Source organism: Corallococcus sicarius (assembly GCF_003611735.1).
GTDB classification, from domain to species: domain Bacteria; phylum Myxococcota; class Myxococcia; order Myxococcales; family Myxococcaceae; genus Corallococcus; species Corallococcus sicarius.
Window position 1 is genome coordinate 1 of record NZ_RAWG01000051.1, and the last position, 42,284, is coordinate 42,284.

At 69.8% G+C, this 42,284-nt stretch carries 22 protein-coding genes and 1 tRNA gene; 6 read left to right on the forward strand and 17 right to left on the reverse strand.

Annotated elements, in window-relative coordinates; translation table 11 throughout:
• Positions 1-47: 47 nt before the first annotated feature.
• Positions 48-6,041: an alpha/beta fold hydrolase gene (locus D7X12_RS10775; RefSeq protein WP_439329358.1), complete on the forward strand. Its 5,994-nt coding sequence runs from the start codon at positions 48-50 to the stop codon at positions 6,039-6,041.
• A gap of 26 nt (positions 6,042-6,067) precedes the next feature.
• Here D7X12_RS10775 and D7X12_RS10780 read toward each other — a convergent pair whose 3' ends face one another.
• The 3 genes from D7X12_RS10780 to nhaA form a co-directional block, all read right to left on the reverse strand.
• Entirely contained in the window at positions 6,068-6,451 is a 384-nt protein-coding gene (locus D7X12_RS10780; protein ID WP_120625184.1) for a YkvA family protein, read from the reverse strand.
• 322 nt (positions 6,452-6,773) lie between these two features.
• Positions 6,774-7,544 (reverse strand): hypothetical protein, encoded by a 771-nt coding sequence (locus D7X12_RS10785; RefSeq protein ID WP_147443602.1) that lies wholly within the window; start codon positions 7,542-7,544, stop codon positions 6,774-6,776.
• A gap of 234 nt (positions 7,545-7,778) precedes the next feature.
• Positions 7,779-9,113 carry a Na+/H+ antiporter NhaA gene (gene nhaA / locus D7X12_RS10790; RefSeq protein WP_120625186.1) on the reverse strand — a complete coding sequence of 445 codons (1,335 nt, stop codon included), beginning with the start codon at positions 9,111-9,113 and terminating at the stop codon, positions 7,779-7,781.
• A gap of 577 nt (positions 9,114-9,690) precedes the next feature.
• Here nhaA and D7X12_RS10795 point away from each other — a divergent pair.
• Together D7X12_RS10795 and arsA are read left to right on the forward strand one after the other, a co-directional pair.
• Positions 9,691-10,920: a hypothetical protein gene (locus D7X12_RS10795; RefSeq protein ID WP_120625187.1), complete on the forward strand. Its 1,230-nt coding sequence runs from the start codon at positions 9,691-9,693 to the stop codon at positions 10,918-10,920.
• A gap of 96 nt (positions 10,921-11,016) precedes the next feature.
• Complete coding sequence (gene arsA, locus D7X12_RS10800) at positions 11,017-12,843, forward strand: arsenical pump-driving ATPase (protein WP_120625188.1); 1,827 nt, start codon at positions 11,017-11,019, stop codon at positions 12,841-12,843.
• Here the strand turns inward: arsA and adhP are convergent.
• Both adhP and D7X12_RS10810 read right to left on the reverse strand, forming a co-directional pair.
• Positions 12,805-13,827, reverse strand: coding sequence for an alcohol dehydrogenase AdhP (gene adhP, locus D7X12_RS10805; protein WP_120625189.1), 1,023 nt, complete (start codon positions 13,825-13,827; stop codon positions 12,805-12,807). The genes arsA and adhP overlap by 39 nt on opposite strands.
• A gap of 140 nt (positions 13,828-13,967) precedes the next feature.
• Positions 13,968-14,390, reverse strand: coding sequence for a hypothetical protein (locus D7X12_RS10810; protein ID WP_147443603.1), 423 nt, complete (start codon positions 14,388-14,390; stop codon positions 13,968-13,970).
• Between D7X12_RS10810 and D7X12_RS10815 the strand changes: the two genes are divergently transcribed.
• Complete coding sequence (locus D7X12_RS10815) at positions 14,377-14,910, forward strand: TlpA family protein disulfide reductase (protein WP_120625191.1); 534 nt, start codon at positions 14,377-14,379, stop codon at positions 14,908-14,910. The two genes, D7X12_RS10810 and D7X12_RS10815, sit on opposite strands and share 14 nt — an antisense overlap.
• Positions 14,911-15,191: 281 nt before the next feature.
• Here the strand turns inward: D7X12_RS10815 and D7X12_RS10825 are convergent, their stop codons facing one another.
• Positions 15,192-16,127, reverse strand: a complete 936-nt coding sequence (locus D7X12_RS10825) for a DUF2381 family protein (RefSeq protein WP_120625192.1) — start codon at positions 16,125-16,127, stop codon at positions 15,192-15,194.
• A gap of 11 nt (positions 16,128-16,138) precedes the next feature.
• The gene (locus D7X12_RS43685) at positions 16,139-18,043 is read right to left on the reverse strand and encodes a serine/threonine protein kinase (protein ID WP_208718945.1); all 1,905 of its coding nucleotides are present in this window, start codon (positions 18,041-18,043) and stop codon (positions 16,139-16,141) included.
• A 220-nt stretch (positions 18,044-18,263) separates the two neighbouring features.
• Between D7X12_RS43685 and D7X12_RS10835 the strand changes: the two genes are divergently transcribed.
• The gene (locus tag D7X12_RS10835; protein ID WP_120625201.1) at positions 18,264-18,890 is read left to right on the forward strand and encodes a hypothetical protein; all 627 of its coding nucleotides are present in this window, start codon (positions 18,264-18,266) and stop codon (positions 18,888-18,890) included.
• 155 nt (positions 18,891-19,045) lie between these two features.
• Here the strand turns inward: D7X12_RS10835 and D7X12_RS10840 are convergent, their stop codons facing one another.
• From D7X12_RS10840 to D7X12_RS10850, 3 genes are all read right to left on the reverse strand, one after another.
• On the reverse strand, positions 19,046-19,261 hold the full coding sequence (locus tag D7X12_RS10840) for a DUF2283 domain-containing protein (RefSeq protein WP_158620024.1): 216 nt from the start codon (positions 19,259-19,261) through the stop codon (positions 19,046-19,048).
• A 284-nt stretch (positions 19,262-19,545) separates the two neighbouring features.
• On the reverse strand, positions 19,546-20,796 hold the full coding sequence (locus tag D7X12_RS10845) for an imm11 family protein (protein WP_341868214.1): 1,251 nt from the start codon (positions 20,794-20,796) through the stop codon (positions 19,546-19,548).
• A 15-nt stretch (positions 20,797-20,811) separates the two neighbouring features.
• Positions 20,812-22,173, reverse strand: coding sequence for an AHH domain-containing protein (locus D7X12_RS10850; protein WP_120625193.1), 1,362 nt, complete (start codon positions 22,171-22,173; stop codon positions 20,812-20,814).
• 245 nt (positions 22,174-22,418) lie between these two features.
• Between D7X12_RS10850 and D7X12_RS10855 the strand changes: the two genes are divergently transcribed.
• Positions 22,419-22,492, forward strand: a tRNA-Ile gene (locus D7X12_RS10855).
• A gap of 82 nt (positions 22,493-22,574) precedes the next feature.
• On the opposite strand, the gene D7X12_RS10860 is transcribed toward D7X12_RS10855, so the two are convergent.
• The 7 genes from D7X12_RS10860 to D7X12_RS10890 all read right to left on the reverse strand — a co-directional run.
• Positions 22,575-28,586, reverse strand: coding sequence for an AMP-binding protein (locus D7X12_RS10860; RefSeq protein WP_158620025.1), 6,012 nt, complete (start codon positions 28,584-28,586; stop codon positions 22,575-22,577).
• A gap of 58 nt (positions 28,587-28,644) precedes the next feature.
• Positions 28,645-29,505, reverse strand: a complete 861-nt coding sequence (locus tag D7X12_RS10865) for a hotdog family protein (protein ID WP_120625195.1) — start codon at positions 29,503-29,505, stop codon at positions 28,645-28,647.
• Positions 29,502-30,281: a 4'-phosphopantetheinyl transferase family protein gene (locus D7X12_RS10870; protein WP_244224480.1), complete on the reverse strand. Its 780-nt coding sequence runs from the start codon at positions 30,279-30,281 to the stop codon at positions 29,502-29,504. Before D7X12_RS10870 ends, D7X12_RS10865 begins: the two co-directional genes overlap by 4 nt.
• 25 nt (positions 30,282-30,306) lie before the next feature.
• Positions 30,307-34,134, reverse strand: a complete 3,828-nt coding sequence (locus tag D7X12_RS10875; RefSeq protein WP_120625197.1) for a polyketide synthase family protein — start codon at positions 34,132-34,134, stop codon at positions 30,307-30,309.
• Positions 34,131-36,989 (reverse strand): beta-ketoacyl [acyl carrier protein] synthase domain-containing protein, encoded by a 2,859-nt coding sequence (locus tag D7X12_RS10880; protein WP_120625198.1) that lies wholly within the window; start codon positions 36,987-36,989, stop codon positions 34,131-34,133. The genes D7X12_RS10875 and D7X12_RS10880 overlap by 4 nt, the downstream gene beginning before the upstream one ends.
• Positions 36,982-39,093: a C45 family autoproteolytic acyltransferase/hydrolase gene (locus D7X12_RS10885; protein WP_120625199.1), complete on the reverse strand. Its 2,112-nt coding sequence runs from the start codon at positions 39,091-39,093 to the stop codon at positions 36,982-36,984. The genes D7X12_RS10880 and D7X12_RS10885 overlap by 8 nt, the downstream gene beginning before the upstream one ends.
• Positions 39,083-42,284 (reverse strand): SDR family NAD(P)-dependent oxidoreductase (locus D7X12_RS10890; protein WP_120625200.1); only part of this gene is annotated, 3,202 nt, incomplete at its 5' end. The genes D7X12_RS10890 and D7X12_RS10885, both read right to left, overlap by 11 nt.

Consider the following 42,284-nt stretch of genomic DNA (forward strand, 5'->3'; position numbering starts at 1 on the left):
GCCCTCCCCCTGCTGCCCCTGAGCATCAGCCAGCGCACCTGCTGTGCCTGTCGGCGCGGACGCCGGATGCGCTCGCGGCGATGGCAGGGCGCTATGCGGCCTGGTTGGAGCAACACCCCGACGCGTCACCCGACGCCGTGACGTGGACGGCGAACACCGGGCGTGCGCGCTTCTCGCAGCGCCTCGCGGTGGTGGCGGACGGGCCGTCCTCCTTGCACGACAAGCTCGCGGCGTTCGCAAAGACGCGGGCGGCCTCCGGCAAGGACGTGCAGCTGGGCGTGGCACCAGGGATGGAGGGACGGCTCGCGCTCCTCTTCACCGGCCAGGGCTCGCAGTTCGCGGGGATGGGCCGGGAGCTTCATGACCTGCACCCGACCTTCCGGGCGACCCTGGTGCGCTGCGAGGAGCTGCTCGCGGCCCACCTCGATCTTCCGCTCCGTGGAGTTCTCTGGGGGGAGCACAGCGGGCTCTTGAACCAGACGAAGTACACGCAGCCGGCGCTGTTCGCGCTCGAAGTGGCGATGGCGAAGCTCTGGCTGTCATGGGGCGTCCGGCCGTCGTTCGTCATGGGCCACAGCGTGGGCGAGCTGGCGGCGGCGTGCGTGGCGGGCCTGTTCGACCTGGAAGACGGCCTGAAGCTCATCGCCGCGCGGGGCCGGTTGATGCAGTCACTGCCCTCGGGCGGTGCGATGGCGGTCGTGCTCGCCGGGCGGGAGGCAGTGGCACCGGCGGTGGCGGCCTGGGGCGAGCGGCTTTCCATCGCCGCGTTCAACGCGCCCGACCAGACGGTCATCTCGGGTGAAAAGGAGGCGGTCCTCGCCGCGTGCGAACAACTGGGGCAACAGGGCATTCGCAACCGCGGGCTGCTCGACGTCTCCCATGCGTTCCACTCGGCGCTGATGCGGCCGATCCTCGATGAGCTGCGAGCGGTCGCGGAGACGGTGACGTTCCGTCGCCCGACGCTCGACATCATCTCGAATGTGACGGGCAAGGTCGCGGGCGCGGAGCTGGCCACGCCCGCATACTGGGTGGAGCACGTGCTCGCGCCCGTCGACTTCATGGCCGGCGTGCGGGCGCTGGAGGCGAACCGCGTGGCGGCGCTGCTCGAGGTGGGACCGAGCGCGACCCTCGTGGGTCTGGCGACCGCCTGTGTGGAGCCGGGCCGCTTCGTCACGGCGGCGAGCCTGCGGGCCAGGACGGCATCGTGGCCGCAGCTGCTGGAAGCCGCCGCGAAGCTGTTCACGCACGGCGTGGCCGTGGACCTGGGCAAGGCAGGAAGGTGCGAGCAGCCTCCGCCGCCCCGCCTGGCGTTGCCGACGTACCCGTTCCAGCGTCAGCGCTACTGGATCCAGCGCGCCGACGGCACGACGCCGATGGCGGCTTCTGGCGAACAGCAGCCGCTCCTCGGCAGGAAGGTGCGGAATGCCGCGCTGCCACCGGACGATCTCCTCTTCGAGAGCGCGCTGTCCGCGAGCAGCCCGGCGTACCTCCGCCATCACCGCGTCTACGACAAGGTCGTCGTCCCGGCGGCGGGCTACGTGGCGATGGCCCTGGCAGGTCTCCGGCAGGAGGATCCGCAGGCGACCCTTTCGCTCCGTAACGTGGCGGTGCAGGCGGCGCTGGTCCTGACGCCCGATGCCCAGACCGTGGTGCAGACGCACCTCGCTGGCGCGGGCGACCAGCGCTATCGCTTCAAGATCCTCAGCGCGGCCTCCGAGGAGGCCTCGACCTGGCGGACCCACGTCACGGGCGAAGTCGAAGTGACAGCGTCCGGTGGACAGACCTTTGCCCCTGTCGATGCGGCCCGCGTGCACCAGCGCTTCGACGAGGCCGGTGAGCGGCTGGACACGGAGGCGTTCTACGCGCGCTACGCCACGCTCGGCCTGGGCTACAGCGGCGAGTTCCGAGCCGTCGTGGACCTCCGCCGCCTCGCGGGTGAGGGCGTGCACTCCCCGGAGATCCTCGCGCGGATCCAACCTCCTGGCGTGTCTGCCGACGATGCGGCGGCCCATGCGATCCACCCCGCCGTCCTCGATGGCTGCTTCCAGGCGGTCGGCGCGATGGTGGCGGAGCCCGCGGACGTGGTCTGCCTCCCTGTCGGCATTGATGCGCTGCACCTGGTGCGCGCGGTGCCCGAAGCGCTGTGGGCCCATGCCCTCCTGCGGCGCACGCCCTCCCCTGGCGATCCGCGCGTCATCGCGGACATCCAGCTGTTGGATGATGCGGGCAACGTGGTGTGCGTGGTGGAGGGACTGCAGGCGATGCGTGTCGACCGCCGCGCGCTCACGTTCGCGACGGCCACGTGGAAGGACAAGCTCTACTCGCTGACATGGACGCCCCAGAATCTCCCGGAGGCTCCTGCCCCGGAGGACGCGGCCTCCGCCCAGAAGCGCTGGCTCCTGATTGGAGATCGAGGCGGCGCTGGAGCCCGGTTGCAGGCCCTGCTCGAAGCACGCGGTGAAGCCTGCGCGCTGGTGGGCGACGGTGAGATCGATCCGCTCGACAAGGCCTCCTGGGCCCGCGTGCTCGCGGACCACGCCGCGGCGAGCCCCCAGCCCCTCGCGGGCATCGTGCACCTCCGGGCGCTGGACGATGGGCTCGAAGGCACTCCCGGCGACGGCCCCTCCGCGCAGGAACGGGCGCTCGCGCATTCGTGTGGAAGCACGCTGGCGCTCGTCCAGGCGTTGATGGACGTCCCCGGGCAGCGCCTCCCGCGCCTGTACCTCGTCACTCGCGGCGCGCAGCCCGTGTCGGAGGGCGAGCGGGTGAGCGCGACGCAGGCGGCGCTGTGGGGACTCGGGCGCACCCTTGCGCTCGAACACCCTTCGCTCGCTTGCACCTGCGTGGATGTCGACGGCGACGACCTGGCGGCTGTCGCTGCCGAAATCCTCCAGCCGGACGCGGAGCTGCAGGTCGCGGTCCGCGGTGGCAAGCGGCATGTCGCGCGGTGGGCGCACTCCGCAGCGCAGTCCCGGGGGCAGCTCACGATCCCGGGTGAAAGCTACCGGCTGCGCACGTCCGCGTATGGCGCCCTGGACCGGCTGACCCTGGTGCCCACCGAGCGGCGCGAGCCGGCGGACGGCGAGGTCGAGCTGGAGGTGTGCGCGTCGGCGATCAACTTCAAGGACGTGCTGTACTGCCTTGGGATGTTGGAGGACTTCAGCCGGAAGGCGGGCATCCTCCGCGCCGTGGACCAGCCGCTCGGGTTCGAGTGCGCGGGGCGCGTCGTCCGCGTGGGCCCGGGCGTCACGGAGCTCAGCGTCGGCGACGAGGTCTTCACGATGGCGCCCTCCGCGCTGTCGAGCCACGTCACCATCGACCGCCGGCTCGTGCACCGGAAGCCAGCCAACCTGTCGTTCGCGCAGGCCGCGTCGATTCCCGCCGCGTTCATGACCGCCATCTACAGCCTGGAGAAGCTCGCGCGGCTGCGCCCTGGCGAGACGGTGTTGATCCATGCCTGCGCAGGCGGTGTCGGTCAGGCGGCCGTACAGATCGCACGGGCACGCGGCGCGACGGTGTTCGGGACGGCGAGCCCCGGGAAGTGGGAGCACGTCAAGCAGCACGGCGTCACGCACGTGATGAACTCGCGCACGCTCGACTTCGCGGACGAGATCCTGCGCATCACCGGGGGCCGGGGAGTCGACGTCGTCCTCAACAGTCTCACTGGCGAGTACATCCCGCGAAGCGCCAACGTGCTGGCCCAGGGCGGCCGGTTCGTGGAGATCGGCAAGATTGGCATCTGGAGCACCGCGGAGATGGCGGCGCACCGGCCCGACGTGGAGTACTTCTCCTTCGACCTGGGGGACGTGGACGGCAACGCCGGACTCCAGGTGGACCTCCTCGCCGACGCGGTCCGAGGCCTCGCGGACGGTCGCCTCGAACCGCTGCCCGTGAAGACCTTCCCCCTCCGGCAGGCCGAGGCCGGGTTCCGCCACCTCGCGCAGGCGAAGAACATCGGCAAGGTGGTGCTGACGCTCCCCGCGAGCGAGCAGGCCACGGGCGCGGTGCGTGCTGACAGGAGCTACTGGATCACGGGAGGCCTCGGCGCGCTGGGCCTGCACATCGCGCGGAGCCTCGTCGCGAGCGGCGCACGGCAGCTGGTGCTGTCGGGCCGCTCCGAGCCGGGAGACAGCGCACGCGAGGCCGTGGAGTCCCTGCGCGCGAAGGGCGCGGAGATGGTCATCGAGCGGGTCGACGTCGCGGACGCAGGTCAGGTCGAGTCGGTCATGCAGCGCATCGCGCGGGAGCTCCGTCCGCTCGGAGGCATCGTCCACGCGGCGGGCGTGCTCGACGACGGCGTCCTCGTCAAGCAGACGTGGCCGCGCTTCGCCCGGGTGCTGGCGCCCAAGGTCGACGGTGCGTGGAACCTGCACAGGGCCACGCGGTCGCTGGAGCTGGACTTCTTCGTGTTGTTCTCGTCGATCGCGGCGGTGATGGGCGCGCCGGGCCAGGGCAACTACGCCGCGGCCAACGCGTTCATGGATGGGCTCGCAGCGCTGCGCAGGAACCAGGGGCTCGCGGCGACGAGCCTCCAGTGGGGCCCGTGGGCGACGGGGGGCATGGCGGAGACGGCGCGCGCCGCCAACCGTGCACGCTTCGAGTCACTGGGGCTCGGGCGCATGTCGGCCAGTGACAACGTGGAGGTGTTCGAACACCTGCTGCAGGGCGCATCCACGGCGGTGGCCGTCGTGGACATGGACTGGAAGAAGTTCCTGAAGTCCGTCTCCAGCCCGGGAGCCTCCAGGCTCTACTCCCTGCTGGGCCAGGGTGCGACGCGAACCGAACCGGCGCAGGCCGGTGCGCTGCTGGCCCAGCTGACGCGGGAGCCGGAGGAACAACGCGAGGCCACCCTCATCGGGTTCCTGCGTCGCCAGGTGGCGAGCGTCGTGGGGCTCGCGACGGCCGATGCGGTGGAGGTCACCCAGCCCCTGCTCGAGCTGGGGTTCGACTCACTGATGGCGGTCGAGCTGAAGAACCGCGTCGAGTCGAGCCTCGGCTGCACGCTCAGTCCAGCGCTGTTGTTCGACCATCCGACCCTGGGACAACTGGGGCGCCATCTGCTGGTGGACGTCCTGAAGCTGGGGACCGCGGACGGGACCCGCGCACCCGCCGTCACAAACGTGACCGTCGAAGAAGAGGCGCCGGACGCGGAGGTCCCGCTCGCGATGCTCCGCGAGTCGTTCCTCCCGGCCAGCGACCGCACGAAGCTCTGTGTCTGTGAATGGGGGCCCGCGGACGCGCCCCTCGTGGTCTGCGTGCACGGCATCCTCGACCAGGCAGCAAGCTGGGATGAAATGGCGGTCGGTCTGGTCGAGCGCGGCTACCGCGTGGTGGCGCTGGATCTGCGCGGGCACGGCCGGTCCGGGCATCCCCCGCCGAACGTCGCGCTCACCGCCGTCGACTTCCTCTGGGACCTGACCCGGATCACGGCGCGAGAGACGCGCCCGTTCACCCTCGTCGGTCATTCCATGGGAGGGGCGGTGGCCACGCTGTTCGCGGCGGCCTACCCCCAGCAGGTCGAGCAGCTGGTCCTGGTGGAGCCGGTCATCCCGCACCTGCGAGAGCAGCACGGCGCGCTGGAGCTGCTGAAGAACGACCTGCGGTACCTGACGGAGCCGCCAGCCCACACGCCCTACCCCGACCTCACGACCGCCGCGCGCATGCTCACCCTGAGCCACGGGGGACTGAGCACGGCCCGGTCCCTCAAGCTCGCGCAGCGGGTGACCGAACCCTGCGAGGGAGGCCTGCGCTGGTCATGGGATGCCCGGCTGCGCAACCCGCTGGGCGTCGACCTCGGCTTCTCGCGCGAGCACTACCTGACGCTCCTGGGCGGGCTCACCGTCCCATCGCTGCGGCTCTACGGAACGACCAGCCAGTTCGCGGGGACCCCGGTGCTGGCTGCCCCCGACCTCCCCCTGCCACGTTCGCACAGCGTCAGCATCCCAGGCGGGCACAACCTGCACACCGACAACGCGGCGGCGCTGCTGAAGGAGGTGCTGGCCGTGCTCCCCGCCACCGGCGAAGGCCGTGACGCTGCCTGAGGGCGAGCTCCGGGCCTGGGTGCTGTCTACCCGCGAGCCCACCACCACCGCGCAAGCGCCAGCCCGGAGACCACCCAGAGGGCGATGATGACCGCCCCCGCCGCCCAGCTTCGTTTGCGCAGCCCCGGCTCACGCAGGGCCCGCTCCCGGCACTCCGAGAGCACCGCCGGCGGAATCAGCCGCCGCACCAGCAGGATGCCGAGCGGGACAAGAATCAGATCATCGAGGAGCCCGAGGACCGGGATGAAATCCGGAATGAGGTCCACCGGGCTCAACGCATAAGCGACCACGCCCGCGGCAAGGAGCCTCGCGTACCAGGGGACGCCGGGATGCCGGATGGCCAGGACGAGGGCCGCCACTTCTGTCTTGAGGTCCCGGACCTTCTGCTTCCAACGCTCCACGCCCTTCATCTTCGGATCCCCAGGTATCGCGCCACGCTTCCGCGCGGTCGCGCTTCCAAGCATGGGGGCCGCCGGGAAGACGGAAAAGGGGCGGCCAGTCCCCAACTCCGAACGGCCCGCTCCGGGAACTCCCGGAGCGGGCCGTCGGGTGTGTGTCAGATGCGCCTGGGGGACTCCTCAGCCCAGCCTGCTGCCTGCACTACCCGTTGGGCACACGCCCGCTGGAGCCCTGGGGGACCTGCTTCACCTGTGAGGCGTCAGGGCTGCTGACGGGGTACTTCTTCCGGCCCAGCACCTGGCAGGAGCGGCCTCGTGTGGGCCCCGCGCACCTTCAGTCGCGGCGGATCACCAGGTTCACGTGCCCACCCACGGACACGGCCTGGCTCGTCACCCGCAGGGCGTAGCGCTGGCCTGCCGCCAGCGGGTGGGTGAGCTTCGCGCAGGCCGACGCCGAGCTGCCGTCCCCCTGGCCCTGCGCGAGCAGCACCGCGCCCGCCTCGTCGAAGAGTTCGAGGCCGGTCGTCTTGCCCTCGCAGTGCAGCAGCTCGAAGGTATGCGGGCCACCGACGCTCGTGGGATCCACCTTCACCCAGCGCGACGGCTCGCCCCGGTAGGAGAAGAACCCGTGCTGGCAGCCGTCGCCGGCCTGCACCGTGGGCGCCGCGGAGAGCTGCGTGGAGGCCTCACCCGTCCCCACGCACTCCAACGTGGCGAGGAGCGGCTTCAAGGATTCGTAGTCGAGCACCACCTGCTGGCCGCAGCCGGCGTTGAAAGCGTTCGTGCCGACCTGCCGCTCCTGTCCTGCGGCATCCACCGTCACCAGCGAGTACTCCGGGATGTCCTGAGGGCAGGAAGTGTTCCCCGGGATGAGCTTGAGCCCGGCGAGCGCGTCGGACTGCTCGTCCGTCAGCGCCTCGCCAGGGGCCTCCCACGTGAAGGAGCCGCCCCCGTAGCCGAAGCTCTGCAGGGTGACGTGTTGATAGCCCAGACTCGCCAGGGTTTCCCGAGGGTCGTCGGTGCCCGGAGGACCGGGAACGCCCCCGGCCGTCGAGCACGCGCCTACGAGAGAACCCAGGACCAGCGCCGTCACTCCACTTCGCATGCGATTTGAGGTCATGGGCAGACACACTGCAACCGGCGCGCCGCGGACTGCCCCCCTCAATACCCGAGCAACGGTGTCCGTGATGTGCCCCGCCCATGCGTCAAAAATCTGAGAAGCCACAGGCCTCCCTGACAGCTTTCCAAGACGCAAGGCCCGCCCCCGCCTCACGCTCCCGGGTTCATCCATCGCGGCCGGCCCCTGTCGAGGTGGGAGAAGCGTGGGTGAGGGGCGCCGTCAGGAGGCCGGCGTCGCCGCGGGCCGGGAGAAGCGCAGCACGGCGTAGCCGAGGACGCCCGAGACGAGAGAGCCGAGAAGGATGCCCAGCTTCGCGGCATCCAGGCGCGCGGCATCCGGGAACGCGAGTCCGCCGATGAAGAGCGCCACGGTGAAGCCGATGCCCGCGAGCACCGAGACGCCGTACAGCTGACGCAGCGACGCCCCGCCGGGCACGCCCGAGAGGCCCAGCTTCACGGCGAGCCACGTGAAGCCGAAGATGCCCACCTGCTTGCCCAGGAACAGGCCCAGGGCCGCGCCCAGCGGGATGGGGCTCGCGAGCGCCGAGAGGCCCACGCCCGAGAGGGACACGCCAGAGTTGGCGAGCGCGAACACCGGCATGATGAAGAACGCCACGTAGGGGTGCAGCGCGTGGATGAAGCGCTGCAGGGGCGGCTCCAGGTCTTCCAGCCGCTCCTCGATGGACAGCAGCTCGGCCTGCTCCACCGCCTCGTCGGGCCGCGCCTGGGTGCGCGCCACCACCTCGCCCGTGTGCGCGTGAAGCTCGCGCAGCACCTCCAGGGGCGTGCGCGCCGAGCCCGCCGGGATGCACAGGCCCAGAATCACCCCCGCGATGGTGGCGTGGATGCCGCCGTGGTGCAACGCGTACCAGAGCGCGAGGCCCAGCACCGCCCACACCAGTCCGTTGCGCATGCGCGCGCGCATGAGGCCCACCGCCACGGCTGTCAGCACGCCCGCGCCCAGGAGCCACTCCACGTGCAGTCCCTTCCCGTAGAAGAGCGCGATGATGAGGATGCCGCCCATGTCGTCGAAGATGGCCAGCGCCGTGATGAAGACGACGAGCGCGTTGGGCACCCGTCCCTTGAGGAGCGTGAGCAGCCCGATGCAGAAGGCGATGTCGGTGGCCATCGGGATGGCCCATCCGGGCATCCCATCCCCGCCCCGGTTGACCAGGACGTAGAGGACCGCGGGCACGGCCATTCCGCCCGCGGCGGCGACGAACGGCAGCATCGCGCGGCTGAAGGTGCGCAGCTCGCCCACGACGAGCTCGCGCTTGATCTCCATCCCGACGACGAAGAAGAAGATTGTCATCAGCCCGTCGTTGACGAGCAGCCGCAGGCTGAACTCCACCACCGCCCCACCCGCGCCCAGCGACAGCGGGTAGTCGAAGAGGTGCGCGTAGGCCGCGGCCCACGGCGAGTTGGCCCATCCCAGGGCGAGCGCCGCCGAGAGCAGGAGCAGGATGCCGCTGGCGGCCTCCAGCCGGAAGAAGTGCTGAAGGGGCGCGACGACGGCACGGAACAGGGGAGGCGCGGTGCGGGCTGAAGTAGCCATGAGGCTCCTGCTGCGGCAAGGGAGGTGGCGGCAAGGGGGACCGGCACGCCCAGGGGCGCCCGAGGTTCCTTGCCGGCGAGGTCAGGTCAGGGGGCGGCTGCGAACGAGGGGGCCTGCGGCGAACCACGCCAGCCGGAGCGCCGGGTGGGCGAAGCCCCTCTGTGCAGCGAGCACTTCGTGGAGAGACGGAACGGGGCGCACTTGCAGCTCCGAGGCACGGGCAAGCCCGTGGCAGCAAGGGATGGCGGCCCGACCATCCACGATTGCCTGCAGCGCCCATCGTCTGGCGCCGCACCCATTCAGAGTGTCCTCACCTCATAAATCGCCCGGCTGCGTCAGTCCACCGGCTTCGCATGCCTGGCCGTCTGGCCACCTGCAGGGGCTGCACGGCCTCTGCCCCGGCCCGGCGCACAGCCCCCACGTCATGCGCATCCGGGGCTCCTGGGGGCGTGAGCCCCTCCTGCCATGACCGACCAGGGAGGAGATGACATCCGCTGAAACAGACGTCGCGGGTCGTGTGTTTTATTGATGTGTCCGCGCCTTGACGGAAAACGGACGACTCGAGTCTATTCAGGGCATGGCCAATCTCCTGGACTTCAAGACGGTCTTGACCGAGCTGCGCGCTGCCCGGAACGCTCTTCCCCAGGAGACTGCGAAGAACTTCCTGGGGCTTGGCGGAAGCAAGGTCTACAAGCGCGATGTCGCGAAAGCGCTGGGGCAGGACCTCATTGATATCTGTTCTGATTGTGTGAACGCCCTTGAGGATCGCTCGACGGCCCGATTCAACTTCAATGCCGAGGTCGCTGTCATTGATGCCTTGTTGAACATCCAGATGGTCACCAAGCCGAAGGCCCAGGTTCAACGCCTGCATGCGGCGGCGCTCACATTGAAGGGGCATTGCCAGACAACGGCGACCCTCAACAGGCTGGATGCGGTTTCCACCCGGAACGACTGGAATGGCGCGAAGGCCATTGATGTCGTCATGGCCGAACTCAATGGAAATCGAGGGCTGCTGACCAACAAGCAACTCGCGGGGCGGGCGCAGCTGATCATCAACAACGCCGGCGACCCCGCCAACATCGACGACGGTGATGGGTGGAATTCCAGCAGGCGGGCGGTCGTCGCGGATCCGATGGAGCGGGTCCCCGAGGGGAGCCGGGACCTCGTAGGATTCGCGAAGGAGGCGTCGCTCGACGATCGTCAGGTGGGCGCCCTGGCCATCTGCCATGCCACGGCGGCCGGGATGATCAACGTCCTGGGCCGCAAGCACGCCACCTACAAGGCGGGAGGCAGGGGCCCCGTCCTTCGCGGACAAGCGCAGGCCCTCGCCGTGCAATTGTTGTCGGATCGCAACAAGCTCTATCTCTTGCACTTCAGGTGCACCGCCCAGGCGGACGGGCACTCGTTCATGCTGTGCATGAACCATGATGACACGGTGACGATCTCCGAGTCCTGGGCCAACCCGGGGGGCAACGGCCTGTTCCTGGAGCTTCAAGGCGACAAGGTGCGCAGGGGCAGGGCGGAGATTTCGAACGCCAACGCCATCGGCGCCGTCAACCGGATCTTCGACGTATCCCCCGCCGTCCGGACCCAGGGCTATACCAGGCTCTCACAAGCCTATGATGACAGTGTGCGCTACGAACTGCGCGCCCATGACGAGCATGCGGCTGGGCATCATTGCGGTGATGGCTGCCGGGCCAACGACGCCGACATCTCCATCGTGGTCCGCGCCCGGCAGCTCACCAGGCCGGCGACGGTGAGGAATCGGCTCACGGAGCTTCGAGGCGTCTACGACGCCATCCCCTGAACGACGGAGCGCGGCCGGACCTCCCCATGCCCGGCGGGTCTCCCACGAGGACAGCTCCGCACTTCTCCCGTCAGCGGGGATGTCCCATCGTTCTTCATGCCGCTGACACTCACCGAAACCCCGTACCTGTTCTTCACTGGCAAGGGAGGAGTGGGGAAGACCTCGCTCGCCTGCGCGACAGCCATCGGCCTGGCGGATGCAGGCAAACGGGTGCTGCTCGTCAGCACGGACCCGGCCTCGAACCTCGACGAGATGCTGGGCGTCGAGCTGGCGCGTGAGCCCAGGGCTGTTCCCGGTGTCCCGGGCCTGGTTGCGCTCAACATCCATCCCGAAGCCGCCGCGGAAGCCTACCGGGAGCGCGTCATCGCGCCCTTGCGTGGGCACGCTCCCGAGGCGGAAGTGAAGAAGATCCGGGAGGAGCTGTCCGGCGCCTGCACCACGGAGATCGCCGCGTTCGATGAATTCGCCGGGCTGCTCGAAACGACGTGGCGCCAGCAGTTCGATCACGTGGTGTTCGACACGGCCCCCACGGGGCACACCCTGCGGCTGCTCAGCCTGCCCCGGGCCTGGACCGACTTCCTCGACAGCAACACCCGCGGCGCCTCCTGCCTCGGGCCCCACTCAGGGCTCACGATGCAGAGGGATCGCTTCGCCGCAGCCCTCGCCGCCCTCGCCAATCCCCGGCTCACAACCGTCGTGCTCGTCACGCGGCCAGAGCGCGCGGCACTTCAGGAGGCGGAACGGACGGCTGGCGAGTTGCGCGCCATGGGGCTTGTCCACCAGCGCCTGGTCATCAACGGTGTCTTCCGGCCCAGGGCCTCGTCGGATCCGATTGCCCTCGCCCTCCAGGAGCGGGAACAGACCGCACTCGCGCGCATGCCTCCAGCGCTCCGCTCGCTCCCGACCGATGAGGTGCCCCTGCGGGCCTTCAACATGCTCGGCCTCGACCCTCTGCGCGCCCTGCTCGACGACTCCCGACAACCGCCGCCCGGTGCCGGGCTCACGCAGATACCGCCCCTCCCCACGGCCTCGCTCTCCGGGCTCATCGACGAGCTCGCCGCGCCCGGTCATGGGTTCATCCTCGTCATGGGCAAGGGCGGCGTCGGGAAGACCACGCTCGCCTGCGCCATCGCCGCGGAGCTCGCCACCCGAGGCCACCCCGTCCACCTGAGCACTACGGATCCAGCGGCCCATGTCGCCTCGACGCTCGAAGGCTCCCTGCCGAACCTCCAGGTGAGCCGCATCGACCCGCGCGCCGAGACCCAGGCGTATATCGAGAAGACCCTGCGCCGCAGGGAAGCGGAGCTCGACGAGGAGGGCCGCGCGCTCCTGCTGGAGGACCTGGCCTCCCCCTGCACCGAGGAAGTCGCGGTCTTCCACGCCTTCTCCCATCTCGTCTCCGAGGCACGCACCGCGTTCGTGGTGCTCGACACGGCCCCGACGGGCCACACGCTCCTCCTGCTCGACGCCACCGGGGCCTACCACCGGCAGCTGACGCGCACCCTGCCGCCAGAACATCTGAAGCTCATCACCCCGCTGATGCGCATGCGCGACCCGGCCTACACCCGCGTCCTCCTGGTCGCGCTTCCCGAGACGACTCCCGTTTCAGAGGCCGCGCACCTGCAAGAGGATCTCCGCCGCGCGGGCATCGAGCCATGGGCGTGGATCATCAACAACAGCTTGCTCGCCACGGGCAGCCAGGACGCCCTCCTGCGCGAGCGGATGCGAGCCGAGGCCGGGCAGGTGGCGCGGGTCGTGCGCGACCATGCCAGACGTGTCGCGCTCGTCCCGTGGATGGCCCGGGAGCCCACCGGGCTGGAGCGGCTCCACGCCCTGGTGACCCACGAAGCCCGGGGTGACGCCCAACACCCGCGGGCGGGGGCGTCAGAGCGCGAGGACGACCCGCCCCTCGATCGCTCCTGACTTCATCCTCGTGAAGATGTCATTGATGGACTCCAGCGGCTGTTGGGTCGAGGTCGTATGGACCTTGCCCTCCGCTCCGAACTGGAGCGCCTCGGTCAGATCCGCGCGCGAACCCACGATGGAGCCGCGAATCGTCAGCCGCTTGAGCACCACGTCGAAGATGGGGGCCGTGAAGTTCCCCGGCGGCAGGCCGACCAGCACCACCGTGCCGCGCCTGCGCACCATGCCAACAGCCTGGGTGCAGGCCTCCGGAGAGACGGCCGTGACGAGCACCGCGTGGGCACCGCCGATCTCGCTGGCGACCCGGGCCACGGGGTCCTCCTGCCGCGCGTTGAGCGTGAGTTCGGCGCCCAGCCGCCGGGCCAGCGCCAGCTTGTCGTCGGCGACATCCACCGCGGCCACGTGCAGGCCCATGGCCCGGGCATACTGCACCGCCATGTGGCCCAGCCCGCCAATGCCGGAGATGACGACCCACTGGCCAGGTCGTGCCTCGGTCTCCTTGAGCCCCTTGTAGACGGTGACTCCCGCGCAGAGCAGAGGGGCCGCTTCGGCGAAGCCCAGCCCCGCCGGCAGGTGGCCCACGTACTGCGCATCCGCCAGGATGTACTCGGCATCCCCCCCGTTGACGGAGTACCCGGTGTTCTTCTGCTCCGGACACAGGGTCTCCCAGCCGGTGACGCAGTACTCGCAGTGCCCGCACGCCGAGTAGAGCCACGGCACCCCCACCCGGTCTCCCTCGCGTACCGCCCGCACACCGGGCCCCACCGCGGCCACCATCCCCACGCCCTCGTGCCCCGGGATGAAAGGAAGAGAAGGCCTGGCCGGCCAGTCGCCTTGTGCCGCGTGCAGGTCCGTATGGCAGACGCCACAGGCGGCCACCTTGACCAGCGCCTGCCCCGGACCCGGCGTCGGAACGGGGACCTCCTCGATGACCAGGGGCTGACCGAATGCATGAACGACTGCCGCCTTCATCGTGTCGGGCATGGACCACCTCTCTCCATGCCATGACTGTGAGCGGACCCGGCGATGTGCAACGTCCTCCAGGGGGAACATGCGGCGTATCGGGCGGCCCGGTGGCCGCGTCCCGCGGAGTGCGGCATCCATCGCCGGCCTCCGCCTGGGGTTCAGCAAGGGCTGGGAGGCGGGCCCGGCACCTCGCGCAGCCGGGCCTCGATTTCCCGGCCCACTTCTTCGCTCCGCGCCAGGTCATCGCCGAAGAGCTTCACGCCCACCGGGGTGCGGATGCCGGTGGTGAGCATGTCCACCCGGGCGCGGATGGGCATGGTGAGCGCGTTCTGGATGCCGGGCAGCTCCAGGGCCTTCATCCGCTCCAGCGTGGCGATCCGCCGGCCCAGCAGGGCGCGCATCTCCTGGTTCATCCACAGCTCCAGGAAGACCTCCACCGCCTGGGTGCGGACATCCCAGCCCACCCGGCGTGTCCGGGCCTGCTCGGTGGTGATGTCGAGGATGGAGTCATGGCGCTGCTGCCGGGCGGCGTTGTTGAAGAGGATGCGCGGGCGTGCTGCCGTGCGTATGAAGAAGCCCATGCTCCGTCGCCTCTGCATCCCGCCCCTGCTCGCGTTCGCCCTGCTGCTGGGAGCGTGTGATCGCTATGACCGCCCCGGCACGCCGGTGCCGGAGAGCCTGCGGGCCGAGACGCTGGAGGGTGAGCCCATCGACCGGGCGGCGCTGCTGGGCCGCCCCTGGGTCATCAACGTGTGGGCCCCCGGCTGACACGCCTGCGCTCGGGAGTTGCCCGAGCTCGAAGCCCTGAGGCGTGAATACGAGGCGCGCGGCGTCGGCTTCCTCGCGCTCTCGCTCAACCCCAGTGAGGCGCGCAACCGGCAGGCGGCGGCCGAGTTGGGAGTGCACATGACCGTGGCCACGGCGAAGGGCGAGGTGCTGGGCCCGCTGCGCATCGGCACCGTGCCCGCCACCGTCTTCATCGACCGCGAGGGCGTGGTGGTGGCGGCCGTCAACGGCGAGCGCTCGCGCGCGTTCTACGCGCGGCGCCTGGAGGCGCTGCTCGCCGCTCCCGTCCGGCCACGGCGAGAGGACGCTCCATGAGCGTGCGAATGGTTCGTGGGAGGGGCAATACCGACGGCCGGCGCACGGGCGCTCGACTGCTTCTCCCACCCGCTGGCGGTGCGGCCAGCTCAGGGACGAGAGTCTCCGCGCCGCCTCATCAGCCAGGCGTCCAGCGACCTGGGGCCCGCGCCCACCCAGAGGAGGAAGAGCGCACCGAGGAGCATTCGGCGGGCTGCTGGAGGCCGACGGACCCAGCTCCCGCTTCTCCGTGACGCCAGCACGCGACGGATGAGCCGGGGCTCCATGCACACCGGGCCGAGTCACGGGAAGGAGATCCCGGACAGGGTGACGGTGCGCCCCTTGTCCGCCTCCCACAGCTTGAGCGTGAAGGAGCCCTGGGCCTCCTGTCGCGTGGCCAGCGCCTCCACCACGATGTGTTGACGCTCCGTGTCCGTTTCAACAAAGCCTCCCTGCCAGACCGGCAGGACCTTCAGCTCCAGGCCCGTCCTGTCCGTCAGCATCGCCCCCACCGCCGACCACGGCTGCGCGCCTCGTGGATTCTCCATCACCAGCGCCACCACCACCCGGCCGGCGGCCCGGTAGCTGTGCACCTCCAGCGTCACGAGTGCATTGCCGGGGGACTTCGTGACGGCCTCGGTGAGCCGACGGGTCGATACCCCCCTGTTGTCCATCTGCCCGGTGGCGATGAGTCCCGTGAGTCCCCCCGGTCCGCCACGCTCCGCACGCTCCCGCTCCAACTCGTCATGGCACCGCTGGGCCTCGGCCTTCGCCTCCTTCGCCTCTCGTTGGTAGGACGCGGCGGTGCGCGGGGTGCGGTGCACCTCCAGCAGCCGCTCCGCACGGGCTGGATGCACCACGAGGGTGAAGGCCGCAGCCGCGGGGGCTGCACCGTCCTTGAAGCGCACCATGAGCCGCAGCCGCTCTCCGCTCTTCAGCGTGTCCGCGGGAAGAAGCCGGAGCGTGGCCTGGCCAACGTCCACAAGGGCAAAGGACGCCCGCTGCTCCAGCCCCACCGTGTCCTTACCCTCCCCGTCCCGCAGCAACTCCGCGTCAAAGGCCAGCGTGGTGGACACCCCCGGGCTGATGTTCACCTCGGGCTCGTTGCCGGTGGGCTCCGCCGCAAGCTCAAGCTGCCGCACGCCCGCGTTCCATGTTGGAGCAGGCGGCTCTGCACGGGCCGTCGTTTCCATCAGCAGCGTGAACGCCAGCAGCGCCGCGGAAGACGAAGCGGGCATGGGCCATCCCCTCACTCGAAGTGGTCCACGGGGTTGGCATACCCGGTCGTCCAGATGATGGCGGAGTCGGCATCACTTCCGGGCTTCCGCTCCAGGCCGCGCTTTCTGTCGCCGGTGAGCAGCTCGATACACACCGGATAGCTGCGACCCTTTTTCACCTGCAACCATGTGAAGCGGCCATACACGCGGTCGGCGAGGTGGAGCTTGCCGTAGAGCAGTCCCCCGCCCCGGAGCCCCTTCCACTCATCCCCCAGCCGCACGATGGCGTTCCCCTCGCGCACGGTGATGACGTGGGGCTCGCCCTTGATGACATCGAAGACGAAGACCTCGGCGTCCCCCAGCTCGATGCCCAGCTCCTTCATCGCCTCCAAGGCGCCCGGCGGGCACTCTTCCGGGGGCGGAGCAGGGCGAACCTGGGGGCCGGAGCAGGCGAGGTTGAGACAGGCGCCCGCCACGCCCATGGCCTTCATCCCCACCTTCTTCGACGCGCTGGCAGACGGCTTCGACTTCATCATCACGGGTGCATCCTCTTTCGTCAGCGCCGCGGGACGCGCGGCGGCCACGGCGGTTGCGTCCACCACGGGCGGAGCTGTAGCGGGGACAGCTTCCGGTAGCGCCTCCACGGGCGCTACTTCACGGAGAGGTGCGGGGCGCGCAACCCCGTTGGACGGCACCCTGGCATCGGGTGCAGCTCCGCCCTCCAGCAGCCGCATCCCCCCGGCGGCCAGGGACAGCACCCCCGCGAGCAGCACGGCCCCCCCCCGCACCGGCGAGCGCCGCCGCTGTTGCACGGGAGGCGCCTCCACTGGCGGCTCCTGCCCCAGCTCCACGACGTCTCCCCGCTCCAGGCGCCGGAAGGGCAAGGCGGGGGCGATGACCCAGCTGGGCGCGGGTGGCGTGCCGGAGGACGTGGGCCACTCGGGCCGGCGGATGTGACGTCGGGGCGCAGCGCCAGGCTCCAGCTCGGTCCCCAGCGCCTCGTCCCACTCGAAGAGGCTGGCATCCCACGCCGCGGGCTCGCCGAAGCTCACCGCCGCCATGAGCGCCGCGTGCAGCTCCGCCCCCGTCGGGTAGCGCTCCCGCGGCTTCTTCGACAGCAACCGCATGAGGATGTCGCTGAGCGCTCGGGGCGTGCGCCGGTTGAAGTCCGCTGGCGCCGGGGGCATCTGCCCCTCGATGGCCAGGTACAGCATGTCGGGCGGCAGGTGCGGCGGGAACGGGTAGTGCCCTGTCACCACGCGGTACAGGCTGACGCCCAGCGCGTACAGGTCCTCGGTGGGCTGGTACGCGTACCGTGTTCCCGGCCGACTGTGATGCTCCCGGTGGAAGCGCACCGACTCGGGGCTGCGCAGGTGCAACGTGCCCGGGGGCACCGTCTGCTCGGTGATGGGGGCTGCGCCCGCGTAGTCGCCGAGGCCGAAGTCGATGAGCACCGGCTCGCCGTCTGACTCCCGGATGAGGATGTGCACGGGCTTGACGTCGCGGTGCAGCACCCCCACCCCATGGAGCGCATCGAAGGCCAGGGCCACCTTGCCAGCGGCCTGCACCAGCTCGCGGAACGTCGGATTCACCTCTTCGGCCCAGGTGTCCAGCGGCCGGCCGGCCACCCAGTCCATGACGAAGTAGAGATGGCCCGTCCGCGAGTGAGGCCACCGGCCGCAGGCGTGAAAACGCACGACGTTGCGGTGCACGGCCTTGACCATGAGCAACGCGACTTCGCGCTCGGCCCGTTCGTCTCCGGGACGCAGTGCCAGCTTCAGCGCGTAGAATTCGCCGGGCCGGGCCATGTCCTCCACGCGGTACACGGCGCCAAAGCCGCCCACGCCCAGCCGGTCCATCACGCGCCAGGTCCCCACCTCCGTGCCAGGCGCGAGCGCCTCCGGGTACACCTGAGAGTCCTCCGTGTGCAGGGACATCCGGCGGCTCGCCTCGGGCACAACCTAGCAGGTTCCCGCATCACCCTGGGCCAGGAACGACCTCCCCAGTGGGGCGGTCGCCGGGTCCCGCCTTCGCATCGACCCGCCAGGGAGTGCACTCCCCTCCCGTCTGGTGAAATAGGCTTCGAGGATTGCTGTCCCCCAGGCCTCCCACCCGGCTCCGGATATCGGAGAGATGATCAGCAGGTCGAGCGACTCCATGGTCTCCTACAATGTCAGCAGGCTGTTCAGTGAAATGGAGCGCGTGGTGAAGTCGGACGTCCCCGTCACGGAGGGACTCCTGCGTGTCATTGATTTCTGCGAAACCGCACGCCCTCACCAAGACTGGTCCGCGCTTCGTTCACTGGATATCGCGGGCGATCTTCAACAGCTCCAGCGGTGGCTCGAAACCGTCATGCGGTCGATGCCACCGCCAGCGCGGGTGACGGGGCTGTGGTTTGGCCTCTTCAACCCGGTCGTGCAGGGCCGCGTCACCGCGGACCTTCATCTCATCGGGGCCCCCTACCGTGCGAATGACCCCGACTGGCTTTTCGGGCAGCGCTGGGGCGAGGACACGCCCGACGCGAGCTCCGCCGTCCTGGATGCCATTCATCGTGTGGCCTACGGGCGCGAGAGCGGCCTTGGGAACGACGCCGAATACCCCTTGTGCCTCGCGTACGCCGCGCTCGCTGTCAGGCACCTCGCAACGCTCATGGGGCCCACGCTCCTGGGGGATGCCGCCCAGCGGATCCTCCATGTCGGCTTCGACTCCGGCGATTTCCTGTGCCTGGGCGCAGTCCAGAGAACGGGGCTGATCTTCTCTCAGAGCCGCGAAGTGATGACTTGATGCTCGCGGGGGCCGGGCGCCTCCCGGCACCGGATGCAAGCAGTCCAGGGATGAGTCTGCCCCCAGTCTCCACCGTCCAGGCCGGACAAGCTCACGGAAACATCACTGCCCCAGAGAGATGGGCAAGCGCGGACACGCCGACAAGCGGCAGGGCATCACGCCAGGATCTCGATTCCGACCAAGACTCCATCCTGGTCGAAGTCGAGCACCACATCAGGGCCCGTGTAGGAGCCCATGAGTTCGGTCAGCCTGAGCGACTTCGACATCTTGCAGGTTTCACCGGGATGACTTGGGAGGCGCAGATAGGCCACGTCCTGATCGTCTTTGGAGACTCGCAGCTCGAAGCGCCCGAGCTTCTTCTTGGAATCCATCTGCCCCATTACGGCCTCCACTGCAAAACGGTCTTCAGCTTCAATACACCATCCCTGAACTGATAGACGACCGCACCTCCTCGGCCAAAACCAGGAACAATGACGCGGCCCACGGCGCGGAAGCGGAACCTGTCAACGTGAATGAGACAGTGGATTCGTAAGATTCCTGAGCAGCCCGAAGTGAGTTGGCCAGCCGCGCGGGATTGTTCATCCAGACGGCGTTCGGAAGGGCTTGGGGCTTCGGCGGGCCGTGGGAGAAGCGCTCGGGGTGCTTATCCAAGCAGTCACACCACGGGCTGGCGCCTGGCGCGAGACAGGTGCTCCTGCCCTTCCTGAGCGAAGCGCTGCACCAGTTCGTCCCGGCCGCGCTTCCCGTGCTCCAGCAGGTACGCCAGCTCCGCGGGCATCAGCACCTTGACGGTGACCAGCCGCACCTCTCCGGCCGGCATGGTGAAGCGGGCTGGCAGCGTGCTCGGCGCCATGCCCAGCAGCACCCCCACCCTGCCCTCCTTCGTCAGCAGCGGCTCGGGCATGCCCTGGCCAGCGACCTCCATGGAAAGGAAGCCCACCTTCACCTTCTCGCGCACGCTCTCGTGTTCCGCCACCTCGTCCGCCACCCGTTCCAGGAGCAGCAAGGGCCAGCTTTTCTCTGCGTCCTGGAGGGGCTCGTCCGTCTCCAGAGCCAGCTCCAACCCGAAGCCCACGGACGGCTCAGCGCGGTCCACGAAGAAGTCTGACAGCCCGTCCGTCACCAGCAGAGTCCGCCCCTCGGGGCGGTGGATGACACGCCAGACCTGGCGCCGGGCGGGCCAGTTGCCACCAACGACGATGGGGATGATGACCTCGTCGTCCAGCTTCCCCAGGCTGCGCCAGAAGACTTCGCGGGCCTCGTCCGTCTCATCCCGAAGCTCCAGGAGCTTCCGGTTGCGTTCGCGCTCCTCCTGACTGATGGCGCTCGGTCCGGTGACCTCCTCGAACTTCGCCCCTGTGACGCGCGCGCGCTCCAGCGCCTCCTTGATGTCCTCGGACACGATGAGTGCGATGGTCCATCCCCAGGTCCGGAACACCTTGGCGCCGCCCACCTTCGTCGGGTCGATTCGCATGCCAGACACACCGCGGTACTTGCCAACCTTCTCCGGGCGCCCATCCTCCGGCTTCCAGTACCGCACCTCCTCCGAGGCATTGTCGTCGATGCACCGGAGGAGCCGAGTAGCGACGAGGATGCAGTACGGCTCGGACTGTCCGTCGACGTCAACCGGAAGGAGCTGCACGTCGTCAGGCGCCAGCTCCGCGAAGATGCTCGCAACCCTCTTGTGAACGATAGGAGTGTTACCAACACCCGCCAGGGAATAATCGAGAGGGCTCCCGGGATGGTCGATGGGGATCTTGAGTCGCGTTGCAATCTGGACGGGGCATCCAGCCTTGAATTGCCATGGGTCATCCGCCTCCTGGCCCTGCGAATCCGTGGGGTCTCCCAGCAGCCAGCGCCCCTGGAGACTCATGTCATCGGAGAGTTTGAAATATCGCATCGTCATGAGTCTTCCTGTGCGTCAGTTCCGAGTGACCAGAGCATTGAGCCGGGAGCCATGTTTGGTGATCTCCCTGGCCAGGACCTGAAGTTCTCCAACGAGCGCCTCTCTGCATTGCTGGCTGCTCCGGCAGCCCTCCATTGCATCCTCCAGTCGCTCGTAGATCTCTTCATGATACTTCTGCGGGTGAGGCCCTTTATGGCCCGGAACGCGGACCTTGTTGGCCGCACTATCGAGTGACATGCCGGCCCGGTCGAAGAGCTTCTGGAACCTGGGTGACCACGGGCCGCCCAGGTTGGTGGAGTCCCACCACTTGTTGGTGGCGATGTGGTGCTCGTGGGCCGCGGTCGCCACCGGCTCGGACGCCACGGCGCGCGTGCCGCGTGCCGTCTCTGCGACAGCCTCCGGGTCCAGTGCGATGGTGATGACGCCTCCCGGTGCCACCGCCACGGAGGTGACCTGTCCCGCCGCCGCGAGCCGGAAACCGCCCTGGTTCGCGCCCACCAGAGCTGCCTGCGCGGAGCCGGGGAGCGTGGGAATCCTCGCGGCCAGCGTCTGCGCTGTGCTGCCCAGGGCGGCGGTCGCCAGCATGATGAAGACCCGCGCGGCGTTCTTTCCCATCACCTTCCCGTACTGCTCGCCCGCATCCCGTAGCTCATCGAAGGAGGTGGCCACCTGCGCCTGTGCAGCCAGCGCCTGGAAGCCCTGGATGAGACTCCACACCGTGTCCCAGCCGAGATAGGCGATGAGCCCGACCGTCAGGACGGCTGCCACGCCCTTGCTCACCGGCTCGGGGAACAACCAGAGGCCGAAGTAAAAGGCTCCCGTGGTAGCCAGCATGGCAACAACCGCGTCTCTGTCAGTCAGGTCCTTCAGGGCTTCGGCGGTCTCGTCCCAGACCGAATCCAGGGCGATCTGGAAGGCAAGGGTTCGCCTCGCCTCCTCGCCCAGCGTCAGTCCGTCCTCCAGCAGGTGCAGGCAGTCGCCCGAAGCGCCCTTTCGCTTGCACCAGCGCCCGTAGGCGCTTGCCAGTTCCGAGCCCTCATCCTGCGCCTCCTGCATCAGGAGAAGGCCTTGCTGTGGCTTTTCAACGGAGACGAGTCCCAGGCGCGCTCGAGCCTGCGAGGAGGCGCGAGGCCGTAAGGACTCTGCAAGCAACCGGAGGGCGGCTTCCCGAGGGTGCTCGGAGACCGGGACATTGCGCCCCAGCTTCTGGACGACCTCCGCGAAATCCTCGTCGTCCAACTCCACCGGCGCAGCATCCGTGGACGGCGCGTTGACGAGGAACTCGCCCCGGCCCGTGTCCAGGCGCACGGCCCTTGTGGACGTGCTGCACCCGACGAGCAGTGTCAGCAGCAACGGAGCCCACCAGCGCAGAGTCATGGCAGCCCCTGGCCCAGCCCGCGACCGCCAGGGGCGTATGCGGGCGCCTCAAGAGCCATGAAAACCAAGGCATACCAGCGAAGCAAGAACCCACCAGAACAGGCGCTCCCGCTGAGACGGAGCGGCACCGGCCCATCCTGGATGTCCTCCGGGCAGGATGGCGGGGCCTCCCCTGCGGCCCGGAAGACCCCTTTTCGAAGTTCTTGCGACGACGCGTCCGGCTCGATATAGGGGCGGGGCTTCACGGCCAGGTAGCTCACCTGGTTAGAGCGGCGGTCTCATAATCCGCAGGTAGTCGGTTCAAGTCCGACCCTGGCCACAAGCAACCCCGGAGTCACTTTCCCAAGTGATTCCGGGGTTTTTCTTTGTCCCCTGGGCGTCCAGGTCGCGGCTCCCCTCGCCTACCCCTGGACGGAGGCTGGAGCGGAGAGCCCGCGGAAGTGCTCCTCGATGTGGCCCGCGAAGCGGTCCGCGGCCTCGGGTGGAAGCTGGGAGCACAGCTGCAGGTGGAGGCTCCCGTCGAGGACGTAGCAGTAGACCGCGAGGGCGGGGATGTCCTGGAGCACCTTCACGCCCCGCAGCTTGAAGCGCCCGAGCCCTGACTCCAGCACGCCCAGGTTGACCACGAAGAGGCGGCCCGGCGTGGTGAACAGCTCCCACATCCCGGGCACCCAGAGCAGCTTCGCGACCCCCTTGAACGCGTTCGCGAGCGTGTGGAAGTGCTCCGCCTCCATCCCCGCGTAGGTCCGCTTGTCGATGTAGGCTTGGTTCTCCGCGTGGAACGAGCGCGCCAGGTCCCAGAAGCCCGTCTGGGGACCCACGTTCACCAGGAACTTCGGATAGGTGGCGTAGTACCCCATCGCGTCCGTGGGCAGGTTCAGCAGCGGCCTTGCGTCGAACGAGCCCCCCAGGATCATCCGGTGGGGCCGGGGGGCCGGGCAGAAGAGGTCCCTCGCGACGAGGCAGAGCGCCGCGGACAGGGCGCCGGTCACCGAGCTCTGCTGCCGCACCACCGCGCCGAGGACGTTCCGCGTCGCGTCGCGGTCCATCGCCAGCGAACGCGACGCGCCCGCCACGGAGATCGCCGTGCCCCGCTTCTTCTGGGCGCCGAAGGGCGCCTTGAACTTGTTCACCCGGAAGACCTCCAGGCTCGAGAGGACCTCCTGCCCGGACTTCGCGATGCCCGCATCCGGGTTCGGCTCGGTCGGCCCGAGCCCCATCCCCGGGAGCCGCGAGAACAGGTCCTCGCGCGACACCGGGAGCGGCTGGGGCTTCACGTCCACGGGCGCACCGGTGCTCAGCTGCTCATGGATTTCAAACAGATCCCTCACGAGCCGCAGGAAGGCGTGAACCTCCAGGTAGCAATGCCAGAGGATGGGAATGACCTGATGGATCTCAGGCGCTTGCTGGGTGCGGATGAACAGGATCTTCTTCTGCGCATTGTCGCGCAGGTGGTGCGCGACGAGCTGCTCCAGGGGCTCCGGCCCGGGCTCCGACAGGAAGACGAGCTCCAGGTGGCGGCCCGGCTGGTACTCCAGGAAGAACTCCCCCGTCGCCTTCTCCACGATGGCGGTGGAGAGGTAGGGATAGCGCTTCTCCAACAGCAAGGCCGCCTCGCGCATCCGCGCCGGGTCGACGGGGCCTTCCATCTCCACCACCGGGTTGATGTGCAGCAGCCCCCGGCGATTGGCCTGGTAGACCAGGGACTCGAAGCCACCGAGCGGCCGTTGCACGGTCGCGCTCCACGAGGCCACGAGCGCGTCGTTCAGGAGCGGCGGAGCCTCTCGCGCGGCGGGCCCGGCTCCCGGGGCTTCAACCGGCGCCTGCGCGATGGCGCGGGCAATCATCTCGATGGTGTTGTTCTGGACGAGGAAGTTCGGATCCAGCTTGAGCTGGAACGCGCCCTCCAACTCCCGCAGGAGCGTGAGGAACAAGATGGAGTCCAGCCCGAGGCTCCAGAGCGTCGCCGTGGTGGACACCGGCTCCTCGGTCGACACGCGGAGGTCCCCGACGATCTTCGTGACCCGCTCGATGACGGCGGTCCGAGGAAGGCCGCGTGAGTCCCCAGCACTCGTGCCAGGCACGGTCCCCCCACTGGGGAGCGCCCGCGCCTCCCGGTTCTTCAGGCGGAGCTTGTCCACCTTGAAGGTCCCCGTCATCGGCATCTCGTCGATGAACTCCACCTCCGAGGGAACCTTGTAGCCCGCCAGATGTCCCCGGCAGAAGGCGATGGCCTCGCGCGCCGACAGCGCGTGGCCCGCTCGCAGGCGGATGACGGCCTTGACCACCTCTCCCGCCGTCGGATTCGGGATGCCGTAGACGGCCACCTGCTGGACGCCCGGGTGCATGCCCAGGACGCGCTCGACCTCGCCCGGGTAGACGTTCTCCCCGTAGGTGATGAGCATGTCCTTCTTGCGGCCCGCGATGGTCAGGTAGCCGTCCGGCCGGATCGTCGCCAGGTCTCCCGTCTTGAACCACCCGTCCTGGAAGGCCTCGCGCGTCGCGGGGCCGTCGTTGAAGTAGCCGCTGAAGACCGTGAGGCCGCGGATCCACACCTCGCCCATGGACTGATTGTCCCGCGCGACGTCCGCCCCCCGCTCGTCGACGATCCGCACGTCCATCAGCTTGAAGGGCCGGCCCGACGTGGCGATCCGCTCGAACCGCTCATCCTGACTGAGCTTCCGGTGCTCCTCCGACAGGAGGGACATGGAGATCTTCCCGCAGCACTCCGTCATGCCGTAGGACATGAAGATCTCACAGCCGAAGATCTGGATGAGCCGGGCCACCGCGCCCGCGTCGAGCGCGGAGCCGCCGCAGGAGAGGATGCGCAGCCGGCTGAAGTCATGCGTCCCCAGGTCGGGGCTGTGGATGAGGAAGTGCGCCGCGGCCGCGGCGAGGTTCGTACACGTGATGCGCTCTTCCGCGAGCAGCCGCAGGAAGCGGGTCGGATCCGGATCCGAGACCATCACGTGCTGCCCGCCCAGCCACGTCAGGGCGTAGATCGCGAAGGCATCCACCACGTGATACATGGGCGAGAAGTGTCCCCAGACATCATCGCCGGTGATGCGCATCTCCTCCGCGGTAGCGATTGCGTGATGGAAGACCTGACGATGGGTGAGGAGCACGCCCTTCGGGAAGCCCGTCGTGCCACTCGTGTAATAGAGATGGAACGCGTCGAACTCGGAGCCCTGCGCTGGAACAAAGGGGGTGGCTGACGCGGTGAGGGCCTCCTCATAGCCGCGCATCGTGCCGAACGCCCCGGTGCCCTCCGGAACCTGTCCCGGCCCCACCCACAGCACACCGCCGAGCCGCAGGTCCCCGAGGGCGAGCGTCTCGGAGAGGGTCGGCGCGAAGTCCGTCGATGCGACGAGCCAGCGCATGCCCGACTGCCGGAAGATGTCGTGCAGCTCGCGGGCCGTGAGTCTGACATTGACGTTCAACACGACGGCACGAAGCCCGGCGGCGGCGAAGTGCGTTTCGACGACCTCCGCCCGGTTGCGCAGCATCACCCCGACGACGCTGCCCTGCCCCACACCCTGCTCCCGGAAGAACTGCGCGAGCCCCGCCGCCCGCGCATGCAGCTCCCCATAGGTGGACTGCCGGTCACCGTCACGGATCGCGACCCGCTCCGCGTAGCGGGCCTTCGCACGCTCGATGACGGACCACACATCTGCAGGGGGACCTTCCACGGCGGGAAGCCGCGGCACCTTCCTGGGCACGGGGACCGCTGCCGACGAGAGCGCGCCCTTGAAGAAGTACGACTTCGTCTCAGGGTCGATCCGGCATTCGATGAGCGTACCGTGCCCCTGCACCCAGGCGGCTCGCGCGGCCTGAACGCTCCGGGCCAGCGCATCAGGGGTCGACACCGACTCGAAGCGCAGCTCCGGGCGCTTGTCCTTGAATGCTTCGAGGTCGAAGTCGGAGAGCTGGGTGCAGACCTCCGGGCGGTTCGTCGCCCGCTGGATGTCACCGATCATCCCCAGGCGGCGATCCCGGAGCACGACGGTGATGAGGGCCGGTGCGCCGGGCTCCCCCATCAGGCCCTTGAGCCCGGTCATCAGGAACGCGCCATCCCCCACGAAGGCCACCACGGGCACCGATGGGTGCGCCCAGGCAGCGCCCAGCGCCGCCGGAACCGAGTACCCCATGCTGTTGAAGTCTGCGGGGCAGAGGAAGCGATCCGGCGCGGTGAGCCGCAGCGCTTCGAGGGCGTGGATGGTTCCGTTACCCGAGTCAGCGCAGAAGAGCGTCTCCGGCGGAAGCTGCTCCTGGACCGTGCGCACGAGCGCATAGGGGTCCAACGCCCTGCCCTCCTGGCTCCGGCCACGGACGTCCTCGTCCACCCACGCGTGGGCCGCCTGGAGGCGTGCGAGGACGCTGTCCGTACTGCGCGGGAAGTCCGCGCGGTAATGCCTGTCGAGGTGCTTCAGCAAGGCATGGAGGAAGGCCCTGGCATCCGCGGTGATGCCCATCGCGGCGGTCGCCTTGTTCGGCACCGTCGGGTCGATGTCCACGTGGAAGCAGTACGCAGGGAAGCGCGCCCGATAGTGCGCGCTCCCAAGCTCGCTGAGCCGCGCCCCGATGATCAGCGCGCCATCACAGTCCTCCGCGATGGCCTTCATCGGCGGGGGCGACAGGGGGCCGAAGCCGCCCCACAGCCACAGCGGATCCGTCTCGGGGAACACGCCCTTGCCCGACAGCGTCGATGCGACGACGGCTCCCGTCCGGTGCGCCAGCGCCACGAGCTCGGCGGAGCCCTCACGCGCGCCGCGCCCCACGAAGATGACGGGCTGTTTCGCGCGAACGAACATCTGGGCTACGGCGTCCAGTTCGGCCTCCGTGGGAGTGCTGGCGGCGGGCACCTGCTCCCGCACGCGGGAGGGCATGACACCCGGCGCGGACGCGGCGAGGTCCGCCGGGCAGACCAGGCAGACGGGGCCCGGCGCGGAGCTTAGGCTGAGCTGGACCGCCTCCTGGATGGCACCGGCCATGTCCTCGACCGAGGCGACGACGGTCGCTGACTTCGACAGGTGCTTCAGGGTGCCCAGCCAGGGCCCGGGCCGCGTGGACGTGACGATCAACACCACGAGGGGGACCTGGTCGAGGTGCGCCTCGCCCACTCCGGACAGGACCGAGGAGAGCGCCCACTCCTGGGGGAGGATGAGGGCGGCGGGTCGCTTCGAGGAGCGCGCCGCTCCGTCCGCGACGAACCCCAGGTCCTGGTCATGGCGCACCGTCCTGACCGGCACGCCGTCCGAGGAGAGTGCTTCCGCCACGGCCTGCAGCCGGCCATCCCCGGCGATGAACACCGCGCCGAGGTCGCTGTCCCGAAGGCCCTGCTGGAAGGCCGCGAGCCAGGGCGCACCGAGCGCCACGGGCTCGGGAGCGGCCACCCGCGCCTCCGCCCGTTCAATCTCGCAGAGGACCACCTGCGGCGTGCGCAGGGCCTCCACGAGCTCGCGGGCCAGGGCGGCCTCCCCCGTCGAGCGGATCCGCCGCACACGGGTGAGGCCCGCGATGAGTTCGATGCTGGCGGCCTCGGAAGGATCCCGCTCCACGAGGATCACGAGCGGCAGGCGCCGCTCCGTGGCCAGGGCGAGCTCTGGCGCGAACGCCAGGAGCGAATCGGCATCCGTGACGGCGACGGCGAGCTTCTGCGAGAACGCGGCGCCCAGCGCCAGCGCCACCGCGCCCCGGCGGGAGGGCACCCGCTGGTGGTCCAGGTCGCTGACGACGTGGAGCCCCACGCGGCCCACGGCGACGGCGCACGTCTCCAGGGCGCTGAGCAGGGCTGGAGGGAGCTCCGCGTTCCGCCACGCGGAGGGTCCTCCGAAGGACCTGGGCGGCTGCGCACGTTCGCGGAAGGTCGACGTGCGCCGGAGCAGGTGCATGGGCACTTCGAGCGCGCAGGGGCCGGGCACGTCGCCGTGCGCGGCCTCCATGAGGCGCGCCACGACGTCGTGCACATCGTCGTCCTCCGTCAGGCGATGTGTGGCTTTGCAGAGGGGCGCGAGGACTCCCAGGTTGTCGACGTCATGCAGCTGGTGTGAGCGGCCCTCGTCCCGTGCGCAGCCCGTCGTGAGGATGAAGAGCGGCGTCCGGGTGCGGAACGCGAACTCGATGCCAGGAAGCGCGTGCGTGATGCCGGGCCCGCCAATGACGTTGATACAGCCCGGCTGGCCGCTGCCCTGGTATTGCCCGGCGGCGAGGTACGCCGCGCTCGCCTCGTTGGCGATGAGCACCGGCTCCACCACACCGCGACCGAACATCTCATACAGGCGCAGGTTCTGGACCCCAGGGATCCCGAAGCAGCGAGGGACCCCGGCGGCACGGAGCGCCAGGCCGAGGAGCTGGCTGGTGTCGTAGGTCTCATCGGGCCGGGGCTGCTCCAACAACTCACTCTGCATCCGCATGCTTCGCCTCACATCTGTCGCGCTCCCAGCCAGGCCGGGAGCCATGCCCCGTGGACCTTCAGGGGACCTCTTGCAACACGAACCCCCGGAAGACTCCGACAGGCCGCCCCTGCCCGTCCCAGGAGACAACATGCAATGCCATCCGGCCGCCCTGGACCGCCTTCAGCCGGGCGAAGACCTGCACCTGCCCCTCGGGGATGGCGTACAGCTCCGCGGCCTCCAGCTCCAGGGGGAGCAGGGTCCGCGCGCTCGACAACACGCCCAGGGAGAACCCGACGTGAAGGATGGCGTTGAGCAACGTGGAGGGCCAGCCCGGAGCGGCTGCGTCTTCCCGCCATCCGCGCCCGGGACCGCCGGGAGGGGCGACGAGAGCGAGCAGCTGATCCGGTGAAGGGCGCTGATAGCGCAGCCCCGCGAGGAAGGCCGGACCGTGCCGGATCTCCCTGGGGAGGGCATAGAGCTCCGCGTAGTCGGCGGCACCCGAGAAGTCGATCCGCTGGAACCGCGCGGCGCGCTCCTCTGGCGCCCCGAGCAGCACCCTGCCGTGGCCATGGGTCCGGAGGATGTGCGGCGATCCCACCCTGGGCGGGGCCATGCGGGAGGAGATCACCACCGGGATGCCGGCGGGCTCCGTCTCCTCCGGCCCTGCCGTGACCGCGAGTTGGAGGGCCCGGTCGCCCCTGAAGCGTGCCGCCTGGACGAAGCGCACGTCGCGCACGCCCACCACGTCCAGATGCGGCCTCATCCGATGGGCGGCCTGGGTCATGAGGCCGACGAGGTACGCGGCGGGAAACACCGGCAGCCCCTCGACGACGTGGTCCAACAGGTACGGGTCGGTCCGCGTGTCCATGGAGCGCTCGAAGCGCAAGGTGTCCTGCTCCTCGACGACGTCCCCCAGCCGCGGCTCAAAGGCATTCATGTGGCGCTCGCCTCCGGGACATGGAGCACCGCCAACGCATGGCCCCGCCCCAGGGCCAGCAGCCCCGTCACCGGGCCCTGCTCCGGACGGTTCGGGTGCAAGGTGATCCGCCGCGCGTACGCCCCCGGCGCATCCGTGATGCATGGGATGACAGCGGGCACCCCGCCCTCCTCCGTCCATCCCGAGAAGCCCACCTGCTGGAGTGAGTCCCGGAGGCCGTGCCCCGTGAGCTTCACCAGCGCTTCCTTGAGGCACCAGCCCAGGCTCCACAGCTCCTCCGGCTCCCGCCCATGGAGCCGCTGCCAGTGCAGGAGCCAGTCCTGTTCAGCGGCGGTGAAGACCTCCTCCTGGAAGCCGGGCCCTCGCGGTCGCACCCCCTCCAGGTCGACGCCCACGCGTCCTTCGCGTGTGGTGACGGCCGCCGCCAGCTCCTGCGAGTGGGTGATGGAGAGATCACAGCCGGGGGTCCCGGGCGGCAGCTGCACCACCGGGCGTCCCTGCTCCGGGCCCGCCATCACCTGGGTGATGCCCAGGTCCAGGGCCGTCAGCCTGCTTCCTTGCGCACGGAGCTGGTGGAGCAGCGCGGACTTCGCGGCCACCCTCCCGGCGAGGTGCGCCACCCTGCGCGCGGGAACCCGGTGCATCCCGCTCACGGCAAGCTCCGCCTGGGTCAGCACCGCCGCTAGCGGTCCCCCGGGATGGGACTCCCACGCCAGACGCACGGGCGCCAGCGGCACCACCGCGACGGTGAGAGCCTGACCTCCAGGCACGCTCACGGTGACCGGTTCGACGTGGAGCCCCTCAGCCATGGCCCTGGGAGAGCAGCCGCTTCAGCGCCGGGCCAATGCGCCGGTGGAGCGAGAACCGGAGCCCCTCGAACTCCGCGTACACGCGCCTTGTCTCCCAATCGAACGCCACCACGCGGACGCTGGCGCTCTCCTCGGTGCCTCCCAGATAGGTGCACATCGCGCAGATCTCCCTGCCGTAGGGCATGGGCCCATGAAGCCGGAGGTCGTCGGCCCCCGCTGGCAGCGCGATCCGCTCCCGGTGGTAGTAGGTGAGGATGCCGCCCGCGTGGTGGAGGGAGTCCACCGCCAGGGGCGCCGTCCGCAGCTCCGGCGTCTGGGTGAAGGCGAAGAACTCCCCCGCACGCTCCTGGGTGATCCACGCGGCCATCCGCTCCCCGTCGAGGAACCGCAGGTGCCGGAACCCCTGCATGAGCGGGCCCAGGAACACGTCCTCCGTCGGGTTGTAGCCCTTGCGCGCATCGCTCCGCTCCGAGGCGCTGAACAGCGCCGCCGTCGCCGCGTCCACCGTGGGAGGCGTGGGCGGCTGCGCGCCGAGCAGGACGGTGGCGGACGACACCTTGCGGCGGATGGGTGCCACGTCCGCGCGCGGCCGCAGCTCCATGTCCACCTCGACCGTGACGGGGAGCACCCCGGAGGCCTCCCTGCCAGCGCGGGCCGTGACCACGAGGCGCGTCGAACGCCCGGGCCAGACCTTGGCGGCGTGGTGGAAGTGGATCTGCCGCAATCCCAGCACGTGCATCCCTGGCTTCAGCAGCAGGCTGGCCTCCGCCATCATCTCCATGCCGAAGGAGCCGGGCAGCACTGAAACTCCCTCCACCTGGTGCTCGCGCAGATAGGGGTCGCTGTCGAGGTGCAGGTTGCGCAGGGCCACCAGCGAGTCCGCGGTCCTGTCGAGCACCTCCTCGATCATCGGATGGGCCTCCCGCCCACGGGGCGCCGCCGCCTGCTGGAGCCGGGGGCCCTGATATTCCTCCACGATGAGGTGGTAGTTCGTCCCGCCCATCCCAAAGGCACTCATGCCCGCCCTGCGGGGAGCTCCATCAGCAGGGGCGGGCCAGGGGCGGGGCTCGGTGTTCACCACGACCGGGATCTCCGCCCACCGGATGTCGGGGTTGGGCCGCTCGCAGTGGATCTGCGGTGGGAGGACCTGGTGCTCCAGGCTCTTGAGGACCTTGATGAGGTTGATGACCCCCGCCGCGGAGTGGAGATGGCCAATCATCGACTTGACCGAACCGATGGCGACCGACCCCGGCGGCTGTCCCGCGAGGACCTGTGTATAGGTGGAGACCTCCGCCAGGTCGCCCACCGGCGTCGCCGTCCCGTGACACTCGATGTATTGGATTGAGGCCGCGGGGATCGCGGCCTGCTCCAGGGCCTGCTGGACCGCCAGCTTCTGGCCCACCGGGTTGGGGGCCAGCAGGGACTTGCCCTTGCCATCACTGGACGCGCCCAGGCCCTTGATGATCGCGAAGATGCGATCGCCGTCCCGCTCCGCGTCCTTCAGCCGCTTGAGGACGACGACCCCCGCGCCCTCGCCGGGGATGAAGCCGGAGGCGTCCGCGTCAAAGGGACGGCTCCCCTTCCCGCTCAGCCCCTGGAAGGTGCAGTTCACCGTGTACAGCTCCGCCGTCATGTCCGCGAAGGCGCCGCCCGCCAGCACCGCGTCCGTCTCCCCCATCTGGAGGCTCGCCACCCCGGCCCCGATGGCGGCCATGGACGAGGCACACGTGCTCTCGAACGTCCCGGTGGCGCCCTTGAGCCCGTAGCGGTGGGAAATCAGCGCGGCCTCGGTGCTGCCCGAGGAGCCCGCCAGCGAGAACGGTGACAGGGGCGCGATGCCTTCCTTGAACCGCCGCTCGGCCTCCCCCGCGATGAGGCCGGCCAGGTCCCCGGTGAGCCCGCAGGCGAGGAGCGTCTTGCGAAGGCCCGCATCCATCTCCGCGTAGCCGACCCGCACCTCCACCTCGCGCTCGCGCATGCGCCAGGGCATGTCCGCCATGAAGACCGCGGTCCGCTCCGCGGCGGTCGGTGAGACCTTCTCCGTCCGCATCGCCTCGGCGGCGGCCGTCAACCCATACAGGTGGGTCCTGTCCAGCTGGGGGACCAGGGACGACGCGAGGCGGGAGGCATCTGGATCAAAGGCAAACCCCTGCACGAAGCCGCCCAGCGGGCAGTAGATCTTCCCCACCCCCCGGTTGGGGTCGTAGTAGCGCTCCAGCGCGAAGCGATCCGCTGGCACCCGAACCACCTGATCCTTCTTCGCCATGACGTTCTCGAAGAAGGTGTCACTGTCATTGGCGCCCGGGGTCAACGAACCGAACGCGACGATGGCCACGGGCTCACGCGCGGTGCGAGGCGCCACCTCCGCGGCCAGCCGCGCGTGGAACTCCGGGACGTACTCCTCCAGGGTCAGGTGATAGGCCAGCCCTCCGAGGGCCAGCGCGTTGATGCTCGCCCGGCGCGGCACGCCCCCCGCAGGCGCGTCCCAGGGGGCGGGCTTCGAGCGCACCTGCAGGGGGCTGCCGTCCGCGCGCAGCTCGGGACGCAGCTGGCGCACCTGCCGCTGCGCCGGAAGCTCCCTGTGCCGCAGGGCCATCAAGGTCCGGATGAGGCCGGGCATGGCCGCCGCCGAGTGGAGCTCGCCGGACAGCTCCTTGGCCGAACCCGCCGTCACGCTCCCCGGAGCCGAGCCCTTGAACACCTCGCCCATGGCCGCGAGCTCTGCTGCCTCCAGGAAGTCCACGCCGTTGGCGTGACACTCGAGGAACTGCACGGATTCGGGGCCGTAGCCCGCCTGCGCATAGGCGCGGCGCGCGGCCAGCACCTGGGCCTGTCCGGGTGGGTTGAGCAGCGCCCCCGGGCTGCCCTGGTTCGCCCCGCTGATTCCACGAATGACACCGTGGATCGAGTCCCCGGCCTGGATGGCCTCGTCCAGCCGCCGCAAGGCGAAGAAGCCGACGCCCTCTCCCAGGAGCGTCCCGCTGGCCTTCGCATCGAACGGCCGGGGCAGCTCTTCGCGGGTCAGCAGGCCCATCCGGTCAAACGAGACAAAGCTCGCGGGCGACAGATACGGGCTGGTGGCCCCCACGAGCGCGACGTCGTAGTGGCCCAGCGCGAGGCCGCGGGTGGCATGTTCGAGCGCCGCCAGCAACGAAGCGCTGGCGGAGTTCACCACATAGTGGGGCCCCTTCAGGTCGAACAGGGCACACGCCCGGCCCAATGCCAGACTCATCCCCGCGACCGTGCCCCGGGTGACCTCGCGGTGGCTGATGCCTCTCAGCGTGCGATCCGCCTCCGCGAGGAGCCGCTGGCGCTCCTGCGCCGGAAGGCCCGAGGTCTCCAGCGCCTGCTCCACCGCATCCATCAACTGCGGCATGTAGCGGAGGTATGGGTGGGCGATCCGGAGGTCCAGCCCGATCTCCGCCCCGCCCATGATGACGGCGGTCCGCTCCCGGTTGAAGGGACGCTGATGCAGCCGCGCGTCCTCGATGGCCCGGCGGATCGCCTCCACCGTGTAGAACTCGCTGCGGGGCAGCTCGTCGAGCATCTTCGGCCCCATCTTGTATTCCTGCCACGGCACCTCCAGCGGCTGGAAGAAGGAGCCCCGCCAGACGGAGCCCTTGTCCGACTCCGCCGGGTTGGTGCTGTGGAACTGCTGCCAGGCGAAGCGGCTGGCCGGGACGTCGGTGAAGCCATGGGGGCCAGTGGCAAGCTGCTGCCAGAGCTGCTCCGGCGACTGCGCGCCCCCCATCAGACACGAGGCTCCGATGATGGCGATGGGCATTGCCGCCCGACGGGGTGACTCAGCGCGGGATGTCATTCCACGTACTCTTCCAGGACCGCGTGGTAGTTGATTCCGCCAAGCCCATACGAGTTGACGGCGGCGCGGCGGGGCCCGCTCCGGGCATCCCAACCTCGCGGCGCGGGCAGGAAGGCCAGCCGGCCCTCCCAGGGGATGTGTGGGTTCAGCGGGGCCTCCACGAGGCCCGGCGGGAGGATCCGGTGCCGCAAGGCGAGCACCGTCCGGATGAGGCCCGCCGTGCCGGAGGCGACATACGAATGCCCGATGATGGGCTTCAACACACCGACGGCGGCGGGGTCGTCCTTGCGGCCATAGACCTTGAGCAGGGCTCCTGCCTCCGGGATGTCCCCCTCTGGCATCCCGGCCCCATGCGCCTCGATGTACTGCACGCTCGCGGGCGCGACGCCTCCGTCCTCCAGCGCCCGACGGATGGCCAGCGCCTGCCCCTGCTCCTGGCTGGCGAAGAGGGACCTGCTGAACCCATCCGAGGCGCCGCCGACGCCTTGAATCAAAGCGAGGATGCGGTCGCCGTCGCGCTTCGCATCCGACAGGCGCTTCAACACGACGAGGCCGCATCCCTCCCCGTGCACGAACCCATCCGCGTCCCGGGTGAACGGCTGGGGTCTGCCCGTCGGGGAGATGACTCCGGCGTAACACATGCTCACGCAGAACGGCACGGTGATCTGGGACCACACCCCGCCCGTCACCGCGACGTCCCAGCGGCCGTCACGCAGGCCCTGGATGCTCAATGACACGGCGTTGAGCGACGACGCGCAGGCGGACTCCACGGTGAAGGCCGGGCCGCGTGCATCCAGCGCCCGCGCCAGCCGCGTGGCGGGAGCGCTGGTGAGGATGCCCGGCAGCGTTTCGGAGGAGCTGGGCAGCCCCTTGCCCTGGAAGCGCTCGCGCGCCTCTTCAATGAAGCGCTCCACCTGCTCCGAGGCGACCCCCGCGCCCAGGAGCGCCGGGCGGTAGATGTTCGCGAACTCCGGATAGGCCAGCCGCGCCTCCACCTCCGTCTCCCGGTGGTTGCCGGGGGACACCGCCATGATCACCGCCGTGCGCTCCGACGGGAGGGCTCGCGACGGGCCATACCCCGCGTCACGCACCGCCTCCCTCGCGACCTCCAGGCACCACGGATGCGTGTGATCCATCCGCGCGACCGTCGTGGGCGGCAGACCGAACTCCCGGGAGGCGAAGGGCCTGTCCCGCACCAACGCGGCCCTCGGCGCATAGACCCGGAAGAAGGCCTCCCGGTTGCGCGACACCGCTTTGCCGGACGGACGATAGAGCGACACGGGCCAGCGCGTTTCAGGCAGGTCCCCAATCGCGCTTCGCCCCTGGAGCGCGCGCTGCCAGAGGCTCTCCGGGTCATCCGCGCCGGCGTACCGGCAGGCCATCCCCACGATGGCGATGGGCTCCGGCGCCATCCGGGGTGGGCGGGCGGACACCGGGACCGCCGGCCGTGAAGCCTCGGGCGCGTAGGCCTCCAGCACCGCGTGGTAGGCAATGCCTCCGAAGCCCGCGGCATGGATGGCCGCGAGCCGGGGCCCCTGTTCGGGCCAGGCCCGGGCCTCGTTGATCCGGAACGGCGTGCCGTCCAGCGCGAGCCCCGGGTGCCGCGTCCGGAACGAGCGCTGCGGCAGCAGCTCCCGGGTGCGCAGCGAGTGGATGACCTTGAGCATCGCCGCGAAGCTCGACGCGGCCTGGAGGTCTCCGACGGATTCAGCGACGGCGCCCAGGGACACCTGGCGCGCGTCCCGGTAGGCGCCGCCCAGGCCCTCGATGAGGTGCGCGTCCCAGCCCGTCACGCCTGTCGCGCCTGTCTCCAGGTAGGCGACCGCGTCCGGGCCCACGCCGGCCCGCTGGAGCGCCTCGGATGCCGCCCGCTGGTGCACCGGCGCGTGCGTCGCCGTCATGACGGGACCGCTGCCCTGGTTGACGCCAGCGACGCCGCGCAGGACGGCGTGGATGGTGTCCCCATCCCGCTCGGCGTCCTCCAGCCGCTTGATGAGCAGCATCACCGCGCCCTCGCCCAGGGCCGTCCCATCCGCGCGGGCATCCAGCGGGAAGACGCCTCGCGTGGAGAGCCGCCGCAGCTTGCTGTGCAACACCTGCTCCATCAGGGAGAGCGCGGGGCTCGCGGCGCCCACGAGGGCCATGTCCCACTCACCGCTCAGGAGGCCCTGCACGCCGGTCTCCAGGGCCGCCAGCCCCGAAGCCGCGTGGGCATCCACGCAGAAGTGCGGCCCCTGGAGGCCGAAGAAGCCGCAGATGCGACCGAGCACCGGGCTGACGAAGCCCCAGAAGGCCCAGTCATCCGACTGGTCGATGTAGTGCTTGATGAACTCCTGCTGCACGGTGTCCAGGATCCGCGCGGCCTGGGCGGCGGGGAGCTGCTTCAACGCGGCGGACTGGCGTGCGGCGTCGAGCAGCTCCGGCAGGCGCCACTTGAAGTTGAAGCACTGGTTGCTCTTGCGGCCCATCCCCGAGGAGCCGGCGATCACCGCGACCCGCTCACGAGGAAAGGCCCGCTCCGGCGTGTACCCGGCCCCCGTCATGGCTTGATACGCCGCTTCGAGCAGCATCAGCTCCATGGTGTGCAGCAGGCGGGTCTCGATGGGAGGCAGCCGGAATCGCTTCCAGTCGAGCCGCAGCTCGCCGACGGGCGCGCCCAGCATGGAGTAGGTGCGATCCACCGCCTCTCGATCCTCGCTGCCGTACCGGCTCCAATCCCAGCGAGGCTCCTTCAGCTCCCGGACGGAGACATGGCCGGACTGGAGGTTGCGACAGAACGTCGGGACATCGTGCGCATCCGGAAGGATGCAGCCCATCCCGATGATGGCGACCGGCCCCTGACGGACGCTACCCATGGGCCACGCTCCTGCGCGCGCCGAGGAACCCGGACGGATCCAACGCGCTCACGAGGGCTGTCTGCTGTTGCGGCGTATAGGCATCCACGCTGATTGAGCAGTAATCGCTGGCATCCAGGCAGATGACACCCGCGTCGTTCCACACGGTGAAGTCGTAATAGAGCAGCTCCCCCGCTTCCCGGTTGAGCACCGCTCGGCACCAGAGCCGTTCGCCCGGCTTCGGGTCGCATCCCAGGGACAGGCGACCGACACCCCGGGGGACCGGGGCCCGCAGGTTGTGGAGGATCCCCAGGGTGCCAACCAATTGAAAACACCCATCCAGGAAGAACGGATCCATCCAGAACCGTGCCTGGGGAATGGAGGCGAAGGACCCGGTGGGCTCCGGCATTCGCAGACATCCCACGGCCTCCCGGGGGCTCAGGTAGCTGACCCAGTCCACCCGGTGGAAGGCCTCCCCGACGTGGAAGTACGCGTCCTGGACGTAGGAGCGGCTGAAGGGCAACTCGCCGTCGGGGCCCCGCGTGTCTCCCCATCCCGGCGCCACGCTCCGCTCGGAGCGCGAGCCCAGGCGGACGGACGCCCGGTAGTGCAACACCTCCGGACGCAACACGGGGCCTCGGGGGTGATGGAGGTCCGCGTACGCGGAGACCTCCCACAGGTCGCCCTTCGGCACGCAGCGCACCTGGGCCCGGGTCGGCCGGTCCGGCCGCACGCGGATGAACTTCTCCAGCGAGACCTCGCGCAGCTCGGCCACCTCCCCGCCGCCCTCCAGCGCCGCCACCTCCGCGAGCCACTCGATGGCCGCGGCGCCGGGGAGCACGGGGGTGCCGTTCACCAGGTGCTCCCGCAGATAGACATCCTCCTCGAGGAGGAACGTCCGCTCCCGGCCGCCCTCTGGCCGCGCCGTTCCCAGCATGGGGAACTGGCCGCGAGGCGGAAGCGGAGCCTGGGAGGCGCGCCCCACCTCCGGGATCCGATCCTGGAACAACGGCCCCAGGGCCAGCCTGCGCCTGCGCTCCAGGGCGGCCGGCACCCCGCCCGCCGCGAAGTCCAGCGTCAGCGTCGCGGGCTCGTAGGCCATGCTGAGCACGTTGTCCGCGCGGCAGATGGTCTTCATGGAGGGGGGCGCCCCGGCGCCAGGCTCACCGCAGTCCCGCAGGAACTCCACCGCGGCATCCAGGCCGATGCAGCCCCGCCGCTCCCCGACGAGCTGCTCCAACCGGCGATAGCGCAGGAGCGAGTCGTCCTGCATCTCCTGGAGCATCTCCAGCGCGACCGCCTCATGCCCCTTCGCCTGCTTGTACGCGACCGTGAGGTGGTTGGTGGAGACGACGAAGTCCCTGCCCGGCCCCGTGGCGTATTGGCCGGAGTGGGGACCGACCTGCTCCCAGACCCGCGCCGTCCCAGCGCGGTGGGCCAGCATCAGGTTCCAGCTTCCACCGCGTTCAAGTCCGTCGAGGAGGTCGCTTGCGTCCTCCAGCGTCCGCGCGCGGGAGAGCAGCTCGCGGTTCTGGAAGGTGAGCGGGTGGAACAACCGCCGGTCCATGGGGGCCACCGGGACGTTGATGCCCAGGCTCAACCCCTCCGCGTTCATTCCGGCGCAGACGCCCAGCGCCCCGGGCCAGAAGGTGATCGAGACATAGGGGATGCGTCCCGTCACCCGGTAGACGATGCAACACGGCTGCATGAGGTTCGTCAGGGACGGGTACGGGATGTCCAGGTTGTGCCCATGGATGACCTGTCCCTGCGCGGTCGCCCGTCCCACGGCGGCGAACTGCGAGCAGCCGATGGGCGCACCCGACACCATGTCCAGGAGGAGCGCATGGTAGAGGAGCGCCTGCCGGGCAAGGCCGGTGGCGTCGGCGATGCCCCGGAGCTCCTCGTGGACGTCGGGTGGCAACAGGGCGCTCCAGCCCGCCATGCGCTGCCGCACGTCCTCGTCCTTCAGCCCCACCTTCGTCAACAGGGGCTGGATGGCGGGAGCGCCCAGCGCCACGGCCCGTGCAAGCTCCTGTCGCATGAGGGAGCCATACTGCCGGCCCACCTCATACGGACTGCCTGACAGGACCAGCAGTGGCAGCGACGCGGGTGACTCAGATGGCATAGCGGGTTCCACCGGCCTGGCGGGCGGTCACCGCGAGGGTCTCCTTCTCGTGGCGCGGCCACCCCCGGGAAGCGAAGGTGTTGTCATCCGCGATGACGACCTCCCCTGCCTGGCCTCCGTGGAGCAGCTCGCCCACGAACCAGTAGGCGCCCTCGGCCAGGTCGATGACGCAGACCCCCGCCTGTCCCAGCCGCTCCAGGTAGTCCTTGTTGTTCTCCACGATGCCGGCGCCCACCCACACGGGCCAGTCAATCGTCACGCTGCGCACCCCGGGCCGCAGGGCGCCGTACACCAGCCCGGCCTTGGCCACGAGAGCATTGGCCGCGGAGTAGTCCGTCTGCCCCTGGTTGCCATAGCGGCCACTGCCGGAGCCGAAGTTGATGAAGAATTGGAGGTCGTCCTTCCAGGTCTCCCGGACCAGCAATTGCCAGAGGTGCGCCTTGGAGGCCAGCGTGCGGACCACCACCTCCGGCGACTTCATGGGCAGGCTCTTGGATTCTTCAATCGTCGCGCCATGCACGATGCCGTCGATCCGGCCGTACTGCCGGCGGATGCCCGCCAGCAGGCCCCGGACGGCGTCCGGCTCCGTCATGTCACAGACGTGGTAGTCCAGGCGGATCCCCTGAGCCTTGCAGTCCTCCAGGTTCCGGTGCAGCTCCCGACGGCGCGCGATGTCCGAGTCAAAGGCTCGCATGCCCTGCACCGGCGTGGACCCGGGGTGCGCGGCCATGTATCGCTTGACGAAGCTCATCCGGTAGCCCGGCAGGTCCGCCTCGGAGACCTTCAACCACTCCTCGCTCCCCGTCGGGGGCACCGTGCGGCCGGTGATGATGACGCGCGCGCCCGTCACCTGGGCGAGGAGCTTGGCGCAATGATAGACAACCCCGCGCCCGCCTCCCGAGACGAGCACCACGGAGCCGGGCTTGAGGGACGCCGCGGCCGTGTCGGTCGCGAGCGGCGTCTCGATGTCCCGGAAGACATACCTCCGCCCGTTGCTGTAGCCGGTCTCGACATCCACGTCGTCGCCGACCAGTTCCGTCCAGAGCTGTTCGACCCAGGCGGACGTGTCCCGGGTGTCCAGGTCCACGACCTTGCACCGCGCGTCCGGCAGCTCCCGCTTCAGGCACTTGACGAAGCCTCCGGCGGCGCCGGCCAGCGGGACCTGGTGATGGGTCCTGGAGTGGCCGAAGAGGCCGGCTCCCGCGGTCGCCACCAGATACCAACCGCCTCCGGCCACGGTGCCGATCCGGTCGTACACGGCCAGGGCGCTGTAATAGAGCCCCAACGTGAAGGCATTGACGGTGTCGGTCCACGCGTCGGGCTCCAGCTCCGCGAGCCCGGGCGTGGGAGCCGTGGTGTGCAGCAGGAGGAGCCCATCCAGCGGCTGGGTCGCCTGGAGCTCACGCAGCCGCTTGCCGGCGGCCTCAGGATGCTTCCAGTCCAGCGTCACCGCGCCGTGGGACACCGGGCCCGACGGGAGGATGACCACGCGGGCTCCGGCCGACTCCAGCCGCTGCGCCAGCGCCTTGTACGCACCATGGGCATCGGGGGTGATGCCGAACGTCTTTCCACGCAGCCGGGCGATGTGCTCGCTCCGCGGCTGCGAGGGGTGCTCCACGGGGTGGACCTCATACCGCTTCGCGGCGAACCGGGCGGGAGGCGTGAGCGGCTTGCCGGGAGCCTCCAGCCTGCCTTGCAGGTGCGTGGCCAGCCGTCGCAGTGACTCCGCGTCCCCGGTGGCCTCGCAGTGGGCGACGAACCGGCGGACGTCCTCCAGGTCCAGCGCTCCCTGCGGGAGCGGCGATTGCGCCAGGGGCTCGGGCTTCGCCGGGGTGACGGTGCTGCCCGGCTGGAGCCAGGTGAAGAGGTAGGCGGCCAGCTTGCGCAGGGTGTTGTATTCGCGCACGCGGAAGCCCTCATCCTTGGGCACTCCGAACGCGGCCCGGGCCAGGGCGAAGGCTTCAATCTGGGTGATGGTGTCGATGCCCAGATCCACTTCGAGGTCGAAGTCGGGTCCCAGGACCTCGATGTTGTAGCCCGTCTTCTCCTGGAAGGCGCTGGCGAGGAACGTCAGGATCTTCTCGACGTCCACGGCCGCGGAGGGCACAGGCGCCGTGGCCGCAGCCGCGGGCACGGGGGCGGCCGGCACGGCCTGCTTCACCAGGTACGCCACCATCTTGCGCAGGGTGTTGTAGTCGCGGAGCCGGAAGCCCTCGTCCTTCGCCACGCCCAGCGTCGTGCGCGCCAGGGCGAACGCCTCCACCTGTTTCACCGTGTCGATGCCCAGGTCGGCTTCCAGGTCCAGGTCCAGCTCGAGCATGTCCTGGGGGTAGCCGGTCCGCTCCACCAGGGCGTTCACCAGCAGCTTCGTGACGGCCTCCGCGTCCAGGGACGGCGGGGCGGCGCTGACGGCGGCGGGCGCGGCGCCGGAGGCCCTGCTGGCCAGGTACCCGGCCATCTTGCGAAGCGTGTTGTGGTAGCGGACGCGGAAGTTCTCGTCCCGCTCGACGCCGAGACTCGCGCGCACCACCGCGAACACTTCAATCTGGGTGATGGTGTCGATGCCGAGATCGACCTCCAGGTCCAGGTCGGGCTGGAGCATGTCCAGCGTGTAGCCCGTCTTCTCCGCCATCGCGGCGCGGAGGATCTCCAGCGTGCGCTCGGCGGAGGCCTCCGGTGGAGCCACCGGCACCGCCACGGCGACGGGCGCCGCGGCGCTCGGGGCCTTCCGCACCAGGTAGTCCGCGAGCTTGCGGAGCGTGTTGAAGTCCCGCAGGCGGAAGCCCTCGTCCTTCTCCACGTTCAGGCTGACGCGGACCTGGGCAAAGGCCTCCACCTGCTTGACGGTGTCGATGCCGAGATCCGCCTCCAGATCCAGGTCGGGCTCCAGCATGTCCGCCGGATAGCCCGTGCGCTCCACCAGGGCTTCCGTGAGGAGCTTCATCACGTCATCGGGACGGCTCGATCCGACCGGCGCGACCTGAGCGACCGGCGCGACCTGTGGCTTCGCGGCGTCCAGGCGCGCGAGCGCACGGGTCGTCTCCGTCAGGAGGGTCTCCAGCGGGGGGCGGTCATTGCGCGCCGCGCAGTCATCCACGAAGGCGAGGACCTGGGCGAGCGTCACCTCCCGGCGGAGGTTCTTCAGCAGGCCCTGCGAGATGGAGGTGAGGGTCGTGTGTTGTTCGGGAGGG

What these genes read in the sequence shown, in the direction of transcription:
- D7X12_RS10780 (WP_120625184.1), bottom strand. Translation starts at nt 6,451, where the DNA reads ATGAAGGGCGTGGAGCGTTGGAAGCAGAAGGTCCGGGACCTCAAGACA.
- D7X12_RS10785 (WP_147443602.1), bottom strand. Translation starts at nt 7,544, where the DNA reads ATGCGAAGTGGAGTGACGGCGCTGGTCCTGGGTTCTCTCGTAGGCGCG.
- nhaA (WP_120625186.1), bottom strand. Translation starts at nt 9,113, where the DNA reads ATGGCTACTTCAGCCCGCACCGCGCCTCCCCTGTTCCGTGCCGTCGTC.
- D7X12_RS10795 (WP_120625187.1), top strand. Translation starts at nt 9,691, where the DNA reads ATGGCCAATCTCCTGGACTTCAAGACGGTCTTGACCGAGCTGCGCGCT.
- arsA (WP_120625188.1), top strand. Translation starts at nt 11,017, where the DNA reads ATGCCGCTGACACTCACCGAAACCCCGTACCTGTTCTTCACTGGCAAG.
- adhP (WP_120625189.1), bottom strand. Translation starts at nt 13,827, where the DNA reads ATGCCCGACACGATGAAGGCGGCAGTCGTTCATGCATTCGGTCAGCCC.
- D7X12_RS10810 (WP_147443603.1), bottom strand. Translation starts at nt 14,390, where the DNA reads ATGGGCTTCTTCATACGCACGGCAGCACGCCCGCGCATCCTCTTCAAC.
- D7X12_RS10825 (WP_120625192.1), bottom strand. Translation starts at nt 16,127, where the DNA reads ATGCCCGCTTCGTCTTCCGCGGCGCTGCTGGCGTTCACGCTGCTGATG.
- D7X12_RS43685 (WP_208718945.1), bottom strand. Translation starts at nt 18,043, where the DNA reads ATGTCCCTGCACACGGAGGACTCTCAGGTGTACCCGGAGGCGCTCGCG.
- D7X12_RS10835 (WP_120625201.1), top strand. Translation starts at nt 18,264, where the DNA reads ATGGTCTCCTACAATGTCAGCAGGCTGTTCAGTGAAATGGAGCGCGTG.
- D7X12_RS10840 (WP_158620024.1), bottom strand. Translation starts at nt 19,261, where the DNA reads ATGGATTCCAAGAAGAAGCTCGGGCGCTTCGAGCTGCGAGTCTCCAAA.
- D7X12_RS10845 (WP_341868214.1), bottom strand. Translation starts at nt 20,796, where the DNA reads ATGACGATGCGATATTTCAAACTCTCCGATGACATGAGTCTCCAGGGG.
- D7X12_RS10850 (WP_120625193.1), bottom strand. Translation starts at nt 22,173, where the DNA reads ATGACTCTGCGCTGGTGGGCTCCGTTGCTGCTGACACTGCTCGTCGGG.
- D7X12_RS10860 (WP_158620025.1), bottom strand. Translation starts at nt 28,586, where the DNA reads ATGCGGATGCAGAGTGAGTTGTTGGAGCAGCCCCGGCCCGATGAGACC.
- D7X12_RS10865 (WP_120625195.1), bottom strand. Translation starts at nt 29,505, where the DNA reads ATGAATGCCTTTGAGCCGCGGCTGGGGGACGTCGTCGAGGAGCAGGAC.
- D7X12_RS10875 (WP_120625197.1), bottom strand. Translation starts at nt 34,134, where the DNA reads ATGACATCCCGCGCTGAGTCACCCCGTCGGGCGGCAATGCCCATCGCC.
- D7X12_RS10880 (WP_120625198.1), bottom strand. Translation starts at nt 36,989, where the DNA reads ATGGGTAGCGTCCGTCAGGGGCCGGTCGCCATCATCGGGATGGGCTGC.
- D7X12_RS10885 (WP_120625199.1), bottom strand. Translation starts at nt 39,093, where the DNA reads ATGCCATCTGAGTCACCCGCGTCGCTGCCACTGCTGGTCCTGTCAGGC.